General features: G+C 68.0%; 44 protein-coding genes and 1 pseudogene (1 of these 45 running past the window's edge). 28 read left to right on the top strand and 17 right to left on the bottom strand.

Going from position 1 to position 57671, the window contains the following annotated elements; genetic code table 11:
- Nucleotides 1-5744, bottom strand: the 5' portion of a protein-coding gene (locus ACFV15_RS21560) for a LamG-like jellyroll fold domain-containing protein (protein WP_378352284.1). Its footprint begins 3346 nt before the window's first position; only the first 5744 of its 9090 coding nucleotides appear in the window; its start codon is at nucleotides 5742-5744; the stop codon falls past the left edge of the window.
- Between the two features lie 82 nt (nucleotides 5745-5826).
- Nucleotides 5827-7737, bottom strand: coding sequence for a tachylectin-related carbohydrate-binding protein (locus tag ACFV15_RS21555; protein WP_378352283.1), 1911 nt, complete (start codon nucleotides 7735-7737; stop codon nucleotides 5827-5829).
- A gap of 410 nt (nucleotides 7738-8147) precedes the next feature.
- On the opposite strand from ACFV15_RS21555, the gene ACFV15_RS21550 reads away from it, so the two are divergent.
- The gene (locus ACFV15_RS21550; protein WP_378352282.1) at nucleotides 8148-10010 is read left to right on the top strand and encodes a Na+/H+ antiporter; all 1863 of its coding nucleotides are present in this window, start codon (nucleotides 8148-8150) and stop codon (nucleotides 10008-10010) included.
- Here the strand turns inward: ACFV15_RS21550 and ACFV15_RS21545 are convergent.
- Entirely contained in the window at nucleotides 10002-12152 is a 2151-nt protein-coding gene (locus tag ACFV15_RS21545) for an NACHT domain-containing protein (RefSeq protein ID WP_378352281.1), read from the bottom strand. The two genes, ACFV15_RS21550 and ACFV15_RS21545, sit on opposite strands and share 9 nt — an antisense overlap.
- Before the next feature lie 98 nt (nucleotides 12153-12250).
- Between ACFV15_RS21545 and ACFV15_RS21540 the strand changes: the two genes are divergently transcribed.
- The gene (locus tag ACFV15_RS21540) at nucleotides 12251-12925 is read left to right on the top strand and encodes a histidine phosphatase family protein (protein ID WP_378352280.1); all 675 of its coding nucleotides are present in this window, start codon (nucleotides 12251-12253) and stop codon (nucleotides 12923-12925) included.
- Nucleotides 12926-12928: 3 nt separating this feature from the next.
- On the opposite strand, the gene ACFV15_RS21535 is transcribed toward ACFV15_RS21540, so the two are convergent.
- Both ACFV15_RS21535 and ACFV15_RS21530 read right to left on the bottom strand, forming a co-directional pair.
- Nucleotides 12929-13411, bottom strand: coding sequence for an MmpS family transport accessory protein (locus tag ACFV15_RS21535; protein WP_378352279.1), 483 nt, complete (start codon nucleotides 13409-13411; stop codon nucleotides 12929-12931).
- A 196-nt stretch (nucleotides 13412-13607) separates the two neighbouring features.
- Complete coding sequence (locus ACFV15_RS21530) at nucleotides 13608-15101, bottom strand: FGGY-family carbohydrate kinase (RefSeq protein WP_378352277.1); 1494 nt, start codon at nucleotides 15099-15101, stop codon at nucleotides 13608-13610.
- A gap of 131 nt (nucleotides 15102-15232) precedes the next feature.
- Between ACFV15_RS21530 and ACFV15_RS21525 the strand changes: the two genes are divergently transcribed.
- From ACFV15_RS21525 to ACFV15_RS21515, 3 genes are all read left to right on the top strand, one after another.
- Nucleotides 15233-16222 carry a LacI family DNA-binding transcriptional regulator gene (locus tag ACFV15_RS21525; protein ID WP_378352275.1) on the top strand — a complete coding sequence of 330 codons (990 nt, stop codon included), beginning with the start codon at nucleotides 15233-15235 and terminating at the stop codon, nucleotides 16220-16222.
- A gap of 210 nt (nucleotides 16223-16432) precedes the next feature.
- Entirely contained in the window at nucleotides 16433-17014 is a 582-nt protein-coding gene (locus ACFV15_RS21520; protein ID WP_370948537.1) for a DNA-binding protein, read from the top strand.
- A 50-nt stretch (nucleotides 17015-17064) separates the two neighbouring features.
- The gene (locus ACFV15_RS21515) at nucleotides 17065-17721 is read left to right on the top strand and encodes an RES family NAD+ phosphorylase (protein WP_370948536.1); all 657 of its coding nucleotides are present in this window, start codon (nucleotides 17065-17067) and stop codon (nucleotides 17719-17721) included.
- A gap of 97 nt (nucleotides 17722-17818) precedes the next feature.
- On the opposite strand, the gene ACFV15_RS21510 is transcribed toward ACFV15_RS21515, so the two are convergent.
- Entirely contained in the window at nucleotides 17819-19732 is a 1914-nt protein-coding gene (locus ACFV15_RS21510; RefSeq protein ID WP_378352274.1) for a S9 family peptidase, read from the bottom strand.
- A 34-nt stretch (nucleotides 19733-19766) separates the two neighbouring features.
- Nucleotides 19767-20741, bottom strand: a complete 975-nt coding sequence (locus ACFV15_RS21505; protein WP_378352273.1) for a TerC family protein — start codon at nucleotides 20739-20741, stop codon at nucleotides 19767-19769.
- A 304-nt stretch (nucleotides 20742-21045) separates the two neighbouring features.
- Here ACFV15_RS21505 and ACFV15_RS21500 point away from each other — a divergent pair, with 304 nt between their 5' ends.
- Nucleotides 21046-23859: an alpha/beta fold hydrolase gene (locus ACFV15_RS21500; RefSeq protein ID WP_378352272.1), complete on the top strand. Its 2814-nt coding sequence runs from the start codon at nucleotides 21046-21048 to the stop codon at nucleotides 23857-23859.
- A complete protein-coding gene (locus tag ACFV15_RS21495) occupies nucleotides 23856-24785 on the top strand; it encodes an ABC transporter permease (protein ID WP_378352271.1) in 930 nt (309 codons plus the stop codon). Before ACFV15_RS21500 ends, ACFV15_RS21495 begins: the two co-directional genes overlap by 4 nt.
- 48 nt (nucleotides 24786-24833) lie before the next feature.
- On the opposite strand, the gene ACFV15_RS21490 is transcribed toward ACFV15_RS21495, so the two are convergent.
- Nucleotides 24834-25112, bottom strand: coding sequence for a DUF6355 family natural product biosynthesis protein (locus ACFV15_RS21490; protein WP_378352269.1), 279 nt, complete (start codon nucleotides 25110-25112; stop codon nucleotides 24834-24836).
- A 148-nt stretch (nucleotides 25113-25260) separates the two neighbouring features.
- On the opposite strand from ACFV15_RS21490, the gene ACFV15_RS21485 reads away from it, so the two are divergent.
- Complete coding sequence (locus ACFV15_RS21485; RefSeq protein WP_378352268.1) at nucleotides 25261-26013, top strand: enoyl-CoA hydratase/isomerase family protein; 753 nt, start codon at nucleotides 25261-25263, stop codon at nucleotides 26011-26013.
- Here the strand turns inward: ACFV15_RS21485 and ACFV15_RS21480 are convergent.
- Together ACFV15_RS21480 and ACFV15_RS21475 are read right to left on the bottom strand one after the other, a co-directional pair.
- A complete protein-coding gene (locus tag ACFV15_RS21480; RefSeq protein WP_378352267.1) occupies nucleotides 26002-27027 on the bottom strand; it encodes an LLM class F420-dependent oxidoreductase in 1026 nt (341 codons plus the stop codon). The two genes, ACFV15_RS21485 and ACFV15_RS21480, sit on opposite strands and share 12 nt — an antisense overlap.
- Nucleotides 27027-27515, bottom strand: a complete 489-nt coding sequence (locus ACFV15_RS21475) for an SRPBCC family protein (RefSeq protein ID WP_378352266.1) — start codon at nucleotides 27513-27515, stop codon at nucleotides 27027-27029. The genes ACFV15_RS21480 and ACFV15_RS21475 overlap by 1 nt, the downstream gene beginning before the upstream one ends.
- A 130-nt stretch (nucleotides 27516-27645) precedes the next feature.
- Here ACFV15_RS21475 and ACFV15_RS21470 point away from each other — a divergent pair, with 130 nt between their 5' ends.
- Together ACFV15_RS21470 and ACFV15_RS21465 are read left to right on the top strand one after the other, a co-directional pair.
- Nucleotides 27646-29052, top strand: coding sequence for a S28 family serine protease (locus tag ACFV15_RS21470; RefSeq protein WP_378352265.1), 1407 nt, complete (start codon nucleotides 27646-27648; stop codon nucleotides 29050-29052).
- Between the two features lie 52 nt (nucleotides 29053-29104).
- Complete coding sequence (locus ACFV15_RS21465) at nucleotides 29105-29488, top strand: VOC family protein (RefSeq protein ID WP_378352264.1); 384 nt, start codon at nucleotides 29105-29107, stop codon at nucleotides 29486-29488.
- A gap of 67 nt (nucleotides 29489-29555) precedes the next feature.
- On the opposite strand, the gene uvrB is transcribed toward ACFV15_RS21465, so the two are convergent.
- From uvrB to ACFV15_RS21450, 3 genes are read right to left on the bottom strand one after another with little or no spacing between them, the layout of a single operon-like run.
- Nucleotides 29556-31712, bottom strand: coding sequence for an excinuclease ABC subunit UvrB (gene uvrB, locus ACFV15_RS21460; protein ID WP_378352263.1), 2157 nt, complete (start codon nucleotides 31710-31712; stop codon nucleotides 29556-29558).
- Between the two features lie 31 nt (nucleotides 31713-31743).
- On the bottom strand, nucleotides 31744-32367 hold the full coding sequence (locus tag ACFV15_RS21455; RefSeq protein ID WP_378352262.1) for a carboxymuconolactone decarboxylase family protein: 624 nt from the start codon (nucleotides 32365-32367) through the stop codon (nucleotides 31744-31746).
- Nucleotides 32368-32376: 9 nt separating this feature from the next.
- On the bottom strand, nucleotides 32377-33516 hold the full coding sequence (locus tag ACFV15_RS21450; protein ID WP_378352261.1) for a DUF5685 family protein: 1140 nt from the start codon (nucleotides 33514-33516) through the stop codon (nucleotides 32377-32379).
- Between the two features lie 83 nt (nucleotides 33517-33599).
- Here ACFV15_RS21450 and ACFV15_RS21445 point away from each other — a divergent pair, with 83 nt between their 5' ends.
- Entirely contained in the window at nucleotides 33600-34100 is a 501-nt protein-coding gene (locus tag ACFV15_RS21445; RefSeq protein ID WP_378352260.1) for a DUF402 domain-containing protein, read from the top strand.
- On the opposite strand, the gene ACFV15_RS21440 is transcribed toward ACFV15_RS21445, so the two are convergent.
- On the bottom strand, nucleotides 34081-34653 hold the full coding sequence (locus ACFV15_RS21440) for a TetR/AcrR family transcriptional regulator C-terminal domain-containing protein (RefSeq protein WP_378352259.1): 573 nt from the start codon (nucleotides 34651-34653) through the stop codon (nucleotides 34081-34083). The two genes, ACFV15_RS21445 and ACFV15_RS21440, sit on opposite strands and share 20 nt — an antisense overlap.
- A gap of 59 nt (nucleotides 34654-34712) precedes the next feature.
- Between ACFV15_RS21440 and ACFV15_RS21435 the strand changes: the two genes are divergently transcribed.
- From ACFV15_RS21435 to ACFV15_RS21405, 7 genes are all read left to right on the top strand, one after another.
- Nucleotides 34713-36137 carry an FAD-dependent monooxygenase gene (locus tag ACFV15_RS21435; RefSeq protein ID WP_378352258.1) on the top strand — a complete coding sequence of 475 codons (1425 nt, stop codon included), beginning with the start codon at nucleotides 34713-34715 and terminating at the stop codon, nucleotides 36135-36137.
- Nucleotides 36138-36488: 351 nt separating this feature from the next.
- On the top strand, nucleotides 36489-37394 hold the full coding sequence (locus tag ACFV15_RS21430; RefSeq protein ID WP_378352257.1) for an ABC transporter ATP-binding protein: 906 nt from the start codon (nucleotides 36489-36491) through the stop codon (nucleotides 37392-37394).
- 10 nt (nucleotides 37395-37404) lie between these two features.
- Nucleotides 37405-38148 carry an ABC transporter permease gene (locus ACFV15_RS21425; protein ID WP_378352256.1) on the top strand — a complete coding sequence of 248 codons (744 nt, stop codon included), beginning with the start codon at nucleotides 37405-37407 and terminating at the stop codon, nucleotides 38146-38148.
- Nucleotides 38139-39596: an ArnT family glycosyltransferase gene (locus ACFV15_RS21420; RefSeq protein WP_378352254.1), complete on the top strand. Its 1458-nt coding sequence runs from the start codon at nucleotides 38139-38141 to the stop codon at nucleotides 39594-39596. Before ACFV15_RS21425 ends, ACFV15_RS21420 begins: the two co-directional genes overlap by 10 nt.
- A 102-nt stretch (nucleotides 39597-39698) precedes the next feature.
- Nucleotides 39699-41222, top strand: a complete 1524-nt coding sequence (locus tag ACFV15_RS21415; RefSeq protein ID WP_378352253.1) for an ArnT family glycosyltransferase — start codon at nucleotides 39699-39701, stop codon at nucleotides 41220-41222.
- A gap of 4 nt (nucleotides 41223-41226) precedes the next feature.
- Nucleotides 41227-42450, top strand: coding sequence for a sensor histidine kinase (locus ACFV15_RS21410; RefSeq protein WP_378352252.1), 1224 nt, complete (start codon nucleotides 41227-41229; stop codon nucleotides 42448-42450).
- The gene (locus ACFV15_RS21405) at nucleotides 42447-43076 is read left to right on the top strand and encodes a response regulator (RefSeq protein WP_378352251.1); all 630 of its coding nucleotides are present in this window, start codon (nucleotides 42447-42449) and stop codon (nucleotides 43074-43076) included. The genes ACFV15_RS21410 and ACFV15_RS21405 overlap by 4 nt, the downstream gene beginning before the upstream one ends.
- A gap of 41 nt (nucleotides 43077-43117) precedes the next feature.
- On the opposite strand, the pseudogene coaE reads toward ACFV15_RS21405, so the two are convergent.
- A pseudogene (coaE, locus tag ACFV15_RS21400) lies at nucleotides 43118-44029 on the bottom strand (dephospho-CoA kinase); the annotation flags it as partial.
- A 167-nt stretch (nucleotides 44030-44196) separates the two neighbouring features.
- On the opposite strand from coaE, the gene ACFV15_RS21395 reads away from it, so the two are divergent.
- Nucleotides 44197-44409 carry a hypothetical protein gene (locus ACFV15_RS21395; RefSeq protein ID WP_378352250.1) on the top strand — a complete coding sequence of 71 codons (213 nt, stop codon included), beginning with the start codon at nucleotides 44197-44199 and terminating at the stop codon, nucleotides 44407-44409.
- A 146-nt stretch (nucleotides 44410-44555) separates the two neighbouring features.
- Nucleotides 44556-45182: a TetR/AcrR family transcriptional regulator gene (locus tag ACFV15_RS21390; protein ID WP_378352249.1), complete on the top strand. Its 627-nt coding sequence runs from the start codon at nucleotides 44556-44558 to the stop codon at nucleotides 45180-45182.
- Nucleotides 45183-45738: 556 nt separating this feature from the next.
- Here ACFV15_RS21390 and rpsA read toward each other — a convergent pair.
- Nucleotides 45739-47235 carry a 30S ribosomal protein S1 gene (gene rpsA / locus ACFV15_RS21385; protein WP_378352248.1) on the bottom strand — a complete coding sequence of 499 codons (1497 nt, stop codon included), beginning with the start codon at nucleotides 47233-47235 and terminating at the stop codon, nucleotides 45739-45741.
- A 369-nt stretch (nucleotides 47236-47604) separates the two neighbouring features.
- Here rpsA and ACFV15_RS21380 point away from each other — a divergent pair, with 369 nt between their 5' ends.
- The 5 genes from ACFV15_RS21380 (at nucleotide 47605) to ACFV15_RS21360 (ending at nucleotide 52393) form a co-directional block, all read left to right on the top strand.
- Entirely contained in the window at nucleotides 47605-48393 is a 789-nt protein-coding gene (locus ACFV15_RS21380) for a class I SAM-dependent methyltransferase (protein ID WP_378352305.1), read from the top strand.
- On the top strand, nucleotides 48390-49196 hold the full coding sequence (locus ACFV15_RS21375; protein WP_378352247.1) for a GNAT family N-acetyltransferase: 807 nt from the start codon (nucleotides 48390-48392) through the stop codon (nucleotides 49194-49196). The genes ACFV15_RS21380 and ACFV15_RS21375 overlap by 4 nt, the downstream gene beginning before the upstream one ends.
- A gap of 94 nt (nucleotides 49197-49290) precedes the next feature.
- Complete coding sequence (locus ACFV15_RS21370) at nucleotides 49291-49941, top strand: ABC transporter ATP-binding protein (RefSeq protein WP_378352246.1); 651 nt, start codon at nucleotides 49291-49293, stop codon at nucleotides 49939-49941.
- Nucleotides 49938-51818, top strand: coding sequence for a YhgE/Pip family protein (locus ACFV15_RS21365; RefSeq protein ID WP_378352245.1), 1881 nt, complete (start codon nucleotides 49938-49940; stop codon nucleotides 51816-51818). Before ACFV15_RS21370 ends, ACFV15_RS21365 begins: the two co-directional genes overlap by 4 nt.
- Nucleotides 51815-52393 carry a TetR/AcrR family transcriptional regulator gene (locus ACFV15_RS21360; protein ID WP_378352244.1) on the top strand — a complete coding sequence of 193 codons (579 nt, stop codon included), beginning with the start codon at nucleotides 51815-51817 and terminating at the stop codon, nucleotides 52391-52393. Before ACFV15_RS21365 ends, ACFV15_RS21360 begins: the two co-directional genes overlap by 4 nt.
- Before the next feature lie 318 nt (nucleotides 52394-52711).
- Here the strand turns inward: ACFV15_RS21360 and ACFV15_RS21355 are convergent, their stop codons facing one another.
- Complete coding sequence (locus ACFV15_RS21355) at nucleotides 52712-53074, bottom strand: peptidase inhibitor family I36 protein (RefSeq protein ID WP_378352243.1); 363 nt, start codon at nucleotides 53072-53074, stop codon at nucleotides 52712-52714.
- Between the two features lie 146 nt (nucleotides 53075-53220).
- Here ACFV15_RS21355 and ACFV15_RS21350 point away from each other — a divergent pair, with 146 nt between their 5' ends.
- The 3 genes from ACFV15_RS21350 (at nucleotide 53221) to ACFV15_RS21340 (ending at nucleotide 57556) form a co-directional block, all read left to right on the top strand.
- Nucleotides 53221-54726: a PucR family transcriptional regulator gene (locus ACFV15_RS21350; RefSeq protein ID WP_378352242.1), complete on the top strand. Its 1506-nt coding sequence runs from the start codon at nucleotides 53221-53223 to the stop codon at nucleotides 54724-54726.
- 343 nt (nucleotides 54727-55069) lie between these two features.
- Nucleotides 55070-56353: a diaminopimelate decarboxylase gene (locus ACFV15_RS21345; protein ID WP_378352241.1), complete on the top strand. Its 1284-nt coding sequence runs from the start codon at nucleotides 55070-55072 to the stop codon at nucleotides 56351-56353.
- 18 nt (nucleotides 56354-56371) lie between these two features.
- The gene (locus ACFV15_RS21340; RefSeq protein ID WP_378352240.1) at nucleotides 56372-57556 is read left to right on the top strand and encodes an MFS transporter; all 1185 of its coding nucleotides are present in this window, start codon (nucleotides 56372-56374) and stop codon (nucleotides 57554-57556) included.
- Nucleotides 57557-57671: the final 115 nt, after the last annotated feature.

Here is a 57671-nt window from a genome sequence, read left to right as displayed (position 1 = left end):
GTCATGGTCTGCGGCCGCACCTGCGCGGCCTGGTTTCCGCCGGTCTCCGCCGCGGTCAACGGGCCGGTAACCGTGATCGGAAGCCCGAGTTCGTCGTACCGCGACTCGGTGGTGAACAGTGCCCGGTCCGCACCGGCGACGTTGCCCCTGGGCTCTGTCACCGAGGTGACAAGACCCCGCTGGTCGTAGCCGTATGTGGTGGTGAACTTCTCCGAAGCGTTGTTGACGACTGAGTTGCTCGTCTGACGGCCCGCGGTGTCGTACTCGTACTCGGTGGTTTCGATCCGGCCGACATCGAGCCGGGTGCTGTTCGAACTCTTTCCGGACCTGGTGACCTTCTTGATGTCACCGCCCTGCGCGTAGGTCCATTCCGTGCGGTTCGCCAAACCGGCGGGATCGTCGTTCTCGACGACAGCCCTGCCTGCCGCGTCGAATTCGTAACCGGTCACCTGACCATTCGGCCTGGTGTCCTGCACCCGGTTCCCTGCGGCGTCGTAGGCGAACTCGTGCAGTGTGATATCGCGCTTGGGCGCGTTCGGGTTGAACGGGTCGCTGACCTTCTCCGCGACGACCTTCCAGATCTTGCCGTCACCGAAGTGCTGGAAACGAGTCGTCCTGCCCATGGCATCGGTCTGCCGGATGCGCTTACCCGCGAGGTCGTAGCCATAGGACGCGAGCACGAGCGTCGGTGCGGACGAGGTGTCGCCTCCGCCGTCGGTGTCACCGCCGTCGGTGACCGGATCGACCGCGTTGCCATGGAAGGCACGCAACCGGACTTCGGCGAGCGCGTTCCTGCCCGTGTAGCCGAATTCGTACTTGTTGCCGCCCGCGTCCACGCGCCAGGTGACGTTGCCGAAGCCGTCGTAACCGAAGTGGGTGCTGGCACCTTCGGCGTCGGTGACCTGGTTCGCGTGCCCGAACTCGTCGTAGGCGATGGCGGTCACGCGGCTCGGGTCGCCGCCGGTGGTGTCCTTGGCTTCGATCCTGGTGAGGTTTCCGTCGGCGTCGTAACCCTGCAGTACCTGGCCTGTGTGCTTGACCTGAGTCAGGGGATTGACCACCGCGGGGCTGGTCATCGCGGTCTGACGCGACAGCGCGTCGAACCCGAAGGTCGTCGTGACGCCACCGGGGAAGCTGTCGCTGACCTGGGTCTGAGCGATCCGGCGACCGAAGACGTCGTAGGTGAAGTTGGTGATCAGCTTGGCCGCGTCGATGACTTGAGCAAGGTCGCCATTGCGGAAGTACGAATACTTCGTCACGCCGCCACGTGGATCCTCCACCTGCCGGATCAGCCCGGCGGGCGCGTTGCCACCGCCGATAGCGGCGTCGTTGCCATCCGTGTAGGCGTATTTGGTGACCGCGCCGTCCGGCGTTTTCACGGTTTCCACAAGCCCGCGCACGCCGACACCCGTGTAGGTGTAGGTCGTCGCGTACTTCGAATCCGAAGCGTTCGCCGAACGAGCGTCACGCGACGAGACCAGCTTGTCGTTGCGTGGATCTGTCACGTCGCCGGGGTTCAGGTAGTAGCTGTAGTAGCTCGTCTGACAGTTTCCTGGTGCGACACGACAGGTCTTACGCGCGATGACGTTGCCGCGCTCGTCGTTGGTGAGCACGACGAGATCGCCGATCTCGTCGGTGATCGTCGTCTGGAAACCTTGGTCGTCGTAGTCGAAGGCACGAACGCCCTGGCCGTACGCCGGCCCGCCGACCCACGGTGCACCACCGGTGGTCGGACCGCCGCAGAACGATGGATCGCCTGGCGGAGGCGGGTTCGACGGATCGCACGGTGAGGGCGGTGGCGGGACCGGGTTTCCGGCAGGGTCGCGCCGATCCTCCTGGCGCAGCCCTTGCCCGAGAGGCGCGATGTAGCGGAGGATGCGCCCGCGCATGGGGTCGTAGTCGTAGAAGTGAAGCCGGTTGCCGGGATCGGTGACCTGGGTGGTCCTGACCAGGTTGTTCGCGGCGCCGGTGACCACCGGGGTTGCCAGCTTCCAGCGCCCGCCGTCGCGATCGGTCAGCTCGACGAGCCGGTCGGCCGTCGTGTTGTAAGCGAGCTGCGCCGCGACCCGGTCACTGGGCAACGAGATCTTGGTGAGGTAGTCGGCGCCGGCCTTGGCCTGGAAGTGCGCGGCCACAGCCGTCGGGCCGACGGGGTACTCGTAGTAGGCCACCTCGTCGATCTGACCCGCGAAGAACCGTCGGGGTTCGTTGCCCCAGGCAGGCCACGCGGACGGCGGCACCGTGTACGCGGCACCGAGCTGGCTGTAGACGATGTCGTCGTGGGTGATCTCACCTTCGACGCTGCCGACCTTCTGGCCGTCGAGGTACAGCGTCTGGGTGGCGAGAGAGCCGGACAGCACGACGTGGTGCCACTCACCGTTGTTCACGGCAGCCGCGGAAGTGATCGGCGCAGCGGTGCCGTTCCAGAATTGGCCACGCAGCTTGCCATCGGTGCCGACATAGAGCACCGGCACGGCGCCTTCCGGCGTCTCCCCGATCGGCGACTTCTGATAGCCGAACAGCGGGCCGCCCAGCTTGGTGTTGAACCACATTTCGATGGCCAGGTCCCGGTTCTTCCTGACCATCCCGTCCGGAAGCGTGACCACGGAAGAAGTTCCGTTGAACGAGGCCGCGGTGTCGGCGCCGTTCGTCAACGGGCTCGGCTGGCCCAGCGTGACGTCCTTGAACGCGCCGTTGTCCTTACCGAGGTTGACCCCGACCTGACTGGCCGCGACCGTGCCGCCCGTTTCACCGAACCGCCAGTACGAAGACGGCCTGGAGTCCACCACCGCGCTCCGGTAGTGCGAACCGGCCGTGTGCTCGTATTTGGTGCAACCGCCGTAGGGGTCGCAGACCTTGGTCAGCCGGTCACCGTCATAGGTGTAGTTCCAAGTGAGCTGCTTCCCGTCGATGGGATCGGTACTCACCGAGGTGATGTGGTTCCCGGTCCATTTGAAGTACAGGATCCGATCACTGGTGCGGCTGATCGCACGCCGCAGGTGTTCCGGCGTGCCGTAGTCGAGCTCGATGTAGTGCCCGGACGCGTCGTGGATGGCGATGAGCCGTCCGTCGGGCCGGAACCGGTAGAGCGTGTCCGCGCGGTCGGTCAGCACCCAGCCGCCGCCCTGGCCCTCGACCTCGGTGCGGAAGTTGGCCTGACGGCCCGGCGGCGCCGAGAAAGTAGCGTCGCTGTTACGGCCGAACCGGACTTCCTGACCGTCGGGGTAGGTGACCACGACATTGCCGGAGCCGTCGTTGTCGGGCACGACCCGCATGTCGTAACGGGTCGACCAGCCGGCGCCGAAGAGCAGATCACGCCTCGGGTCGAGGCTGTTGTAGGTGCGCGCGATGGACAGCTCCGGACCGGTGACGACCAGCGAAGCGTCGATCGCGCTCGAGAAGTAGTTTCCGGTCTGCGGATCGAAGTCTCGCTGCGCGCCGTTGTACGGTGCGGTCGCCAGATGCGACGTGATCTCCGGCTGCGGAACAGCGGTCAGCAGGTGGCTCGGCGACAGCTTCTGGCTTTCGGCGTTGCCGTCGAAGGCGAACGCGCGCCACTGGTAGTCCTTGCTCCACCGAAGCGCGCCGGGCGGCACGGTCCAGGTTCGCTTGTCGACATACCCGGAGTCCACACAGGACACGCCGGTGAGAGTGCCGTCCGGCTGCTGGACATAGTTCAGGCAGACCTCGAACCGGTACTTCAAGCTCGAGTTCACCGGCGCGTCGACGTCGACGGCGTCGACCCAGAGCTGCGGAGTGAGTGTCGGCGCCGAGAACCCGTTCGGCGGGTACTGCGCCTTCACGATCGGTGGCACGTCGAATACGGTCATCACGAGACGCGTCGGAGGAATCTGCTCGTCCGTGAACCACGGACCACCGCGACGCAGCATGCTGAAGTCGAGCAGGTAGTCGCCGACGTCCAGCTGTTTGATCTCCGCTTCCAAGGTCACGGACTCACCACGCGGAACGTCATGCGGCAGTGACGCGGCCTCGACGGAGGCGACCGGGTGTCCTTCGGTCGTGTAAGCCCGGTAGCCGAGCGCGAAGTCCGCGGCGGTCCAGGTGTTGGCCCCGCGGTTGGTCACCGTGATGACGACCTTGCCACCCTGCAAGCGGGTGACCGGCGGCTCCGGCACACCGCGGTCAACGCGGTATTCGGCGTCATAAGCAGTGTAAGTGACGAAAAGCCGCGGCGGGTTGGCGGTGCGGTGCCCGGTGAACATCTTCCAGGCGGTCCGGTCGGTGTCCGAAGCGCGGACCGTGAGCCCATAGTTCGGCGATGCGCCGGTGACCCACCGCTGCACGAGATCGCGGCCGCCCTCACCGAGCTGGATCAGCTCCGTTGTGGACGGGCAGCTGGAGGCGTGCTGGTAGAGCCCGATGTAGCCATGCGCGAACGACTCACGGGTGAGCGCCGCACCGAAAGCCGGGCCAGGGTAGGCACTCGCGCTTGTCCATGGCGCGACGACACCGTGCACGGTCAGCGCACGCGGCTGGCACGACCACGACCAGTGGTTCTTGAGTGTGAGCTGCGCGCCGAGGATCTTGTGGTTGCGCAGGCGGTTTTCGACGCCGCCGAAAGAAAGGTAGCTCGCCGCCTTGATGGAGCCGTTTGTCCCCACCTTGAGGTCGGTGCCTCCGTCGACCTTGCCGCCGGACTGGAACACGGTGCCACCGTTGGACACGGTGGTTTCCACACTCGGGTCGACTTCGACCGGGTACTGCCGTGCCGGGTCGTTGAGCCACTTCGTGTCGAGCTCGACACGAAGCACGGTCTGCCCGGAGCGTTCGATGAGCTTGTAGGTAACGCCTTGGGAGGTGGTGAGTTCACCGGTCTCGGGATCGCGCTTCGCGTCGGCCATGAAACCGGCCGGGATCTGAGCCCGCTCCGCACCGGAGGCGTCGAGCAGCGCGACTCGTCCGTCCACAATCGACGGACGAAGACCGGTCAAACGCAGCGGGAACTCCCAAACCCCAGGTGCTTGGGGAGAGTTCAGTACCAGAGTTTCCTTGACCCCACCAGGAAGAACATCCAGGCGCAAGTCCGCGCCCGGTCGCACCGCCGGGTAGACGATGCGGCTGCCGTCGACCGCACCTGGCACGCCCGCGGTTTCGGCCAGCCCGAATCCAAACTGGTGCTGATCATCGATCTTGACGTCCACGATCGACGCCGCATTGGCGGTCTTCGCGAAGCCGAGGGTGACGTTGTCGCCGGCGTTGCGCCAGCCGGTGCCGTCCTCGCGTGGCACGATCGAGGTGTCGATCGGCTGGTACGCGCCCGACGGGGTCCGGTAGTTCTCCGCCTCACGGCTGAACTCGGTGGTGTACGTGCCGTCCGCGTTCGCGTAGGTGCGCTCGGTCGCCGTGCGGCGGTCCGGGAGTTCCTTGCTCGTCTTCTCGTCGAAACCCTGAACGTGGTTCGGCACGTTCTCGACCTTGACGTCGTTGGCGCGTGCCTTGACCTCGCCGCCTGCCAACGCCGGATATTTCGACTGCAGCGAAACGGGGTTCGCCAGATTCGGCGGGCCGGTCGGGTCAGCCCCATGATCGGCGGCGGACCCCTGGTGTTGTTGTGGTGCCTTGGCCCTCGCCTGCGCCATCAGCTGAGCATCGTCATAACCTGGCTGCTCGTAGCGAACCGAGGGACCAGCTACCTCAGCCACCAATACCAAGACCAGGCCCACCAGCACGGCTTTGCCGGGTCTGCCGATTTTGCGCGCGAAGAAACCCTGACGAGAGAACATGGAACCACCTGAATGAGTCAGCGGAACGAGGCAGGATCGGGCCGGTGCCCGGTGAGAACACCCGGGCACCGGCGCGAACTTGTCAGAACTTCGGCTTGGTAGCGGGCCCGCCGTGATACACGGTCCGCGCGTCTGCCGAGGACCGGGCCGCCGCGGTCTGAGCCTGCGCACCGGACGTGAACACATAGGTGACGCCGTCGGCGTCGCGGAAGGTGACGGCCGAGCCGCCTGCCGCGAACGCGGCGGTGGCGGGATCGGTCGCGGACTCGTACGCGATGCCCGTCCGCTGGTCGGCCAGTTTCTGCCACGGACGGAAGGTGTTACTGCCCAACGCCACCTGCTCGGTGACATAGATGAGGCTGTCCGTACCGCGCACGGCCACGTGCGTCAGCCCGTTCGCGTCGACGATCGCCGTTGGCGCGCCACTGGCGGTGACGGCCGGAAGTGCCTGCCAGGTACCGGTGAAGCCGGTGGTGGTCTCCCGCAGCGTGACCACGGCGCCGTCCGCCTGGGTCGCGAACACCTGAAGGGTCTTGTCCGGCCACGGGACTCCGGCGGCCTTCTTGTCCCAGCCGGTGCCGGGGACGGTGCTCCAAGCACTGATGCTGCCGTTACCGGTGTTGTAGGTGGCCTTGGTGTACAGACCGGCCTTGGTGCGGGCGAACACGTCGATGCCGTCAGCCTGCGTGACGACGGTGATGTCCGAGGACAAGTTGGTCGACGTCAGCGGTCGCCAGGCCAGGAAGTCCTTGGTGGCGGTGTCCTGGCGGCGCGCCCAGAGCTTGCCGGCACTGTCCACCGTGAACGCGAAGCCCACATTGTCTCGCTTGGCCATCACCACCGGGCCGGGGCTCCAGCCACCGAAGCTCGTGGTGTCCGGCCAGGTCACCGTTCCGGCAGGCCTGCTGCTGAATCGGCTCTCGCTGTCACGGCCGAGCGCAGCCGCGTAAACCCGCTTGTCAGCGTCCTGAACGGCGCTAGGCGTGCCGACGTAGTCCTGGTAGCCGTTAATCGGGGTGAAATCGACGACCGTGGGGTCGGCGGAACGCTGACGGCCCTGCACGAACCGCCCTGCGCCGTCCACGTGGAAGTGCTGCAACCTGCCGGTCTCGCCCTCGATCACGTAGCTCGCCGCGTTCGGCCTGGCAGGCACCGTGGGCCGTTGCGGGAGCACCGGGTTGACCGCCGAGCAGGCATCCGAGGTCGCGGAGATCTGAGTTTCGGGAGCGATGTCACTACCGACGCTGAAGGGGCCGTCCGCCCAGTTTCCGGCACCGATGTACCGGTACCACTGGAGTTCGGAACTGTTTCCGTCCAAAGCGTAGAGGATATCCGCGCCAGCTGAAGTAATACGCGCCTTGTTGTTCCACCCACCGGAACCGACCTTACGACCGTACTCGAGCCAGCGCTGGCTCGCCTCGTGGTACTGGAATCGAAAAAGGTCACCAGCGGCGGTACGCGCGAAAATAACGCCGTCACCGGCCGCGGTGATCAGATCGTACTTATCCTGCCAGCCGGTGTCGATCGCCCTTTCGGACCATTTCTTCGCAACTTCATCGAAATGCGCCCAGACCAGGAGATTGTCGTGGACACTGTAGAAGGAACCCTTGCTGTCGACGGTGATCAGATTCTGGAACGCGGGCGAGTTCCAGCCGTACCACCCGGTGGCGATCCGCTCGCTGACGCCACCATTCTCCCAGCCGGAGCCCAGCCAGCGGAAGCGGTCGACGTCGCCGTTCTCCCTGATCAGGTACACGCGACCGTCCGGACCGGCGAGCATGCGGCCCACCCAGCCCGAGCCGATCCCCTGCCTGCCCGCCCAGACGTTGTCGCCACCCTCGGGCTCCTCATGCGAATCCACTTCGAGCCCCGAGTTCTCGAACGCGAAGAACATCGAGGCGCTCGACCTACAGCTCACAGAATCCGCGGCAAGCGCGGTCGATGCCGTGGAAACCGCGACCGGAATCGCGAAAAGAACACTCAACAAGGCCATGAAGGCAGCGCGTCTCGAGACACACCGTCGTAGCATCAAACACTCCTCTGCGGCCGGCCCAGCACGGGCCGGAAAAGAACAACAAGGAACCCCGACGGCTCTTCATCGATCGATGACCACACAAAAGCGACCGGTCTTCAATCAAGAAACTGGAAATTAATCAACGGTGGATAACCGGTAGCCACAACCGCGCACTCAGCGCACATGTCTGGTAAGAAATCGGAACCGCACCCCTCACAAGCTCGAACGAGCACCCCTCAGTGCATCCTCGTGCACCCTATCGTCCCTCACAGACAGATGTTACAAACCGTGTGAAATTTTCCTCCGACGAAAGTCGGGTTGACAAGCGACCACCGCCCTGAGTAGGGACCCCTACGCAGGGACGGGCACTGACCAGCGACAATGACGCCGTGGACATCGCGGCGTTGATCGTTGGGCTGGTAGTGGCCGTTCTGCTGGTCACCACGGCGGCCAGGAGACTCGACTGGCCGGAGCCGCTGTGCCTGATCGCGGTCGGCGTGGCGGTCTCGTACATCCCCGGTGTGCCCGAGGTGCACCTGGTGCCCGAGGTCGTGCTGCTCGGGCTGCTGCCTCCTCTGCTCTACGCGACCGCGATCCAGACGTCGCTGGTCGACTTCCGGGCGAACCGGGGGCCGATCGCGCTGCTCAGCGTCGGGCTGGTCACCTTCACCACGCTGGCGGTGGGGTTCGTCGCGTGGCTGGTGATCCCGGGGCTGCCGTTGGCGGCCGGGTTCGCGATCGGGGCGGTCATCGCGCCGCCGGACGCGGTCGCGGCGACCGCCGTGGCGCGGCGGGTGGGGATGCCGCGCAAGATCGTGCGACTTCTTGAGGGCGAGAGCCTGGTGAACGACGCCGCCGCGCTGGTGGCGTTGCGGACCGCCATCGCGGCCATCGCGGGCTCCGTGACGTTCTGGCAGATCGGGGGCGACTTCCTGCGCGCCGCAGGTGTCGGGGTGCTGATCGGGTTCGCGGTCGGCGCGATCGCGGCGATGATCCGGACGCGGCTCGAAGATCCGGTGACCGATACGGCGCTCTCGCTCGCGGTGCCGTTCATCGCGTATCTGTCGGCCGAGGCGATCCATGGCTCCGGGGTGCTCGCGGTGGTGCTCGCCGGGCTGATCTTGGGGCACAAGGCTCCGGAGATGCTGTCCGGCTCGTCACGGCTGGCGAGCAGGCTGAACTGGCAGACCATCCAGTTCCTGCTGGAGAACATGGTCTTCCTGCTGATCGGATTGCAGGTCCGGCCGATACTCGCCGAGGTCGCGCGCGGTGACCTCAGCGGCTGGCAGCTGACGGTCATCTGCTCGGCCATCCTGCTGGTGACGATCTTGACGCGCGCCGTGTGGATGTTCACCATCGCGTCGGTGCGGCGGCTGTTCGGACTCAAGGCCTGGCGGTGGTCGTACTCGGCGGTCGTCGCCTGGGCCGGTATGCGCGGTGTCGTCACGCTCGCGGCCGCGTTCGTGTTGCCGGACGACACGCCCCAGCGGGCCGTGCTGGTGCTGGCCGCGTTCGTCGTGGTGGCCGGAACGCTGGTGCTGCAAGGCAGTTCGCTCCCCTGGCTCGTGCGCAAGCTCAAGCTGCCCGCGCCAGACCCGGCCGAGGACGCGTTGCAGGAAGCCGCACTCATCAACGACATGTCCCACGCCGCGCTCGCGAAGCTGGAGGAAGCCAAGAAGCCGGAGGACCCGCCCGAGGTACTCGACCGGCTCCGTGACCGGATGCGTCACCGCACCGACTCCGCGTGGGAACGCCTTGGCACACAAGGATCTCTTGAGGAGACGCCGAGCAGCGCGTACCGGCGGCTGCGGCTGGAGATGATGGAAGCCGAGCGCAAGTACTTCGTGGAGGCACGCAACGCGGGCAAGGCCGACGACGAGGTGCTCCGCCGCGTGCTGGAGCGGCTCGACATCGAAGAGTCCATGTTGGACCGTGCCAAGGAGGAGGCCCCGTTGTCGGAGGACCGCGAACTCAGCACGCCCGCGGCCACCGCGGGCTCCTGCAAGCACCTCAGCCACGCCTGGCGCGATGTCGACCCGACGTCGGAGGACCAGTGCGCGGCCTGCGTCGAGGAAGGCCTGAACTGGGTCCACCTGCGCATGTGCCTCAAGTGCGGCAACGTCGCCTGCTGCGACTCGTCCGTCGGCAAGCACGCGACCCGGCATTTCCAAGACACGCTGCACCCGGTCATGCGCAGCTTCGAGCCAGGCGAGACTTGGCGATGGTGTTTCGTCGACAAGCAACTAGGCTAGGTGGTCCTGGAATTCGGCGTGGCGGAACTGATACAGCGGCCCGACCGCGCGCAGTAGCCCGATCCGGTGTGCATCGTCCAAAAAGGACATGAGGTCGCGCGGCAGCAGTCCTTCGCCCGCCAGCCTGCGGGTGGCGATGAGATAGGCGGGCCACGCGCGATGGTGCCCGGTGAAGACGGCGAACAAACCGGCGGCGAGCCCGAAGATGGCCGCCGCGATCGAACAGACCATCGTCGCGACGGCGTCGAAACCGATCGAGGCCACCGCGCTCGCCTCGAACAGCAAACCCGCCGAGCCGCCACCCACCAGCACTCCGGCGCCGACCCGGACGGCGGTGAGGTTGCGGTCGCGGCGCCAGCTTTCCCAGGGTGTGCCAGACCTTTTGAGCCGGCTCGGTGTCTCGGCCCACTTGATCACGCCCGCGGTGAGGCCGAACGCCACCCCGCCGACGATGCCCACGAAGAACATGATCACGAGCCCGGTGAAAGCCAAGCTGGTCCCCAGCTCGAAGAGCTCCCGCAAGCCCAAGACGATCAGGCTGCCGACGAACATGGCGCCCGCCGCGCTCCACAACGTCTTCAGCACCACCATGCCCAGATGGCCGCTTCGCCCGCGCAACCGCAGATCCGCGAACCCGGGTTGATCGTGCGGCCACCTCCCGGCGGAAAGCCACGCCGTGAAGCCGACCACCGCCGCCACCAAGCCGCCCGCGCCGAACCCGACGGCGAGGCCGAGCCAACCGCCGAACAGCACACCCTGCGACCACCCGAACGCCAGCCCGATCACCGCGCCGACCGACACCCCGAACGCGAGCCCGATCCCCAGCCGCGTCCATCGGGTAACGGCGCCGGTGTGCCGAGCGAGTTCCCACCACGCGAAGTCACGCGTGCCGACGTCGTGCGTGAGGTAGGCGGCGAGGTAGCTCAGCCACTGCTGTACTTGCGCGGGATCGTGCCGGTGCCGCGGCCGGAACAGGTCGTCGGGACTGTCGCCGGGTGTGCGGGTCTCGACGAGCGCGCCGACGAGATGGTCGAACAGATGCCCGCGCAGTGCGTCCGCCGTGGGGAATCGAGCGGTATCCAGCAAAGCCGAGGGATCGGCGCCCGGGGTGATGTACACGGCACGTACCAGCCACAACCCCAGCGCGGTGCTCGTGGTGGATGCCAGCGCCGAGCCGGATGATCCGGTCCGCAATGTCCGCAACACCCTTTCCCAACCAGTGCCGGGCGCCGACGGCAGGCACCGGCGGAGATACCCCGCCGCGGCGGCGGGCATGAGCGGGCCGGGTTCGACCTCGAGCGCCGAGGTCACCACGTCGCCGACCGCGCGGACCGCGTCGGCGAACTCCTCGGTGCGGCTGGTGAGCACCAGCTGGTCGTCACCGCCGAGTGAGCGGTTGAGCGCCGCGATGACCTCGGCGCGGGTGTGCTCGGGGAGTTCGTCGAGCCCGTCCAGCACCGGCAGCACCTGCGCACGGACGGTGAGTTCGTCGGCCATGCCAGTGCCCAGTTCGGGAGCGCGCAAGCCGGGATAGTCCTGGGCGAGGCGCGTGCTGATCCACTGATGCAGCCTCGGATGGGCCACCGTGTCCCAGCCGGCGACGGAGACCAGCACGGGTACCGGGTCCTCGGGTTTCCTGGTCGCGATGAGCTGTCGCAACAGCTGCACCGCCAACGTGGTCTTGCCGGTGCCCGCGGCGCCGAGGATGACCAGCCGTGGCCGTCGCAACGCCCGGAACCGGTCGGCCAGTGCGGCGATCTCGTCGCTGGCCGCGGTGAACAGCATGAGCGGGCCGGTGCTGATGCCCGCCGGATTGTCCATGATCTCGCCGCGCGCGGTCACCTGCCACTGGACCGGCATCGGATCCGGATCGTCGAGCGAGCGGAGCAGGGCCTCATCGCGCCATTGGGCGGCGACGGCGTCCGCGAGCACCTCCTTCGCGGCGGCCAGCCGTAACGTCAGCGCCGTTGTGGGCGCGGGTGGGCGCCGTAGTTGCCAGAACAACGCGACCAGTGCCGGCACGGCGAACACCAGCGAAACCACCTGGGCGAGGTTCGCCGCGGTCTGCAGGCCGTTGTCACCCCGCCACGCCATGGCCACCACGGCCAGGCCGCCCGCCACGAGCAGCAGCCCCGCCGTCACGGCGACGCCACGCCGTCTCCCGCTGTCACGACTCGTCACAGGAACGGGGACGCTGGCGGACCGGCCGCCGTTACTGACGGCTGGGTTAGCGTGGAACCGTGACTAACGAGGTCGAATACCGCCAGCACCGCTTCGTACCGCCACCCGGCTCAACCGAGATCTTCTTGATCCGCCACGGCGAATCCGCGCCTGCCAGGCTCGACACGCCGTTCGACATGGTCGAGGGCCAGGGCGACCCCGATCTGGCGCCCGAGGGCCGCGACCACGCCGAGCGCGTCGGCAAGCGGATGGCCGACGAACGGCTCGACGCCCTCTACGTCACGTCGCTGCGGCGAACCGTGCAGACCGCCGCGCCGCTCGCCGCCGCACTGGGTATGACGCCGGGGCTGGAGGCCGGGCTCACCGAGGTACACCTCGGCGAATGGGAGGGCGGGCTGTTTCGCAAGTACACCAGCGAAAACCACCCGATCGCCCAGCGGCTCTGGGAAGAACAGCGCTGGGATGTCATCCCCGGCGCCGAGCAGATGGACGCCTTCGCCGCGCGATGCCGCGCCGGGATCGAGCGGATCCACGCCGCGCATCCGGATCAGCGCGTCGCCGCGTTCACACATGGCGGGGTGATCGGCGAGGTGTTCCGGCAGGCGGCCAAGTCCGAGCCGTTCGCCTTCCTCGGCGCGGACAACGGGTCGATCTCGCATCTGGTGGTACTCGGGGATGTGTGGGCCATCCGGCGGTTCAACGACACCGCGCATCTGCTGGCGCCGCTGGGCTGACGCTCAGCGGGTGCAGGTCACCGTCGGCTCTTCGCCGCTGCTCTCGTTCTCGCTGACGATCACTCCGTCGACGAGAATGCGGCACCGGAGTTTGCCGTTTTTCTTGCCCTGCGCGGAAACGCTGTAGAATTCGGAGCCGCCTTCGACCCCGGTGCGCTGGAATTTCTTCGACCACGGCGTCGCCACTTCGCGCTCCTGCGCGATGGCGGCGCCCTGCGCGACGTAGGTGACGTTGCGCGCGCCGTGGTCACCGAAGAGCTCGTAGCTCACCGCGTGCGTGACGCTGCGCGCGACCGCCACCATCGGCTCGACCGTGGGCGGCTGCGGGGGCTGGCCTGCGTTCCGTCTGCTCTCCGGCATGAACTGCGCGGCGACCACGACGGCCGCCGCGACGACACCCAGAACCACCACCGCGGTACCGAGCGGTTTCAGGGAACCACGCGGTTCCGGCGCCAGTGCCGGAGGTGACGCGGCAGGATCGACCATCCTGAGCTCTTCTCCCGCTAGAGCGTGCTTCCGCTGAGCACGTCGCTTACTTTCTCGCGAAGACGTCACCCGGCGTTAGCCGCAACCGATAGAAAATTCAACATTCACCCTTTCGGGCGGCCATTGAGAGTCACCCATAGTAGTGAACCGGTAACGTTCTCTCTCTACTGCCCCCGACACCGGCCAGTGAAACCCTTCACCCTGCCGAGTTTTGCCGGTCAGCGAGAAAATGCGCCACTTCCACAGTGGACGAGTACAGCGCGCGGTAATGCGGATAGAACTCGTCGTACGCCGCGCGGCGCTCCGCGTCGGGCTCGACCGTGGACCGCACCGGGTTCCACGCGGCGATGTCCGGCTCCAGCCCGACCGCGACCGCGGCGAGCAGCGCGTCGCCGAGCGCGGCGCCGATCGTCTCGACCGGCACCTGCTGCTCCATGCCCGTCACGTCGCTGACGATCTGCGTCCACAGTCCGCCCTGGGTGCCGCCGCCGACCGCGACGAGCCGGCCGGCCTGCCCGCCGGAAGCGCCCATGGCCTCGAGGTTGTGGCGCACGCCGTACGCGATCCCTTCCAGCGCCGCGCGATACAGCTCCGCGCGCCCGTGCCCGAGCGTCAGCCCGGCGATGACGCCACGCGCGTCTGGATCGAACAAGGGCGTCCGCTCCCCCGCGAAGTAAGGCAGCATCAGCAATCCGCGGCTGCCGGCGGGCACCGCGGACGCCTCCTCGACGAGCGCGGCGTAGTCGGAGCCGACGAGTTTGCGCAGCCAGTCGGTGATCGAACCGGACGTCGCCATCCCCGCCGCCAGCGAGTACGTGCCGGGGAACGCGCCTTGCGTGGTCCAGAGCCCGGTGTGCGGCCGTGGGTCGGCGAGCACCTGGATCAGGAACATCGTGGTCCCGTACATCACCATCGTGTCGCCGGGGTCGCGCACGCCGACCGAAGCCGCCTCGGCCCAGGCGTCGACGGTGCCCGCGGTGACCGGAAGTCCCTTGGGTAAACCGGTTTCCGAAGCGGCGGCCGCGCTGACCGTGCCGACGACCTCGGTCGGCCAGGCGAGCCTGGGCAGCTCGATGCCGGGCGCGACGCGTTCGGCCCAGTCATGGGCCCAGTCACCGGCACGCAGGTCGTACATCGGATCGCATTGGCTGGCGGAGTGATGATCGAGCACGTATTCCCCGGTGAGCCGGTGCACCAGATACGAACTCGCCATCAGAAACAGTGATGCGCGGGCGAAAACGTCGGGTTCGTGGCGCGCGAGCCACCGCCACTTCGGCCCGACCGCCTGCGAGGACAGCGCCGTGCCCGCGCGGTCCACAATGGACTCGGCGCCGAGTTCCGCGGTGAGCTCCGCGATTTCCACGCTGGCACGCGTGTCGACGCCATAAAGGATCGCGGGCCGTAGCGGCCTTCCCGACGCGTCCGCAGGCAGCAGCACCGGCCCGATCCCGCTCACCGCGACACCGGCGAGCGGCCTGCCGTCGGCAGCGGCGACGAGTTCCCTGCTCAGCGTCAGGAAATCCGCCCACCAGACGTGGTCAGCGTCGTGCTCGAAGTACCCGGGACGTGGTGCGGAAGTCTCATGCGGCACGCTCGCGCGCGCCAGGATTTTGCCGCAGGCGTCGGCAAGAACGCCCTTGGAGCTGGAAGTCCCGATGTCGATGCCCAGCACCAGGCCCGCTTCAGCCACTCGACTTCTCCCCCGCCGGTCGTCTTGATCACATCGTAGTCACAGGGACACGATTCGGTGAATAAGCCGCATGGGTGGCCGGGTTATCCTCTCGCCGACGGCCCCGCGCGGGGCGAAGATGGGAGGTCGCGGTGGCGACCATCAGTGACGTGGCGGCGAGGGCGGGTGTGTCCACGGCCACCGTGTCCAGAGCGCTGAACGGGAAGTCCACTGTGGATCCCGAGCTCGCGGCCAGGGTCCAGGCCGCCGCGACGGAACTCGGCTATCACCCGAACAGCCTGGCCCGCAATCTGCGCCGCCAGGAGACGGCGGTGCTCGCGCTCATCATCGCGGACGTGGAGAACCCGTTCTTCACCTCGATCGCGCGCGGCTTCGAGGACATCGCGCAGACCGCGGGCTACTCGGTGGTGCTGTGCAACACCGACGAGAACGAAGAGAAGGAACGCCGCTATATCAACGTCGCGTTGCAGGAACGCGTCGCCGGTGTGGTGCTTTCGCCGAGCAGCGCGTCGACCGACGTCAAGTCACTGCGCGAGCGCGGCACCCCGATCGTCGCGGTGGACCGCCCGCTGCCCGACGGCACCGGCGACCAGGTGCTCGTCGACAGCCGCCGCGCCGCGCACACCGCGGCCAAGCACCTGCTGGACAACGGCTACCGCCGCATCGCCTGCGTGACGGGCCCATCCGGGATCCGCACGGCCGACGAGCGGCTGGAGGGCTACCAGGACGCGTTGTGCGAAGCCGGGCTGAGCAACGACCTGTTCCGCCACGCGGAATACCGCGCGGGTGGCGCGCGCGTGCCAGCGCTGGAACTGCTCGACAGCCCGCATCCGCCGGACGCGCTCATCGCGGCCAACAGCATGATCGCGCTCGACGTGCTGCAGGCGCTCACCGAGCGGAACCTGCGGCCGGGGCGCGACATCGGCGTGGTGACGTTCGATGATCCGACGTGGGCCAAGCTCATCGACCCGCCGCTGACCGTGATGGCCCAGCCCGCCTACGACATCGGCGTGATCGCCGCGCGGATGCTGCTGGACCGCATCGCCGACAACAGCCTGCCGCCCGCGTCGAGGGTGCTGGAGGCCTCACTGGTGGAACGTGCGAGCTCGCGCCGGAGGTAGGGCGTGTTTCTCGCCCCCCACTCGTCCGGGTGACCGTGGGAAAGCAACGCACTCCGGCCTCTGGACAACCTTCCGCGATGAGGTCAAACTGACTCATCTTCCCTACCCCGCGTGTTTGATTATGTGCTCTCTGTGTCGATCTTTGGTGAATTCACCCACAGATGGGGCACGAAACCGCACGAACCCGCACAACGGGGTTAGAGTAGATAGATGTCAGTCGCGCTCGAGAACGTACTCGCCAAGGCCGGGCTCAAAGTGGACGCAACCGAGTTCCTCACGCTCGTCGAGGACGCCGCTCGGAAACTGTCCCCGCCGAACCCCGATCCCTCGCGCTACTTCTCGGCCGACCAACGCGCCTCGCTGACCGACGTCGGCCTCGACCTCTCCCCCGCGGGCGAGAACGAGCCGGACGCCCGCGCCAAGACCGTCGCCGCGCACGCCGTGCTCGCCGAATCCGCGCTCACCGTGCTCGAAGCCGCCCGCGCGCTGGGCGTCGACGACAGCCGCATCCGGCACCGCCTCAAGGAAGGCAGGCTCACCGGCTGGAAGGACCAGGGCTGGCGCCTGCCGTCATGGCAGTTCACCGGCTCCGGCGTCCTGCCGGGCCTCGAAGTCGTGCTCGCGGCGTTGCCGGAAGACCAGCCCGCCCTGGTCGTGGCCGCTTTCATGAGCACGCCCCAGTCCGACCTGGTGATCAACTCCCAGCCGGCTACTCCGCGTCAATGGCTCCTTTCCGGTGGTGACCCTGAAGCGGTCGCACGCCTGATCGCTACGCTCGGCACGCCCTTCTAGGCTGTAGCCCGAGCAAGATCACCGAGACAAGGACGGACGAACCCAAGCGAATGGCCCGGCTTCCCCTGCCGCCTGCGCGCGCTGTCCTGGTCAACGAGCTGCACCGCACCCAGGACGTGGTGCAGGTGCACCCACAGACCAGAATGGTCAGGATCTTCACCGCGAACGGGCGCCACCCTCAGCAGTGGAACACGTTCCGCTACACCGGCCCGCTCCCGCACGGCCGCTTCGACCAGCAGCGCCCCGGCCGCGACGGCGGTCCTGTGACCGACCCCGGCAACGGCGTGCTGTACTTCGGGCTGTCCGTGCGCACCGCGATCGCCGAGGTCTTCCAGACCACGTCCACGGTCGACCGCAAGAGCCGGGGCCCCCGCCTGGTCATCGTCCGCCCCACCCGCACGCTGAACCTGCTCGACCTGTCCGGCCTGTGGCCGACCCGGGTCGGCGCGTCGCAGGAGATCTCCAGCGGCCCGAAGAAGATCACCCAAGCCTGGGCCCGCGCGATCCGCACGGCCTTCGGCGACCTCGACGGCCTCTGGTACCGCTCGTCCATGGACTCCGGCGACCCGGCGATGTGCCTGTGGGACCCGCCGGGCGGAGCGGCTTTGCCGGTGGCGCCGGACATCCTGCTCCCGCTGGACCACCCTGGCCTCGACGTGCCACTGGGCCGCGTCTGCCAAGAGCTGAACTACACCCTGCTGAACTGAGGTCGCGGCGTGGTCAACGCCCCGTTCGCGACGGTGAGCGTTGTGAACGCCACTTTCACTACGTTCAAGTTCCCGGTTGGTCGGGCGCTCCTCGGCCCTACCCCAAATGCCTGCCCCACCACTCGAGCACCGCATGGAACCGCTCAACCCGGTGCCGAGGGTTCCCCGAGCGCGTCAGCTCATGCCCCTCACCCGGGAACAGCAGCATCTCCGTCTCCACGCCCCGTGACTTCAGCGCGACGAACATCCGCTGCGCCTGCTCGATCGGGCACCGCCAGTCGTGCTCCGAGTGCACCACGCAGAACGGGATGTCGATCTGGTCCGCGTAGGTCAGCGGGCTTCGCGCGCGCTGGACTTCGGGGTCGGGGCCAACGTAGGCCTCGGCGAAGAACCAGCCGATGTCCGAGCTGCCGACGAAGGAGTCCCAGGCGTTGACCGCCCGCTCGCTCCACGCGGCACGGAAGCGGGAGCCGTGGTGGGCCGCGAGCCAGCCGGTCATGTAGCCGCCGTAGGAACCGCCCATCACGCCGACGCGGGAAGCGTCGAGTTCCGGCAATGCCAAGGCCGCGTCCAGGAATGCCAGCAGGTCGTCGGCGTCGACGGTGCCCATGGCGCCGACGATGGCCTGGCCGTGGTTCTGGCCGTAGCTGGCCGAGCCGCGCGGGTTCGCCAGCACGACCGCGTAGCCGGCCGCGGCGCAGACCTGGGCTTCGTCGAACAGGGACCATTCGTAGGGGGCGAACGGTCCACCGTGGACCATCAGGATCACCGGGTGCGGGCCTTCGCCTTCGGGTTTGACGACCCAGCCGTGTACCGGGTAGCCGTCCGGGGCGGTGCCGGTCAGCTCCTCCATCGGGAAGATGCCCTTGTCGCGCACCGGCTTCGCGTAGTCGGTGAGCACACGGGGTGTGCCACCGTCGAGGAGCACGACCTCGCCGTAGGTGGAGGGTGTCGAGATGACGGCGGCCACTGTGGACCCGTCGACGGCGAAGCCGCGGACCGCCGCGCGCTCGCCCGCGATCACACGGAGTTTCGCGAGCGGGACCTCGGACGCGTCGCGCGGGACCGCGACGAGCTGGGCCTCTCCCCTGGTGCGCACGACGAAGTAGACCTCGTCGCCGACGATGACGGGCGGGCCGACGGCCGGGTCGCAGTCGACCGTCTCGATCTCGGTCACCAGGCGCGGTTCGCCGCCCGAGGCGGGCCGCACCCAGAGTGCGTCGTTGCGGGCGACGTCGAGGTTGCCGGGGAATTCGGCGCCGTAGAACCAGATCGCGCCGTCCGGGGCGACGGCCGGTTTCATCGCCGTGCCCGCGCTTCGCGCCACCACGCGCGGCTCCCCGCCCGCGGCGGGGATGGCGTAGAGGTCGAGTCGGGCCGTGTCGGCCACCCAGCCTTGGGGCGCGGACACGATCAGCGAGGTGCCGTCGGGGTGCCAGGCCGGGTCGTCGACGTCGACGGCCCCGTCCGTCAGCACCGACAGGTCACCGGTGACCGTGTCCACAACGAACAGTCTTTGTGGACGGTCGTTCAGGAAGCCGGTGTCGTCGAGCCGGTAGTGCAGGCCGGTGATCCGGCGGGGCGACTCGGCCTCGGCCTTCTCGCCGTCGGCACGAGGAACCCCGTACCGGCCAGGCTCGGGGACCCTTGCGGTGAAAGCGATCCGCCGCGAATCCGGGGCCCACACCGGCGCGCCCGCGCCGAGCGCGAGCGAGGTGAGGCGCCGGGATTCGCCACCTGCCGAAGGCATGACGTGGAGCTGGGGCCGAGCGTCCGATCCGGACTCGGTACGCAGGAACGCGACCCAGTGGCCATCCGGTGAAATGGCCGGGGCGGAATCGCGATCGCCCTGTGTCCACGCGCTTTCCGACCCGTCCAGGCCGATTCTGCGGATACCCCCACGGTAACCGTCATTGTTCAGATCCGGCCTGGAAACCGCGGTCAGCAGGAGGTCACCGCGCAGTGCGGGGGCACCGGGGACCGTCAGGTGTTGGATGTCTTCAGGACGCACAATACCGACGGTACCCGATAGTTAGCACCTCTAACTACCGAACGCCCACGCCATTGGATTCGGACTCCTCGTCGCGCTTGGCCTTCGCCAGGCTCGCCACCGTGGTCACGGTCAACACCACGACGATCACGCCGAGGGAGACCCAGTTGTTGATGTCCAGCCAGTCCGGCACCACGTGGTACTCGTGCAGCGCGTGCAGGAACAGCTTCGCGCCGATGAAAGCGAGGATGACCGCCAGCCCGTAGGACAGGTAAACGAGCTTGGTGACCAGGCCGCCGAGCAGGAAGTACAGCTGGCGCAGGCCCATCAGCGCGAAAGCGTTGGCGGTGAACACCAGGAACGCTTCCTGGGTGATGCCGAAGATCGCCGGGATCGAGTCGACCGCGAAGAGCAGGTCCGCGCTGCCGATGGCGACGATGACCACGAACATCGGGGTGATGTAGCGCTTGCCTTCCTTCTTCACGAAGGACTTGTGGCCGTGGTAGTCGTCGGTCACCGGGAAGAGCTTGCGCACCCACCTGGTGAGCGCGTTCTCGTGGTACTCCTCTTCCTCGTCCTTGCTGCGGACCATGCTGACGGCCGTCCACACGAGCACCGCGCCGAAGAGGAAGAACACCCACACGAACTGCGCGATCAGCGCGGCGCCGATGGCGATGAACGCGCTGCGCATGACGAGCGCGAGCAGTATCCCGATCAGCAGCACCCGGTGCTGGTGGATGGCAGGCACCTTGAACGACGCCATGATGATCATGAAGATGAAGAGGTTGTCGACGCTCAGCGAGTACTCGGTGATGTACCCGGTGATGAACTCGATCGCGGGCTGATGCCCGGCGAAGAACCAGAGCCCGGCGAAGAAGAGGAGCGCGCAGGAGATGTAGAAGACGACCCACTTGGCCGCTTCCTTGGTCGTCACCTCATGCGGCTTGCGATCGACGATCACCAGGTCGACCGCGATCAGAGCCAGCAGGCCGACGACCGTGACGATCCATAGCCACATGGGAACGAACATGAAACCAACCTCCGGATAGCGCGCAGCAGCAACTAACCGGAGGTCTCTTCCGCCGGTGGAACACCGGCCGACGGTGCCGGGGGCCCCGAGGGGCGCACCGTGCTGACGACACCGCCGCGAAGGAATACTCCCCTCACAGCAGATCTATCTTGACTGATCGGTCGTATTAACGCCAGTCAAGGTAGTCCGCGTCACCGTTACGGGGGCGTAATGCCCGTCACCGTGCACAGCGCGCCATCGAGTATGTCGGATTCGTGTGAGTTCGGGGAGACACTCTCAGGAAACTTCACCTACCGTCACTGTCGTGCCCCGCATCCCGATCCCACGCACGCGAGCAGGCCGCTGGACCTCGCTCGCGCTGGCCGTCGCCGTGCTCGCCGCGGCCGGTCTTCTCTGGGCCAACAGTGGTCCTCCGCCGTCCAAGGTCGTCACGACCGACGCCATGATCCCTGTGCCGGCCGCCCCCAACTCGACGGACCGCATCTCGATCGACACCACTCTTTACAAGCCGGAGACCACTCCGGCGCCCGCGGTGCTCCTCGCGCACGGGTTCGGCGGCGACAAGAACAGCGTCGCCGCGGACGCGCGCGAGCTGGCCGACCGCGGGTTCGTCGTGCTGACCTGGTCGGCGCGCGGGTTCGGCCGCTCCGGCGGCAAGATCACCCTCAACGACCCCGACTACGAGGTCGCCGACGCGAGCAGGCTGATCGACTTCCTCGCGACGCGACCCGAGGTGCAGAGCGTCAACGGGGACCCGAAGGTCGCCGCGACCGGTGCCTCCTACGGCGGCGCGCTTTCGCTGCTGCTCGCGGGCACCGACAAGCGAGTGGACGCGATCGCCCCGGTGATCACCTACAACGACCTCGCGCAGGGCCTCGTCCCGAACGCGGCGACCACCTCGGCGGCCGCAGGCACCCCGGCCGCCGGCGCGTTCGCCGCGAACGGCGTCTTCAAGAAGACGTGGGCGGGCATCTTCTTCTCGGCCGGTTCCGGGGCAGCGGCGGCGGGCAACCCGGGCAGCGAAGCGCCCGAGTCCGGCCAGCGGACCATGGAGTCGGGGCAGGCCATCGGCGCCGCTCCCCCGGCGGCGCCGTCCCCAGGCGGCGAAGGCCGCACCCGGCCAGCCGCCGACCCTTGTGGACTGTTCACCCCGCAGGTCTGCCAGGCGTACACCGAACTCGCGACCACCGGCAAGGCCAGTCAGCAGAGCCTCGACCTGCTTCGCCGCATCTCGCCGGCTTCGGTGACGGACAAGATCACCGTGCCGACGCTGCTCGTCCAGGGTGAGAGTGACACGCTGTTCGGTCTCGACCAGTCCGACGCCACCGCGCGGCAGATCACCGCGGCGGGCGGCAAGGTCAAGACGATCTGGTACACCGGCGGGCACGACGGCGGCAAGCCAGGCCCGCAGCTGCGCGGCAAGATCGCCGACTTCCTCAAGTTCCATTTGACCGGCGAAGGCGCCGACCCCGGCACGAACTTCAGCTACGACGTCCAAGGAACCTTGCGCGCCAACGGAACCCCGTCGGTCCGCACGGTGGTCGCGCCGGCATACCCGGCGACGGCCGAGCGCAGGCAGATCGCGCTCACCGGCCCGGAGCAGCCGATCGTGCACCCGGCGGGCGGCAATCCCGCGTCGGTCAGCGGCCTGCCGGGATTGAACAGCCTGTCGAGCAGTTCTTCGCGGGTGGCCGGGATGTTCGGCATCGACCCGCCGGGGCAGGCGGCGCAGTTCACCTCGGCGCCGATGGAGTCCCAGCTGCTCATCACGGGCGGTTCGACGGTCAAGCTCCGCGTCAACGGGCCGCCCGGCGAGGCCGTGCTGTTCGCCAAGCTCTACGACGTCACCGCGGATGGACAGCGCACCTTGCCCGCCAACGCGATTTCCGCGTTCCGCGTGCCTTCGCTGCCCGGCGAAGTGACCGTGACACTGCCGGGCATCGTCCGGCCGATCGAGCCGGGACATACGCTCAGGCTGGTCGTCAGCACCACCGATCAGGCGTACCTGTCCCCCGACGCCCCGTCCGTGTACCAGGTTTCGCTGGCGCCGGGCTCGACGCTCGGTGTGCCGGTCGTGCCGGGTACGCAGCTCGGCACCGGCTGGCCGACCGGGCAGCTGATCGGCATCGGCTCGACGGTGCTCGCGGCCATCGTCATCGCGGTCATCGCGGCGATCCGGCGCAAGCGCTCGCACGACATCGACCCGGAGCTGGCGCAGACGCCGCTGGTGATCGAGGGGCTGACGAAGTCGTACCCCGGCGGCCTGACCGCGGTGAAGGACCTCTCGTTCCGCGTCGAACCCGGCATGGTGCTCGGCCTGCTCGGGCCGAACGGCGCAGGCAAGACCACCACGCTGCGGATGCTGATGGGCCTGATCACCCCGACCGAGGGCTCGATCAGGGTGTTCGGCCACAAGATCGCGCCCGGCGCGCCGGTGCTGTCCCGCATCGGGTCCTTTGTGGAGGGTTCCGGGTTCCTGCCGCACCTGTCCGGCCACTCGAACCTCGAGCTGTACTGGGCGGCCACCGGCCGTCCCGCCGAGAAGGCGCACTTCACCGAGGCGCTGGAGATCGCCGGGCTGGGCAGCGCCGTGCACCGCAAGGTCCGCACGTACAGCCAGGGCATGCGGCAGCGGCTCGCCATCGCGCAGGCGATGCTCGGCCTGCCGGAGCTCATGGTGCTCGACGAACCGACCAACGGGCTCGACCCGCCACAGATCCACCAGATGCGCGAGGTGCTGCAGCGCTACGCCGCGACCGGGCGCACCGTGGTGGTGTCGAGCCACCTGCTGGCCGAGGTCGAGCAGACCTGTTCGCACGTGGTCGTCATGCATCGCGGCAAGCTGGTCGCCTCCGGTGAGGTCGGCGACATCACCGCGGCGGGTGGCGAGGCCAGTTTCCGCGTCGACAAGCCGGAAACCGCGATGGAGGTGCTGCGCGCCGCCGAAGGGGTCACCGAGGTCGACTCCGAAGGTCAGGTCGTGCACGCCAACCTCGACGGCATGCCGCGCGCCGACGCGGTCGCCGCGCTGGTGCGCGCCGGGGTCGCGGTCGAGCAGGCCGGGCCGAGGCGCCGTCTCGAAGACGCGTTCCTTCAGCTGGTGGGAGACAGCCAGTGAGCAACAACAATGGTGTCCACACCGACCCGGCCGCGCTGACCGAGCTGAGCGACGTCGCTTCGCACGAGCACGCGGAGGTCGGCCCGGACGGCGCCGTCGCGGGCTACCGCGCTGACCGGACGCTGGGGCTCGGTGTCGAGCTCAAGCGGCAGCTGAAACGGCGGCGCACCCAGCTGCTGCTGGGTTTCGTCGCGCTGCTGCCGTTCATACTGGTGATCGCGTTCGAGATCGGTTCGGCGAACCCGAACCGGCGCAGCGGCGGGTTCGTCGACCTGGCCACGGCCAGCGCGCCGAACTTCGTGGTGCTCGCGTTGTTCGTGGCAGGCGGGTTCCTCCTGCCGATGATCGTGGCGTTGTTCTTCGGCGACACGATCGCTTCGGAGTCCTCGTGGTCTTCGCTGAAGTACCTGCTGGCGATGCCGGTGCCCCGGCATCGGCTGTTGCGGCAGAAGGCGATCGTCTCGGGGCTGCTGTCGATCGCCGCACTGGTCCTGCTGCCGCTGGTCTCGCTGGCGGTCGGCGTGATCTGGTACGGCGCCGGCGACGCGATCAGCCCGACCGGTGACTCGGTGACGTTCTCCCAAAGCCTGCTGGCGATGGTGCTCGCGACGCTGTACATCATCATCCAGCTGGCCTGGGTGGCCGGGCTCGCGCTGTTCCTGAGCGTGTCCACCGACGCGCCGCTGGGCGCGGTCGGCGGCGCGGTGATCGTCGCGATCGTTTCGCAGATCCTCGATCAGATCACCGCGCTGGAAGGATTGCGCGATTATCTGCCGACGCATTTCGGGTACGCGTGGATCGATTTGATCTCGACCGATGTCGACTGGACGCAAATGGTCAACGGGATATTGTCAGCGGTCATCTACGGGACCGTGTTCTTCCTGCTGGCCGCGCGCCGCTTCGCCACCAAGGACGTGACGAGCTGAGCTCCGGTGTGGCCGCGGTTCGCCAGCGGCCACACCGGAATCCTTGTACTAGCAGAGCTTTCCGTTCCACCAGGCGTTGGTCGCGATGTCGGGCAGCTTGGTCGGGCCAGGCGCGACGCACCAGGTCTGGTTCGGTGAGAACAGCAGCTTGATGGTGATCTGCACGTTGGTGGGCGGCGGCTCGTCGCAGTGGCCGTACCACGGGTAATTGGCCCCGTCACGGTAGAAACCGCAGGGATAGGGCTGCTTCGCTTCGGCCACCGAACCGGCGGCGAAAAGGGACGTGGCCGCGATCGCGCCCACCATCAATCCACGGAACAATTTCATGGCTACTACCCCCAGTAGTAAGCACGCCGTTCCTGGCGTGACACAACCAGGTTAGGACCGTTCGCGATCTGATCGCCATGGTCCGTTCGGGTCACACTTGTCAAATCGGCGTCAAGCCGATCCCGGCCGCACGGCGTAATCTGAGCCGGTGATCCATACCGAAATCACCGGCGAGGTGGCGGTGCTGCGCCTGCGGCACGGCAAGGCGAACACCATCGACACCGAGCTCTGCCGCGAGCTGGCCGACAAACTGGCCGAGGTCGAGCGGGACGGTCGGCGCGCGGTCGTGCTGACCGGTGCGGGCGAGATGTTTTCGGCCGGGGTGGACCTGCTGCGCCTGCACGACGGCGGACCGCGCTACATCGCCGAGTTCCTGCCCGCGTTGTCGGACGCGTTCCTCGCGTTGTTCGGGTTCCCCCGCCCGGTGATCGCGGCCGTCAACGGGCACGCCATCGCGGGTGGCGCGGTGCTGGCGGCGGCGTGCGACCGGCGCGTGCTCAACGCCGCGCACGGCCGGATCGGGGTCACCGAGCTGCTCGTCGGCGTGCCGTTCCCGTTGTCGGCCATGGAGATCCTGCGCAGCGCGTTCGGCACCAGCGCACTAGCCGAGCTGACGCTGCTCTGCGAGACCTACGGCGGTGAGCACGCGCTGGCGCGCGGGCTGGCCGATGAGCTCGCTGAGCCGGACGACGTGCTCCCGCGCGCGCTGGAACTCGCGCATCAGCTAGCCGCCATCCCGCCGAAGACGTTCGCGCACACCAAGGCGCAGATCCACCGGCCGTTCCACGAGCGCATCGCCGAGCACCGCACCGGCGACGACGCACACGTCGAGCAGCTGTGGTCGTCGCCGGAGTCGCTGACGGCGATCAAGTCCTATGTGGACAAAGTGCTACGGCATTAGGTCGAGCGCGCGGCCGAGTGTGGTGATGCGTTCGTCGGGTGTTTCGCCTGCCGGGTAAAGCCGGACGGTGTTCACTCCGGCGTCCTGCCAGGCGCGCAACCGCGTCCTGACCATGTCCTCGGTGCCGATCAGCGTCGTCGCGAGCACCATCTCGTCCGGCACCTCGGCCGCGGCCTCGTCACGACGGCCGTCGACCCAGAGCCGCTGGACGCGTTCGGCGACCTCCGCGAACCCGAGCCTGGCGTAGGCGTCGTTGTAGAAGTTCTTGCCGGCGGAACCCATGCCGCCGAGGCTGAAGGCGAGTCCCGGCTTGCGCCGCGCGACCATCTCCTCGACGTTGTCCCCGAAGGCGACTTCGGCGCCCTGGCAGATGTCGATGCCGCTCACGTCACGGCCCGTGCTCGCGGCACCCGCCGCCAGATGATCGAAATACGCGCTCGCCGCCTCGGGCACGAAGCTGGTGCCGAGCCAGCCGTCGGCGACGGCGCCGGTCAGCTTGAGCATCGCGGGCGACAACGTCGCGAGGTAGATCGGGATGTCCGGGTTCGGCGGCTGGCTCAGCCGGATCGCCTTGCCGTCACCGCCGGGCAGCGGGAGCTCGAAATGCTTGCCCTCGTACTTGACGCGGCCGTCGGCGAAGACCTGCCTGATGATCTCGACGGTCTCGCGCATGCGGCCGAGCGGATGCGCGAACGGCGTGCCGTGCAGGCCTTCCATCACCTGCGGGCCGGACGCGCCGAGGCCGAGCAGGAACCGGCCGTCGGTCATCCTGGCGAGGGTGAGCGCGGTCATCGCGACGAGCACCGGCGAGCGGCTGCCGACCTGCAGCACACCGGAGCCGAGCAGCATGCGCTCGGTCTTCGCGGCAAGGTAGCCGAGCGGGGACGCCGCGTCGCAGCCCCAAGCCTCGGCCACCCAGCAGAGGTCGACGCCCATGCGCTCGGCCTCGACCACGTAGTCGACCAATTCGCGCCAGGGCGCGGCCTCGGCGCTGAGCTGGATGGCGACGCGCATCAGCCTTCCGCCAGCTTCTTGATGCCCTCGACGGTCGCGAGCATGTTGGCACGGAACTCTTCGAGCCGCTTAGCCACAATCCGTTCCTCCTTCTCGGGCATCGCGTCGATGGCATAGCTGAGCCCCGACCTGGCCGGGCCCATCCGCGCCCATTGCCTGAGCAGCGCGCCTTCGCCGTCGGGCGCGAGTTCGAAGCGCCAGGACGACGACGGCTGCCCATCGCCGAGCCGGACATCCCACGCGAACAACCGCTCCGGCTCGTAGGCGACGACCTCGCACGGCGTCTCCCACTGGCCGATCGCCGGATGTTCGTTGCGGCCGACGAACTTCGCGCCCAGCGCCGGGCCGCCGTCGACCCAGCTCGCACCCTGGAATTCCCGGGAGAACCGGGCGGGCAGGTCGATGTCGGTCACCCAGCGCCACACCTCGGCAGGCGATGCGGCGATGTGAATGTCCACCTCGACGGTGGGGCAGTCCGCGTACTTCATGAGTCGGACCGTACCGCGTGCCGGTCACCGGGAATGGCCTTTTGTTCGCGTCTTTAGACGCTTGTCGGGCCGATCCGGGTCTGTGAACATCCGGCAGATGCCCACGATCGGGTGATCTCGCAAAGGAGTGATGGTGGTCAAGAAACTCACGACGCTGCTCGCCATACTGGCGACAGCGTTCACCCTCGCGCCGGTGGCGACCGCCGCGCAGGCGCCTGGCGACATCGTCGAAGCGCTCAAGCACATCCCCGGCTTGACCGTCGTGTCGGAGAAACCCGCACCCGCGGGCTTCCGGTTCTTCCATCTGACCTTCACGCAGCCGGCGGACCACCGCGACCCGCGCGCGGGCACCTTCGAGCAGCGGTACACCCTGCTGCACCGCGACTTCGCCGCGCCGACCGTCGCGTACACCTCCGGCTACAATATGAACGAGGCGGCGTCGCGGTCAGAGGTGACGCAGATCGTCAACGGCAACCAGCTTTCCATGGAGTACCGCTACTTCACGCCGTCACGCCCTGCCAAGCCGGACTGGACGAAGCAGCTCACGATCTGGCAGGCCGCCGCCGACGAGCACCGCGCCGTCCAGGCGATGAAGTCCATCTACCCCGGCAAGTGGCTGGCGACCGGCGGCAGCAAGGGCGGCATGACCGCCACGTACTTCCGCCGCTTCTTCCCGCACGACGTCGACGGCACGATCCCTTACGTCGCACCGAACGACGTGATCAACGAGCACGACTCGTACAACAGGTTCCTGGCCCGCGTGGGCAACGACCCGCAGTGCCGCGCCGCGTTGAAGGCCGTCCAGCGCGACGTCCTCACGCGTCGCGACGAGTTCGGCGTGCTCGCCGCCAAGGAAGCGGCCGAGAAGAAGTACACCTTCACCACGGTCGGTTCGATCGACATCGCGATCGAGTTGACGGTCATCGACTCGTACTGGGCGTTCTGGCAGTACCAGAAGCAGGCCGACTGCGCGACGGTCCCGGCGGCAGGCTCCCCCGCCGACGTGATCTACAAGTGGTACGACCGCGTGGAAAGCCTTGTCACGTACTCCGACCAGGCACTCGAAGGCTACGTGCCGTACTACTACCAGGCCTCCGTGCAGCTCGGCAGCCCCGAGTCCTACGACAGCTACCTGCAGGACCTGATCCGCTACCCTGGCAAGAACGTCGCGTCGACCTTCGTGCCGAAGTCGATCAAGATGCCGCCGTTCGACCACTTCGCCATGCCGGACATCGACTTCTGGGTCCGCACCCAGGGCGACCGGCTGCTCTACATCTACGGCGAGAACGACCCTTGGGGCGTCGAGCGTTTCAGGCCCTCGCGCCACCACGACACGGCCGTGTACACGGTCCCCGGCGGCAACCACGGTGCCAAGATCGCGCAACTGCCCGCGGCACAGGCGGCGGAAGCGACCGCGATGGTCCGCCGCTGGGCCGGTCTCCCGCCGGTCGCCGGCGCGCTGACCCAGTCGATCACACCCGCCGGTTTCCCCGATTTCGACATGGACCCGATGACGGTTCAGAAACCCCGGCTCTGACCTTCGCGGCGTAGGCTGCTCGGCTCCTGGTGACTTCGGAAAGGAGCCGAGCATGCCTCGCCCCGTTCACTTCGAAATCCACGCGACCGACCCCGAACGCATAGCCGAGTTCTACACCGCGGTCTTCGGCTGGAAGTGCGAACGCTGGAGCGACGTCCCTTACTGGGTGATCGACACCGGCGAAGGCACCGGCATCAACGGAGGCCTCCTCCCCCGCCAGGGCCCGCCTCCGGCAGCGGACGCTCCCGTCCACGGCTTCGTGAACACCATCTCGGTCGACGACCTCGACTCGGTCATCGCCGCCGCCGAATCCGCGGGAGGCACGATCGCCCTCCCCAAGCAGTACGTGCCCACGGTCGGCCACCTCGTCTACTGCAAGGACCCGGACGGCAACATCTTCGGCATCCTCCAGCCCGACCCACCCGCCGACGCCTAGGTCGTCCTGGGCGCAGTGAACGCCACTCCACTACTTCAGCGTTGCGAAAGTGGCGTTCACGCAGAGGTCACTTGAGGCCCGCCGCGTCCATTCCGCGCAGCTCCTTCTTCAGGTCCGAGACCTCGTCACGCAGCCGGGCCGCGAGCTCGAACTGCAGGTCGCGCGCGGCCTGCATCATCTGGTCGGTCATCTGCTGGATGAGGTCGGCGAGTTCGGCGCGCGGCATGCCCTTCACGTCCTTGTCGACGAGCATGCCCGAGCTGCGGACGCGATCGCCCTGCTCCGGCTTCTTGCCGCGCGACGTGTTGCGTCCCGAACCGCCGACCGCGACCGTCTCGGTGTCCTCGGCTTCGAGGTACACGCGGTCGAGGATGTCGGCGATCTTCTTGCGCAGCGGCTGTGGGTCGACACCGCGCTCGGTGTTGTACGCGACCTGCTTGGCGCGGCGCCGATCCGTCTCTTCGATGGCGTGCGCCATCGAGTCGGTGATCTTGTCGGCGTACATGTGCACCTCGCCGGACACGTTACGGGCGGCGCGGCCGATCGTCTGGATCAGCGAGGTGCCACTGCGCAGGAAGCCCTCCTTGTCCGCGTCGAGGATCGCGACCAGCGACACCTCGGGCAGGTCGAGACCTTCGCGCAGCAGGTTGATGCCGATGAGCACGTCGAAGTCGCCCGCACGCAGCTGCCGCAGCAGCTCGATGCGGCGCAGGGTGTCCACCTCCGAGTGCAGGTACCGCACCCGGATACCCAGCTCCAGCAGGTAGTCGGTGAGGTCCTCTGACATCTTCTTGGTCAGCGTGGTGACCAGCACCCGCTCGTCACGGTCCGCGCGCTCACGGATCTCGTGGACCAGGTCGTCGATCTGCCCCTCGGTCGGCTTCACGACCACCTTGGGGTCGACCAGGCCGGTCGGCCGGATGACCTGCTCGACGAACTCGCCGCCAGCCTGGCCCATCTCGTACGGGCCGGGGGTGGCCGACAGGTACACCGTCTGCCCGATACGGTCGGAGAACTCCTCCCAGGTCAGCGGCCGGTTGTCCATCGCGCTCGGCAACCGGAACCCGAAGTCGACCAGGTTCCGCTTGCGGGACATGTCACCCTCGAACATGGCGCCGATCTGCGGCACCGTCTGGTGCGACTCGTCGATGACCAGCAGGAAGTCTTCGGGGAAGTAGTCGATCAGGGTGGCGGGCGCGGTGCCGCCCTCCCGGCCGTCGATGTGGCGCGAGTAGTTCTCGATGCCCGAGCAGAAACCGACCTGGCGCATCATCTCGATGTCGTACGCGGTGCGCATGCGCAACCGCTGTGCCTCCAGCAGCTTGCCCTGCTTCTCCAGCGTGGCCAGCCTTTCCTCCAGCTCGGCCTCGATGCCGCGGATGGCCTTCTCCATCCGCTCCGGGCCCGCGACGTAGTGCGTGGCCGGGAAGATCCGGACCTCGTCGACCTCCTTGACGATGTCGCCGGTCAGCGGGTGCAGGTAGTACAGCTTCTCGATCTCGTCGCCGAAGAACTCGACCCGGATCGCCAGCTCCTCGTACGCCGGGATGATGTCGACCGTGTCGCCGCGGGCACGGAAAGTACCGCGCGCGAACGCGATGTCGTTACGCGTGTATTGGATGTCCACCAGCGCGCGCAGGAACATGTCCCTGTCCACCTGCGCGCCGACCGAAAGCCTGCTCGACCTGTCCAGATAGGACTGCGGCGTGCCGAGGCCGTAGATGCACGACACGCTCGCGACCACGATGACGTCTCGCCGGGACAGCAGGTTCATCGTCGCGGAGTGCCGCAGCCGCTCGACGTCGTCGTTGATCGACGAGTCCTTCTCGATGTACGTGTCCGTCTGCGCGATGTACGCCTCGGGCTGGTAGTAGTCGTAGTAACTGACGAAGTATTCGACCGCGTTGTTCGGGAACAGCTCGCGCAGCTCGTTCGCCAGCTGGGCGGCCAGCGTCTTGTTCGGCGCCATCACCAGCGTCGGCCGCTGCAGGCGCTCGACCAGCCAGGCCGTGGTGGCCGACTTACCCGTGCCGGTCGCGCCGAGCAGGACGACGTCCTTCTCCCCTGCCCTGATCCGCTTTTCGAGCTCGTCGATGGCCGCCGGCTGGTCGCCGGCGGGCTGGTAGTCGCTCACGACCTTGAACCGGCCATCCTCGCGCGGGATGTCGGAGACGGGCCGGTGATCGGACTGGGCCAGTACTGGGTGTTCGGTTGCGAAAGCCACGAATCCAGACTACGACGCCCCACCGACAGTTTCAGTCCGCCTGCCGGTAGACGGCCACTTCCACGACGTTTTCACCCTCGACGCGGAAGACGAGAACGCCGTCGAGCGCGTCGTCACCGAAGCATTCGACCAGCACCCGGTCCGGCCCGGTCGCGGTCGCCGCAACCCTGCTGACCTCCGTGAGCAGTGCCAGCACATCCGGCTCGGCGTCCTCGGGCGGCGCGACGCAGAACTCCAGCACGACCTCGCGCGGCGTGCGTGCGGGCGGCGACGCAAGCCCGGCGTCCGCGAAAAGACGATTCAGCTGGTCAGCGGCAGAAACCGCACGCGGGAACCCGGCGAAGGCCGCGGACTGCAGCACCACTTCGGTGACCTCGCCCGGCGCCAGCCCGGACGCGAGCCCGGTCTTGAGGTGCACGCTCAGCGGCGGCCCGACCATGCCCGCCGCGACGATCGCGGCCAGCGTCGCGGCCTCGCGGATCCGCGGATCGAGCCCCGGCCGCTCGTGGAGGTGACCGTATACCGTGCCGACGGCGAGTTCACCCAGTGCGGGGATCGTCTGGAACAACGCGTCGAGCCGCTGCTCGCCGCCCTCGACCAGCTCCGCGAAGTTGGCCCGGCCGCGCCGGTTCAGCTTGTCGACCTCGTCAGTCATCGCTCCCCTTTAACAAGAACAGTCACAGCCGTCACAGCAGCAACAGTCGCAACCGGAACAGCAGTCACAGTTACAGCAGTCACAGCCGTCACAACCGTCACAGTTGCTGCACGGCCCCTCACGACGTTTGCCGCTCCAAGGGCCAGGCCACTCGTCAGCACAGCAGACGTGACAGGTGCAGAACAACGCCGACGCCAGCGCGCACCCATGCACCAGACCGCGCCGACTGCCGTAGTACTGGTCCTTCCACCCCGGCTTCTCCGGCGTCTCCGGATCCGTCGGCGCCTGAGGCCCGTGCACATCGCCGAAGGCCTGCTTCACAGCATGATCCAGCTCATGCACCAGTAACGCGTGGACCAGCGCCTGGTCCTCGAACTCCGCTTCCTTCAACGCCAGCCGCACGCCCAGCACCGCGTCGTCGCACAGCCGTCGCGCCTCGGCCAGATCCGTGCCTGTGACCAGCAGCGGGTTCCACGCTCCCGCTTCCTTGTCCACCTTGAGGTCCTGGACCGCGTCGATCAGGTGCGCGGCGCGGCCGAAGAGCCTGCCCACCTCGGTCAACGGCGCGACGTTACCTGGTCGTCCCGCGAGCACCGCGGTCTGGCCGAACGCCGCGGCCGTCGCCAGTTCGGTCGGCTCGGTGGCCAGCAACGCCGAGTCACCCAGATGAACAGCGCGTTCGACCTCGAACTGACGGTCGACGGCCTCGGTGAGCACCGCCGTGTCGAACCCGATGCGGGAGCCGGTCCGGGTGCCCTGCGCGGCCCACCGCTTCGCGACCCGCTTGCCGGCCTTGGCGATCGTGGCGCGACGGAACATCCCGTCGCGGTCTTCGACGTGGTCGCCGACCTTCGCCGACGCCAGCACCAGCGAGACCGCCGCGGCCAGCTGCGCGCCGGACCCCTTCGCGACGGACGTGGACCGCATGGCCCGCAACGGGCACGGACCGGCCTGGCGACGGCGGTCGAGCCGCACGGTCTGCGCCTCGACCAGCGCCGAGATCACCAGCCCGTCGTAGTTGGTGACGACCCTGGCCAGCTGGCCGTGCTCATCGCGCAGCGCGAGGCAGAGCCCGCAGAGATGCGCGAGCCAGTCCGAGTGCAGGCTGGCGGACAGCCGATGACGGCAGGGTCTGATGATCCCGAACATGCGCGTGGTCCCCTCGTGAAGATCTCCGCGCACTTTATCCGTGTCAGCGCCGGAAAAGGTCACGTTCGTAGCAAAATGAGCGCATGCATCCCCCGAAGCTCGAGACCTTCGACATCGCTGCCGAGACCAACGTCGATCCGAAGGGGATAGTCCGCGAGGTCGAGCAGTACCGGCTGACCGAGTCCGGTTTGTACATGGCCAGGCCGGTGCCAGGCCGCCCGCAGTTCCACTACCTGGAATCGTGGATCCTGCCCGGACTGTCGTTGCGGGTCAACGACTTCTGGTTCAACCCCGGCCACGAGCGCGACCAGGACTTCTACCTCGACGTGGTGACCGTGACGGTCGACGGCGGCGTGTGGCTGGTCAAAGACCTCTACATCGACCTGGTGCTGAAGGAGAAGCAGCGGCTCGACGTGATCGACACCGACGAGCTGATCGCCGCCGCGAAGCTCGGCCTGATCACCGAAGACGAGGCCGAGCACGCGCTCAAGACGACCTACGCCGCCGTCGATGGCCTGGCGGCCAACGGTTACGAGCTGGGCCGTTGGCTGTCCACTATGGAACTCAGCTGGCGCCGTCACTGAGAAAGGCCTTGATCCCGGCGAGCAGGATGCCCAGGCCGTCCTCGAACCGCGCGTCCGTGTCCATCGGCGGGTAGCGCTCGTCCCGCTCGCCGGGCATCGGGTACATCGCCTGCTCCTCGATCGTGAACCCGATGACGTAGCTGTACAGCGTGAACAGCGCGCGTTCCGCCTTGCCCGGGTCGAAACCGGCTTCGGCGAACTGCTGGACCGGCGTCGCGTTCGGCAGCTGCTCCTCGGTGAAGAAGGTGCCTGAGAAGACCTTCGCGCCGTCGCGGTAGTCGAGCATCATCTGGCGCAGCACATAGGACCGGGTGCGCAGGAATTCCTCCCAGTCCCCGTTCTCCATGCGCACCGGCCGGTCCGCGGTGTAGTCGCGGTACATCTGGGTGGCCATCTCGTCGAGCAGTTCCTGCTTGTTCTTCATATGCCAGTAGAGCGCGGGCGCCTTGACGCCCAGCTCCTGGCCGATCAGGCGCAGGGTGAGGCCGTTCAATCCCACCTCGTTCAGCAGTTTCAGCCCTGCCCTGGCCAGATCCTGCCTCGTCAAACCCATGCTTGACACCTTAACACCATTAAGTGCATCATCGAATTTAACAACGTTAAGGAGCAGTCATGGGCACGGATGTGATCGTGGCGGGGGCCGGCCCCGCGGGCCTGATGCTGGCGGCCGAACTGGCGCTGGCTGGCGTCGACGTAGTGGTAGTGGATCGCGCGCCCGAGCGGAGCGGGCAGTCACGCGCCTTGAACCTGCAACCCCGCACGGTGGAGGTCTTCGCGTTGCGCGGCCTGCTCGATCCGGTGCTCGACCGGGCGCAGGCGAAGGTGCGGGACGGCCATTTCGCGGGGCAGACACTGAGTTACACCGATCTGGACACCGACCACCCGTATCAGCTCGTCATCCCGCAGGCGGAGACCGAGCTGATCCTCGAAGCGCGGCTCGCCGAACTGGGCGTGAAGGTGCGGTTCGGCCAGGAGCTCACCGCGCTCAACCAGGATGAGGACGGCGTGTCGGCCACGGTGGACGGCGAGGTCATCCGCGCCAGGTACCTGGTCGGCTGCGATGGCGGCCGCAGCACGGTCCGCAAGCTGGCAGGCATCGGTTTCCCCGGCACCGACGGGCACGGCTGGGGCGTCGTGGCCGATGTAGTGGTGGCCACCGGCGAGCCGGGCGTGCGCGCGGACTGGAGTTCGATGCGCGACGTACTCCCCCGGCGCGCCGCGGGCGAAAGGGGCTTCGGCGGCCTGATCCCGCTGGGCGAACCAGGGCTGTACCGGCTCGTCTTCGGTGACCTCACCACCCCGCTCCCCGATCGCACCGCGCCGATCACCGACGAGGAGTTCAAGGCGGGCCTGCGCCGTTTCTACGGATCACTCGAAGTCTCGGAGGTCCGGTGGAGATCCCGCTTCACCGACGCCGCCCGGCAGGCCGAGCGCTACCGGGCGGGCCGGGTACTGCTGGCCGGGGATGCCGCGCACATCCATTTCCCGGTCGGCGGCCAAGGCTTGAACCTCGGCATCCAGGACGCGATGAACCTCGGCTGGAAACTCGCGGCCGACCTCAAGGGCCACGGCCCGATCGGCCTGCTCGACACCTACGAATCCGAACGCCACCCGGTCGCCGCCCGAGTGCTCGACGGCACCCGGACGCACAGCCTCCTCGTCCAACCCGAAAACACGGGCGCGCGAAAGCTCTTCGCCGACCTGGCCGTTCTGCCTGACGCCAACCGCCACCTGGCGAACATGGTGTCCGGTTTGGACATCCGCTACCCGATGACCGGCCCGCCCCATCGCCTGCTGGGCACCCGATACCGCGGCCTGTGTTTGCCTGAGGGCCAAGGCATTCTGCTGAGCGACGACCCGCGCAACCGGGACTTGGCCCGCCACTGGGGCCCGCGCCTCACGGTGGCCCCGGACATCTCGACGCTCCCCTCCGCCTACGGCGCCGGCGTACTCGTCCGCCCCGACGGCTACATCTGCTGGGTCGAAGGAGACGAACCACTGAAGCCCGCCCTGCACGCCTGGTTCGGCACCCCGTGACACCCCGGCATCGCGTATCCCACAGTCCGGTGGGTCGTATTGAACGTTGGGATGGCTGTGGTCTCCGGTTCGGCTAGGGCGTGACGACTCCCTGGGTACGCATGCCGACCCGCCAGGTACGTGTGCCGTCCGGCTGGGTACGCGTGTCGTCCATCGGGGTACGCGCGTCGTCCGCCCAGGTACGCGTGCCGTCCGGCCAGGTACGGGTGGGATGCGGTGGAGGGGTGGATCCACCGATCGGTTGATCCGGGGCGGCGGGGTGGTGGAGGTGGAGTCTGGCCGGGGAGGCGATACGGGAGGCCGGTGATTCGCGCGAAAGTTGGGGCGTGCGAAACGAAAGGGGGTCCCGGGATGCCGGTCATCGAGGTGCGGGGGCTGCACAAGCGTTACGGGGACAAAGTCGCTGTCGAGGATGTTTCGTTCAGCGTTGAGCGAGGGGAGATTTTTGGGATTCTCGGACCGAATGGGGCCGGGAAGACGACCACGGTCGAGTGTGTCGAGGGGTTGCGGAAGCCGGACGGGGGCGAGATCTCCGTGCTGGGGCTGGATCCTCAGCGCGACAAGACCGAGTTGCGGCAACGGGTCGGGGTTCAGCTTCAGGAAGGGCAACTGCCCGATCGGCTGAGGGTCTTCGAGGCGCTCGAACTGTATGCGTCGTTCTATCGGGAGCCTGCCGATCTGGAGAAGTTGCTCTCCACGCTGGGGCTGGCCGAGAAACGGGACACTGCCTACAAAAAGCTGTCCGGCGGGCAGAAGCAACGACTCTCCATCGCGCTGGCGTTGGTGGGGAGTCCCGAGATCGCCGTGCTGGACGAGCTCACCACTGGGCTCGATCCGCAGGCGAGGCGGGATACCTGGGATCTCATCGAGGCTGTGAGGGCCGGCGGGGTGACGATTCTCCTTGTCACGCACTTCATGGAAGAAGCGGAACGGCTTTGTGATCGGCTCGCCGTGATCGATGGTGGGCGGGTTGTCGCCGTTGATACGCCCGGTGGGCTGGTCGCCGGGGTCAACGATGAGCAGCGGATCCGGTTCAGGCCGTCGCGGGAGGTCTCGGAAGAGTTGTTCGCCGCGCTGCCCGAGGTTCGGAAGGTCGAGCGGCAGGGCGGGGTGCTGGTCGTCACCGGGAGCGGGAATGTTCTGCACGCCGTGACGTCGGTGCTTGCCAGGCACCAGGTCATCGCCGGGGAGTTGCGGGTCGAGCACGCGAATCTCGACGACGCGTTCGTCGCGCTCACCGGCCGGAAACTGGATTAGGGGGAGACACATGTCCGCACTTGCGAAATTGACCGCCACCGAGGCGAAACTGCTGCTGCGGGACCCCGGCGGGCCGATCAGCCTGCTCGGGATCCCGGTCGGGTTGCTCGTGGTTTTCGGGATCATGCCGGGGAACAACACGCCCAGCGCGGAATATGGGGGCAGCACGGCGCTTTCGGCGGTGATCGCGCCGATGGCCGTCGCGCTCCTGCTGGGGATGCTGGGGTTGATGTTCCTGCCGATGGCGATGGCGACACACCGCGAAAAAGGGGTGCTCAAAAGGCTTTCCGCGAGCCCGGTCGCGCCGAGCCGTCTGCTGGCCGCTCAACTGGTGGTCACGGTGGGGGCCGCGGCCGCGGTGATCGTGCTCGTGCTGGGGGTCGGGCGGTTCGCGTTGGGGATGGGAATGCCGCTGAATCCGGTCAGCGCGTTGATCAGCGTCGTGCTCGGGAGCGCCGCGCTGTTCTCGATCGGGCTCGTGGTGGCCGCGGTCGTGCCGACCGGGCGTGCCGGTGCCGGGATCGGGTATGCCACGTTCTTCCCGATGCTCGCGCTCGGCGGGGTTTGGGTTCCGAAGGACCAGTTGCCCGGCGCGCTGCAGACCGTGGCCGACATCCTGCCACTCGGCGCCGTGCTGACGTCGCTGCGCGATGCCTGGACCGGGCATGCGCTGCACGTGCTTCCCCTCGTGTCGATGGTCGCGGTCACCGTGGTGTGCGCCGCGCTCGCTGCCCGGTTCTTCCGATGGGAATGACACTGGAGCGCGTGGACACCAAGCTCGCCAAGGCGCCGGTGTTCGCGATCGCCGGCGCCATGGGCGTCCTGCTGCTCGCCGTGTCCGGGCACTATGGGTTCTTCGGCGACGAGCTCTACTTCCTCGCCGCCGGACGGCACCTGGCCTGGGGGTACGCCGATCAGCCGCCACTGCTTCCGCTGCTCGCGCGGCTGCTGGACACCGGATCGCCGGTCGTGCTGCGGCTGCCCGCGACGCTGGCGATGGCGACCGGGGTGGTGTTCGCCGCACTTATCGCCCGTGAGCTGGGCGGTGAGCGGAAAGCGCAGGTGCTGACCGCGGGGGCGTTCGCTGTCTGCGCGCAGCTGCTCGGCACCGGGCACTACCTGGCCACCTCGACGATCGACCCGTTCCTGTGGACGGTCATCCTCTGGCTGATCGTCCGCTGGATCAGGACGCGGGACGACAACCTGTTGCTGTGGCTGGGTGCCGTCACCGGGCTCGCGCTGAACACGAAGTTCCTCATCGGCGCGTTCTGGGTGATCGCCGTGGTCGCGCTGCTCGTGGCAGGGCCTCGGGACCTGCTGCGGCGGCCGAAGCTGTGGGCAGGCGCGGGGATCGCCGCGGTGATGATCGCGCCGACGTTGATCTGGCAGGCGGCCAACGGCTGGCCGCAGCTCGAGATGGGCGAGGCGATCTCGGCCGAGGTCTCCAGCCTATGGGGCGGCAAGCTGCTGTTCGCGCCGTCGGCGCTCCTGCTCGCCGGGCTTCCGGTCGGCGCCGTGCTCATGGTTTACGGCCTGTGGCGGCTGCTGCGGTCGGACCAGTGGCGCGACCACCGGTTCCTCGGCTGGACAACCGTGGGACTCATCCTGCTGTTCTTCGCGGTCGACGGGCGTGCCTACTACATCGCCGGGATGCTGCCGCTCTGCTGGGCGGTGGCGGCGGTGGAACTCGAAAGCGGCCGCGCCGCCCGGTGGTGGCGCTGGATCGCGACCTGGCCGGTCTACGCGCTGAGTCTCCTGCTCATGCTGCCCGGCGCGTTGCCGATCTGGCCACAGAGCTGGCTCGCCAACGCGGACCTGCCGAGGCCGATCTTCGCGTCGTCGGAAATCGGCTGGCCGGAGTTCACGGACTCGGTCGCGGCGACGTACCGGACGCTGCCAACGGGCACCGCGATCGTCACCCGGTTCTACTGGTACTCCGCCGCGATCGACCATTACGGCCGCGACCGGCTGCCCGAGCCGTCGAGCGGCAGCCGGGGGTACTGGACGCTCACCAGCCCGCCGGAAACGGCCGACTCGGTGCTCTACATCGGGGAGCCCCAAGAGGCGCTCAGACGGAACTTCGCCCAGGTCAGACCGCTCGGCCGGACGGGAGGGGCGCAGGACCAACCGATGTGGCTCGCCACCGGCAGGACGAGGCCGTGGTCCGAGGTCTGGCCCGCGTTCCGTAACCTAGGGCTCTGACCGTGTCGGGCGCCACAGCGGGTAAACGCACCCGGTCGTGGTAAAGGCCACGCCCGTAGGGTGGCCAGGGACGTCCTCGACCACGTACAGCTGGGAGTTTGCATGACCGCCGCCACCGCGGCCGCCGAATCCGAGGAGACCGAGACCGCCGAGTTCGCCAAGCGGCCGGTGTTCATCATGGCAGCCGCGACAGGACTGGTCCTGCTCCTCGTCTCCGGGCGCTACGGCTACTTCGGGGACGAGCTGTACTTCTGGGCAGCCGGGAAACACCTCGACTGGGGTTACGCCGACCAGCCCCCGGTGCTGCCGCTCCTCGCGGCGCTGATGGACGCGATCGCACCGGGGTCGCTGGTGGTGTTCCGGCTGCCCGCCGTGCTGGCGGTCGCGGCCACCGTGGTGTTCACCGCGCTGATCGCCCGCGAGATGGGCGGCAGGCGCAAGGCGCAGCTGCTCGCGGGCGGCGCGGCCGCGATCTGCGGGCAGTTCGTCGGCAGCGGCCACTACCTGGCCACCTCGACGATCGACCCGTTCCTGTGGACGGTCATCCTCTGGCTGATCGTCCGCTGGATCCGGACCCGCGATGACAACCTGCTGATCTGGCTCGGTGTCGCCACCGCGGTGACGCTGAACGTCAAATTCCTGATCGCCGGGTTCTGGGTGGTGGCAGGCGTCGCGGTGCTCGTCTTCGGCCCGCGCGAGATCTTCGCCAGGCCGAAGCTGTGGATCGGCGGCGCGATCGCGGCGGTGTCCATCCTGCCGACGCTGCTCTGGCAGTCGGCGAACGACTGGCCGCAGCTGGGCATGAGCGAGGCGATCTCCAAGGAGGTCAACGGCGGCTGGGGCGGCCGCGCCGGGTTCGTCCCCGGCGCGCTGACCGGCGCGGGCCTCGTGATCGGCGCGTTCCTGGTGCTGTTCGGGCTCGCGACGCTGCTGGTCACCCGTGAGCAACGGCCGTACCGGTTCCTCGGCTGGACGGTGGTCGGCCTGACGGTCGTGTTCATCGTGGCGAACGGCAGGTACTACTACATCTCCGGCATGTACCCGATCTGCTGGGCGGCCGCCGCGGTGCACATCGGCAAGCACCGCCCGGCGCTGTGGTGGCGCTGGATCCCGACCTGGCCGGTGTTCGCGTTGTCGGCGTTGTACACGCTGCCGTACGTCGTGCCGCTGCAGCCGATCCACTGGATCGCGGAGCACAAGAGCAACCTGCGTCCCGCGTACTCGCACGAGGAGATCGGCTGGCCGCAGATGGCCGATTCGGTTTCCCAGGCGTACCAAAGCCTGCCGCCGGACGTCCGCGCGCACACCTCGATCGTCACCACCGGCTACTGGCAGGCGGGCGCGCTCAACCGCTACGGCCCCGAGCGCGGGCTTCCGCAGGCCTACAGCGCGAGCCGCGGGTTCTGGTACTTCGGCGAACCATCAGAGAGCGCCACCAACGTGCTCTTCGTCGGCTATGAGCCGCAGCGGCTGGCCGCGCACTTCAAGGGCGCGAACATCGTGCTGCGGATCGACAACCACCTCGGTGTCAAGAACTCCAGCCAGAACATGCCGGTGTGGCTGCTCAACGACCGCACCCAGCCGTGGCCGGTGATCTGGCCGCTGGTCAAGGACCTGAAGGCCTGACGACATGGACCTGTGGCCGCCAGAGCGAGTGACCCATCTGTGGTGGCCATGGCGTACCAACATCGACCAGTTGCTGCCGTACATCCTGCTGGTCATCGCGACGGCCGTCAGCCTCAGCCGTCCGCACACCTGGCCGGGGCTGCCGGTCACCCTCGCCCTCATCGCGGCCACGGTCCTCTGGTTGATGCTGACCGTGACCTGGCCGCCGAAACGCCTGCGCGACAACGTTTTCGCCATCACGGTGTCCTATGTGGGCACGCTCGTGCTGGCGACGGCGCTGATCACCAGGGAACCACTGTTCCTGATCTTCATGATCAGCGGGTTCTTCCAGGCGCTCCAGCTGCGCCCGCTGCCGGTGGCCGTGGCGGGCATCTTCGCCACCTCGTTCCTCATCAACACGATGCCCGCGGGTGGCCCGGCCGTGGCTCTCACGACGGAGCCCGCGCTGTGGATCCCGGTCATCCTGATCCAGACGGCCGCCGTCAGCGTCGGCACGCTCATCTCGGCCAAGATCTCCAAGCAGAACAGCCAGCTGCGCCAGACGAACGACGAACTCGAAGCCGCGCAGGAGGAGAACGCGGGCCTGCACCGGCAGCTGCTGAGCCAGGCACGCGAAGCCGGAGTGCTCGACGAACGCCAGCGGCTCAGCGAGGAAATCCACGACACGCTCGCCCAGGGGTTCACCGGCATCATCACCCAGCTCGAAGCCGCCAGGCAGGCGCGTGAGAACTCGGCGGAATGGCAGCGGCATCTCGACAACGCGACCGCGCTCGCCAGGGAGAACCTCGCCGAAGCCCGGCGCACCGTGCACGCGTTGCGGCCGCAGCAGCTCAACGAGGCCACGCTCCCCGAAGCACTCGACCAGGTGTCGGCCCAGTGGTCCGAGCGGGCTTCGGTACCAGTGCGATTCACGACCACGGGCACCGCACGGCCGTTGCATCCGGAGATCGAAGCGACCCTGCTGCGGATCACGCAGGAGGCGCTGACGAACGTCGCGAAGCACGCGAACGCCGGGCGGGTCGGCGTCACTCTGTCCTATATGGAGGATCAGGTGACGCTCGATGTGCGTGACGACGGCGTCGGCTTCGCCGAGGTGGCCTGGGGCTATGGCTTGACCGGGATGCGGCAACGCGCGCAACGGCTTTCGGGGACACTGGACGTCGAGTCCGAACCAGGGGGCGGCACCGCCGTTTCCGCGACCGTGCCCGCGATCTCAGGAGCGTCGTGACCATCACCATCCTGATCACCGATGATCACCCGATCGTCCGCGACGGCCTGCGCGGCATCTTCACCGGAGAGCCCGGCTTCGAGGTGCTGGGCGAGGCCGCGAACGGCGACGAGGCCGTGACGCTGGCCGAAAGCCTGCGGCCCGACGTGGTGCTGATGGACCTGCGCATGCCGGGCCACGATGGCGTCTCGGCCATCCGCGAGCTGACGAAACGCAAGAACCCGGCTCGGATACTGGTACTGACCACCTACGACACCGATTCCGACGTCGTGCCCGCCATCGAGGCCGGCGCGACCGGCTACCTGCTCAAGGACTCGCCGCGTGAGGAGCTCTTCCGCGGCGTCCGCGCGGCGGCACGTGGCGAGGCCGTGCTCTCCCCCGCCGTCGCCAGCCGGATCATGGGCCAGATGCGCGCGCCCGCGCAGGAACCGTTGAGCCAGCGCGAAATCGAGGTGCTGGCGTTGATCTCGCGCGGGTCGACGAACAAGGAGGCGGCCAAGAAGCTGTTCATCAGCGAGGCCACCGTGAAGACCCACCTGCTGCACGCCTACGCCAAACTCGGCGTCAAAGACCGCGCGGCCGCCGTCGCGGTCGCTTTCGAGCGCGGACTGCTGAAGGGCTCGTGAGTGATGCCGACGTTTAGAACCGTCGGCATCACTCACGAGCCCTTGACCCTCACAACGACCGGGCGCCCAGGGTCGGCGCTCAGGTGCAGGCCGTCCTCGGCTCGCGGAAATCCCGCGTCCGCAAACGCTTTCGTCACCTGCTCGTCCACAGTGGACAGCTTCAGCTCGAGCTCGATCACGTCGGCCGCCGCCTGACCCGGGATCGAGGTCGGGCCGACGTGTTCGGCCTTCAGGAGCTTCTCCCCCGCCACCAGCTTGAGGCGGGCGATCGCGCGGGCCGCCTGCGCCGGCCAGGTTTCGTCGTACGGCACGGTCTTCGGCGAGTCCGCCTCGCGCGCGCGATGCAGGCGCAGGTTCGCTTCGAACGGCACCAGCCGGTCGGCCCACAGCGCGTCGACGTCGGCGAGCACGATGTCCGGCGCGCCGCCGTTGTCCAGCCAGACGTCGGCGGCCGCACGGCGCTGCTCCGGGGTCGCCTGCGCGGCGATGCGGGCGCGCGCGTCGGACTCCGGCATGCCCCGCGACTCGATCAGCCTGCGTACCCGGGTCTCGACCGGTGCGTCGACCACGATGACCAGGTGATAGTTGGGTGCGAACCCGTTCTCGACCAGCAGCGGGATGTCGTGCACGACGATCGCGTCCGGCGCGGCGCCCGCCATCAGCTCCGCGGTACGCGTGCCGACACGCGGGTGCACGATCGCGTTCAGCCGTTTGCGTGACTCGTCGTCGGCGAACGCCTTAGCCGCCAGCGCCGGCCGGTTGAGGCTGCCGTCCTCCGAAAGCACCTCGGCGCCGAACGCCGTGACGATCTCCGCGAGCCCCTCGGTGCCGGGTTCGACCACCTCGCGGGCCAGTTTGTCGGAGTCGATGAGCACCGCCCCGTGCTCGGCCAGCCGACCGGCAACCGTCGATTTACCTGCACCGATCCCGCCGGTGAGTCCCACGCGCAGCATGCGTCAGACCCTAATGCACACCGCACGCTGCACAGCGATCGCCGTTAAGCAAGATCATCGGTGGGCGTGACAGAACTGATATGGGTGACACGCCGGTCGCGTTCCACGCTTGGATACTCGCTTTGCGTACCGTGCGAAGCGGAGTGGTCGCCCACACGGAGGAATGGATGGCAACCAGTAAGCACGTCGGGAAGCACCGGCTGGGCACGCCGGGGCTGGTGCACTGTGTCGCACACCGTGCGGTGTCACTGGCGCTGGAGGAATACCGGCGCACCTGGTTCAGCGCCATGATGGTTCCCGCCAAGCACAGCCTCGCCGGACTGCGCCGCAAGGCCCGCGAAGCGGCGCTCGAGCGCATCTGGATCCCCGCCACCACCTGAGCACGGCGTCGCCTGTGGACGGTCGGGGCGAACCTGGCCGGTCAAACGCGTTCCCTTAACGGCCGCAATATCGTATCTTCTGTCGCAACACGCCGGAGCCAGCGAGCCTGACCGCTCGGCATGGACGCCTAAGGGGGATGCGGCAGATGGCGACCCGACACGGCACCGCCCGGCCATCTCAGCAGGCCCACCGCGAAAAATTCCTCGACGCGGCGCTGAAACTCCTCGTCGAGAACGGCGTCGCCGGGCTGACCGTCCGCGCGGTCGCGGAGCTCGCCGGGTCCACCACCATCGCCGTCTACACCCGGTTCGGCGGGCGGGCCGGCGTGCTCGACGCCCTGTACGAGCGCGTTTTCGAGCTGCTGTCCGAAGCACTCGACACGATTCCGCCGCCATCGGGCGATCCTCGCGAGGACCTGATGGTGTGCGCGCTGGCTTATCGGGACTTCGGGCTGGAGAGTCCGGCGCGCTACGCGTTCATGTTCGAACGCCCGGTGCCGGATTTCGACCCCGACCCGGCACTGCGCGTGACCGTGCTGCGTGATTCGTTCAGCGTCCTGCTCCGCCGGGTCGAGCGCTGCGCTCCGCCCGGGGCCGACGCGGTGCGTCTCGCGTATCTGCTGTGGACGACCATGCACGGCCTGGTCAGCGTCGAACTCGTGCAGCAGATGCGCGGCCCGCTGCCCGGCTGGTTCCTGGAGCCCACCCCCGAGGCGAACGAGCCCGTGTACCGCGAGGGCATCCTCGCGATGATCAACGGGCTTGACCTGTAGCCAGCCGAGGCTTCGAGGTTTGCTTTTGAAGTTGTGAAGGGAGCCTTCACCCAGCCCTGCGGGCCAAACTAGGCCTTCACTCGGCCAGCAATTCGGACAAAAGCGATATTAAGTGACAAAAGGCCGCGTCTTGAGTCCTTTGTGGACCGTGCGTGGTCTGGCGCGACAATGCGGCTGACCAAGATCGGCGAGCGCGATACTGCCGGGACCGTGAACTTCGGTTTGATGAGGACCACCCTCTCGCCACATCTAGCTTCAGAGTCCCAGCAAGGTCGGTTTGCGAAGATCAACTCGCCCCGAGGTGCCCACTGAATGTCCACAAAGTACTCACGCTGGTGATTTTTGTCCTGCATTGTCGCTTTTGTGCGCATTCTGGAGCGGGGTTGGACGGGATGAACGGGGCGTTTGCGTCGCTCAGCGTTGTGAACGTGGCGTTCATTCCTTCAAACGGCCCGGGAGGACGCCTTGCCGGGACAACAGCCGCGGCAAACAGAAAACGGCCCCGAGTCCGAAGTGGACTCGGGGCCGCTCTCAGCTAGTCAGCTAGCGGGGTAGCTCACGCACCGCCGGAGAGCTTCTCGCGGAGAGCCGCGAGCTGCTCGTCGGAGGCGAGGGTGCCGCCGCTCTTCGCCTCGGCCGGGGCCGAGGTGTAGGACTGCTCGCCACTGTCGCCGGAGGTGACACCGGTCGCCGCGTCGGCAGCGGCCTCCGCGTCGGCCTCGGCGGCCTTGACGACCTGCTTCATGTGGGCCTCGTAGCGGGTGTGAGCCTCGGCGTACTGACGCTCCCACTCCTCACGCTGCTTGTCGAAGCCTTCCTGCCACTCCTGGGTGTCCGGGTCGAAGCCTTCGGGGTAGATGTAGTTGCCCTCGGCGTCGTACTCGGCCGCCATGCCGTACTGGGTCGGGTCGAACTCGGCGTCCGGCGTGACACCCTCGTTGGCCTGCTTCAGCGACAGCGAGATGCGGCGACGCTCGAGGTCGATGTCGATGACCTTGACCATGACATCGCCGTTGACCTGGACGACCTGCTCCGGGATCTCGACGTGGCGCTCGGCCAGCTCGGAGATGTGGACCAGGCCCTCGATGCCCTCTTCGACGCGGACGAACGCACCGAACGGAACCAGCTTGGTGACCTTGCCCGGCACGATCTGGCCGATCGCGTGGGTGCGGGCGAACTGACGCCACGGGTCTTCCTGGGTCGCCTTCAGCGACAGGGAGACGCGCTCGCGGTCCATGTCGACGTCGAGGACCTCGACGGTGACCTCCTGGCCGACCTCGACAACCTCCGACGGGTGGTCGATGTGCTTCCAGGACAGCTCGGAGACGTGCACCAGGCCGTCGACGCCACCCAGGTCCACGAAGGCACCGAAGTTGACGATCGAGGAGACGACACCCTTGCGGACCTGGCCCTTGGCGAGCGCGTTGAGGAACTCGCTGCGGACCTCGGACTGGGTCTGCTCCAGGTAGGCGCGGCGGGACAGGACCACGTTGTTGCGGTTCTTGTCCAGCTCGATGATCTTCGCTTCGAGCTCGCGGCCGACGTACGGCTGCAGGTCGCGGACACGGCGCATCTCGACCAGCGAGGCCGGGAGGAAGCCGCGGAGGCCGATGTCCAGGATGAGACCACCCTTGACGACCTCGATGACGGTGCCCTTGACGGGCTCGTCCTTCTCCTTGAGCTCTTCGATCGTGCCCCAGGCGCGCTCGTACTGCGCGCGCTTCTTGGACAGGATCAGGCGCCCTTCCTTGTCCTCCTTCTGGAGAACGAGGGCTTCCACCTCGTCACCGACCTTGACCACTTCGGCCGGGTCGACATCGTGCTTGATGGACAGTTCGCGCGAGGGGATGACGCCCTCGGTCTTGTAGCCGATGTCGAGCAGCACCTCGTCGCGATCGACCTTGACGATGGTGCCCTCAACGATGTCGCCATCGTTGAAGTACTTGATCGTCTTGTCGATGGCTGCGAGGAAGTCTTCCTCCGACCCGATGTCGTTCACGGCGACCTGAGGGGTACCGGACGAAGTCGGGGCAGTGGCGGTGTCGATGGTCATTAGGCGGGTTGCTCCGGTGATGGATGGATTAGTGGGTGTGCAGTTGTTGGGCACGGTGGGAACCGGCATAGGCGACTGCGAACGACCTCGAAACGACCGCGAGCATCACCGCAAACGGCGCGCGGCCCGGACCCCGACGAACTCTCCAACGAAACACGTCTGAGGGATAGGCAGCGCGAACCCACTGCGCTAACAGATATCCTACGCGGCCCCCTGTACGGGACACAATCAGGGTCCGCTCGCGGGATCTTGGCCGCCGCTAGGCTCCGCGTATAGGCCCCGACCTGCGAGAAGGATATCCCGTTGAGCGTCTCACCCGCCCCAGCACCCGACGACCGGCACGCGCGCGCGGAGGAGCGGCTCGGCACCATGGGCACCTCGTACCGCGCGGTCGGCACGCGTGAGGCGACCGCGGCGAACCTCGCCTGGTGGGACGCGGACGCCGACGACTACCAGGCCACCCACGGTGAGTTCCTCGGTGACGCGGACTTCGTGTGGTGCCCTGAGGGTGTCCGCGAAGCCGACGCGGGGCTGCTCGGACCGGTCACGGGAAAGCGCGTCCTCGAGATCGGCTGCGGACAGGCCGCGTGCGCGCGGTGGCTCGCCCAGCAGGGCGCGCGGGTCGTCGCCATGGACCTGTCCGGCGGCATGCTGCGCCACGCTCGCGAGGGCAACACGCGCACCGGCCTCGACGTGCCGTTGCTGCAGGCGACCGCCGAGCAGTTGCCGATCGCGACCGCGAGCGTGGACCTGGCCTGCTCGGCGTTCGGCGCGGTGCCGTTCGTGACGTCGATCGACGCCGTGTTCGCCGAAGTTTCCCGAGTACTGCGCCCAGGCGGGGCCTGGGTGTTCTCGGTGACGCACCCGATGCGCTGGATCTTCCCCGACGACCCCGGCCCGACCGGGCTGACCGCGACGCAGCCGTACTTCGACCGCACGCCCTATGTGGAAGTCGACGAGGACGGCGAGGCGACCTACGTCGAGTACCACCGGACGCTCGGCGACTACGTCCGCGCGCTGGCGGGCGCCGGACTGGCGCTGGAAGACCTGATCGAGCCGGAGTGGCCGGAGGGTCACACGCGGACATGGGGACAGTGGAGTCCGTTGCGGGGCAAGCTTTTTCCCGGCACCGCGATCTTCCGGACGCGCAAGCCGTGACCTATGAAGAGCGGCTGGGCGAAGCAGTGCTCCGCCGGCACGACTACGGCCCCGGCGCGGTCGAGCGGCTGTGGTCGGCCACCGAGGTCTGGCAGTTGTTCCCGCCGGACAAGACCACCGACATGGACGCGCACCTGCGCGCGTGGTGCGAGCGGATGGCGAAGCTGGCGCCGGGCGCCGACTCGGCGTGCATGGTCAACTGGCCGAGCCACGACGCGCACGCCATCCGCGCCTTCCTCGACCACGGTTTCGTGCCGATCTCGATCCTCGCGACGCGCACCTCGCCGCCAGGCGAGATCGTCGCGGCGGAAGGCGTCACGATCCGCCGGGCACGGGAGTCGGATTTCGAGGACGTGCTCGCCTTGGCCGTCTCCACGTTCGACTACACCGGGCTGGTGTCGTCGCCGAAGCGCCCGGAGACAGAGGAGCTGGTCCGCCCGCAGCTCAAGCGCCAATTCGAGGGTGATCAGCTGGTCTGGGTCGCCGAGCGCGACGGCGCGGTGATCGCCGCCGCGGAATGCGGTTGGGTCGAGTCCGAACCGGATTCGTGGGCGGCGGAACTGCTGCCGCATGGCCGCTGGGGTTACGTGAACAACGTCGTGACCGCGCCGGACGCGCGCGGCGGCGGGCTCGGGCAGGCGCTCATGTCCTTGGTGCACAATGAGTTCCACCGCGAGGGCGCGACCGGGACCTATCTGTACTACAACCCGCCGAACCCGCTCGCGTCCGTTTTCTGGCCGCGGCAGGGTTACCGTCCCTTGTGGACGATTTGGGAGGTCCGTCCCGCGTCGGCGATTCGGTGACCCGGAAGTGTGACGCGCACCCCCTCGGCTTGATCATCGCCCAGCACAGGGCTACCTTTTGAACTGACCAGTCAGTTTAAAATCAGGAGTCACCGTGCAGGTTCGAGCCGACCGGGTGTCCGTCGAAGGACCCCACGGCACGCTGTTACCGCCCACCTCGCTGACCGTCTCGGACGGCGAACTCGCCATCGTGCACGGCGAACCCGGGGTCGGCGTGACCGCGTTCGGGCTCGCGCTCGCGGGCCGGATCAAGCCCGCCACCGGGACCGTCACCGTCGACGAGCCCGCGAAGCTGCAGGACATGGTCGCCATCGTCGACGCGCCTGGTGTCACCGAACCCGACGACGCGCTGCTGTTGCGCGTCGTGGTCGGCGAGGAACTGGCGCTCGCGCACAAGCCGGCAGGCAAGGCCGACGTGCTGAACTGGCTGACCGAACACGACGTCGCCCCGCTGGCGAACGTGCGCTTCGAGAACATCGAGCCCGCGACGCGGACCCGGCTGCTGACCACGCTGGCCGCGAGCCGCCGCGGGATCCGCATGCTGGTGCTCGACCAGCCCGAGCGGCACACCTCCGACCTCGGCGCGTGGATGGCGCTGGCGCGCGAGAACGCCGCCGCCGGCCTCGCCGTGGTCGTGCTGACCACCACTCCCGTGATCGCGCTGGGCGTCGAGCCCGCGCGCGTCGGGCAACTGGACCAACCCTCGCCGCAGCTGTGCCGCGAGGTCGAAGGAGAGCAGGAATGACCGCCATCCGGATCGCGCTGAACGAGCTTCGCAGGCTCTCCGCCGGGAAGCTGCCGAAGCTCGCGATGCTCGCGCTCGTACTGGTCCCGCTGCTGTACGCGTCCTTCTACCTGTACGCGAACTTCGACCCGTACTCGCGGCTGGACAAGCTGCCCGCCGCGGTCGTGGTCAACGACCAGGGCTCCGACGGCCGCAATATCGGCCGCGAGGTCGCCGATGAGCTGCTCAAGTCGGGGACGTTCCAGTGGCACGAGGTGTCCGCCGACGAGGCCAAGGCCGGTGTGCGCGACGACAAGTACTCGTTCGCGATCGGCATCCCGGCCGGGTTCTCGCAAGCGCTGCTGGGTGTCGGGACGCTCCAGCCGCAGCAGGCGACGGTCACGCTGACAACCAACGACGCCAACAACTATCTGTCCGGCACGATCGCCAAGCAGGTCGCCGAGCAGGTGCGCAAGACGATCGCGGAGAAGGTCGGCAGCGAGGCGGCCGACCGGTTCCTCGTCGGGTTCTCGACCATTTACGGCAAGATCGCCGAAGCGGCTTCGGGGGCGAACAAGCTCGCTGACGGGCTCGGCCAGCTGAAGTCAGGTCAGGCACAGCTTTCCGATGGCGCCACGCAGCTCGCGTCCGGTCTCGGTCAGCTCTCGCCGGGCCTGAACACGTTGCGGGACAAGACAAAGGACCTGCCCGCGCAGGCGAGCAAGCTCGCCGACGGCGCGTCTCAGGTGGCCGCGGGCAATGCCAAGCTCGCGTCGACCGCCTCCGCGGTCGCGAGCGCTTCGGCCGATCTGCAGAGCAATCTGAACAGCGTCAACGGTTCGCTCGCGCAGAAGCTGCGCGCCGACGGGCTGCCCGAGGCGCAGGTGCAGCAGGTGCTGTCCGCGCTCGGCACGCTGCGCGCGCCGCTCGACTCCGCGAACACCAAGATCCAGGACGCCAACTCCCAGGTTTCCCAGCTCGCGAGCGGGTCCAAGCAGGTCGCCGACGGCGCGGCGCAGCTTTCCGCGGCCTCGCCGCAGCTGGCCTCCGGTATCGCGCAGGCCGCCGACGCGGGCAACCAGCTGAGCGCGGGCGCGACCAAGCTGGCGGACAGCGAGAAGACGGCCGTCTCCGCGACGAACCAGCTCGCGGACGGGTCGGCTCAGCTGCGCGACGGTCTCAACGACGGTCTCAAGCAGATCCCCAACCCGGACGACCCGACCCGCAGCGCGACCGCCAACACGATCGCCGACCCGGTCGCCATCAACTCGGCGTCGGCGGCTTCGGCCGGGACCTACGGCGCGGGCCTGGCCCCGTTCTTCATCTCGCTGGCGACCTGGATCGGCGCGTTCGTGCTGTTCCTGCTGCTCCGCCCGCTCGCCACCCGTGCGCTGACCGGGGGCGCGTCCCCGTTCCGGGTCGCGCTGGGCGGCTGGCTCGCGTCGGCGGTGCTCGGCATGGCGCAGGTGATCGTGTTGTTCGGCGCGGTGACCTGGCTGGTCGGCATCCACATCGCGCACCCGCTCGGCGCGATCGGGTTCGCGATCCTGGTGTCGCTGACGTTCACCGCCGTGGTGCACGCGCTGAACGCGTTGCTCGGCGCGGTCGGCAAGTTCCTCGGCCTGGTGCTGCTGGTGCTGCAGCTGGTCAGCGCGGGCGGCACGTTCCCGTGGCAGACGATCCCGGACGCGCTGTACCCGCTGCACATCGTGCTGCCGATGGGCTACGCGATCGACGGCTTCCGGCACCTGATGTACACCGGCGCGTCGACCAAGATCATCGGCGACATCGCGGTGCTGCTGACCTACCTGGTCGGTGCGCTGCTCGTCTCGACGCTCGCGGCCCGCAAGCGTCGCGTGTGGACGGTGTCGGCGCTCAAACCGGAACTCTCGCTGTGAGTCCGCGCCGGGAGGCCACGAAGCAGAAGCTCTTCGAAGCCACGCTCCGCCTGGCCTCCACCCGCGGCCTGGTCGGCCTGACCGTCGACGACATCGCCGCCGAAGCGGGCGTCGCCAAGGGCACGGTGTACTACAACTTCGGCAGCAAGGACGGCCTGGTCGACGCACTGCTCAGGTACGGCGTCGGCCTGCTCTCCGACCGCCTGCGCGCGGCCGTCTCCGACACCGACCCACTCGAAGTCCTCGAGTCCCAGGTCGACGCGGCGCTGGAGTTCATCGCGGAGTACCCGGGTTTCTCGCAGATCCTGGTCTCGGAGATGTGGCGGACGCCCGGCCAATGGCACGAGACCCTGACGCTGCTGCGCGAGGAGATCATCTCTATTGTGAAGGAGCAGCTGCAGCGCCTCGACGACGCGGGCCGGTTGCCTGACGGCGTACGGATCCAGACGGCGGCGGCCGGGCTCTTCGGCACGATGCTCGTGGTGGCTTTGGACTGGCAGGTGTTCCAGCCGCGGCGAACGCGTGACGACGTGCGCGACTCCGTGATGCTGCTCGTCCGCGGCATCGGGTCGTGAGTGGTACGGCCGGTTATTGGGCGGAAGGGCAAAGGTGTCATGCCGTGCTGGGCGACCTTGGCCCGCGTCAGGCCTGGCCACGAATGAGTGACCGTGGAGGATTTGCGGCGTTAGGCGACGCAAATCCTCCACAGTCACCCCGCCGGGACTCCGGCGTGTGGGTTTTGGGTCGTCTAACGCCCCGAAACCCACACACCCTCCGACGATCGGGGCCCACCCGAGGCTCCAGAGCGCCTCGCCGGACCTGGTGAAGGAGTCCCCCACCAGCCAGCCACATTCGGCTTTCCGCCCAATAGAACCGGCCAAACCACTCACGACCTAGGATTTGCAGGTCACGCAACTGTCGCGGAACGAGTACGCGTAAACGCCCGTGTCCGTGGCGTCCTTGTTCGGCAACATGACGCCGCCTGGAGAACCAGAACAATCCTTCGAGGCGTAGAAATAGCCTTGGATCCCGGTGTGGTTGATGTACGACCTCGTGTATTCGCCTGCCCCGATGCCATAACACTGCCCGGGATTGGTCGACCGGTAGGAGTTGACGGCCCCGCCGTAGTCCTTGAACTGGAACCAGCAGAATCGCCCGGCCTCACAGGAGGCTTCCGCACTCGCGGTGGCGGCGGGCGTCAGGACGGCACCGGCGACCGCCACCGCGGCGGCCACCATGGAAATACGACGCATCATGCGAGCGGGTCCTTTCCGGATCACTGGGGCGGAATTCAACCTGGCAGCCCGCCGCAGACCCGGTCAAGACGTTTCACAGTCGCCTGAAATGGGCCCCTGCGCCAAAGTTTCCCCCCTCGTCCCGACCGGCCACTAAGCTGGCGATCGTGGCTGAAGCGGCGGTTTCCCTGGACGAACTGCTCGCTGTGCTCGGCGCCGGAGTGGTCGAGGCATACAGCCTTCCGAAAGGCTTGTCCGTGCCGGTCACCGGCGTACAGGTCTACGACCCCGCCGACCAGCGGGCTTGGCGGGACCAGCTGGTGCTCGGGGTCGGGGTCGAGCCTGAAGCCGCGCGTGAGCTGATTCGCCGGGCGGGCGCGGCAGCGGCGGCCGGGGTCGTGCTGCGCGGTGCGGACGCGGCGCTGCGCGACGTGGCGGCGGAGGCCGGGGTCGCCGTGCTGGTCAGGACCGCGTGGCTGACCTGGGCGCAGCTGGTCGGGTTGATCAGGGCCGGGCTCGCGAGCGCGGGCGTCCAGGTCGACGATGAGCTGGAGAGCGTTCCGCTCGGGGATCTCACCGCGTTCGCCAATGCCGTGGGGAACGCGGCAGGCGGGGCGGTGACGATCGAGGACATGCGTTCGCGGGTGCTCGCGTTCTCACGGACCGACGAGTCGGTCGACGAGATCCGGCGGCAGACGATTCTCGGGCAGCGGATGTCGCCGGAACGCGTGGAAGCGTTGCGGGAGAACGGGTTCTTTCAGGCATTGTGGACTTCCGGCGATGTCGTGCATCGGCAGGCCGAAGGTGATTCACCCGAACGGTTCGCGATCGCGATCAAGGCGGGTGGTGAGATCTTCGGGTCGATCTGGGTGGCCGCCGCAGGCAAGCCGCTGCCCGTGACCGTGCCCGACACACTGCGCGCGGCGGGGCGAGCCGCGGTCCCGCATCTGATCCACCTTCGGGCGAGAGAAGGCGGGGAGCCTTTTCTGATCGAGGAGTCGGCTCGGGCGTTGCTCGGCGGGCACGGGTCGGCCGAGGTTTTCGCGCTGCGGGCTTCGCTGCGGCTGGAGTCGGCGTGCGCTGTGCTCGTCTTCGATCAGCCGGAGATGCCGGTGCGGGGGCTGCTGAACCTGGTCAACCTCGAGTGCACCGCGTTCCGGCGGCCGTCGGTCTCGTTCGCCGAGGGGCAGCGGATCTTCGTGCTGCTCGCCGAGCTGCCCGGCGCCGACGAGGCGGTACGGATCGCGCGGCGGCTGGCGGAGCAGCTCAAGGTGAAGATCGGGGTCGGTGACGTCGTGCCGTCGCTCGCGGAGGCGCCGAAATCGCGGGATGCCGCGGCGCTGGCGCACCGGGTGCTGCGCACGCGCGAGGAGCCGGTCGCCCGTCTCGAAGACGTCGCCAGCGCCGCGACGCTGGCGCTCATGCTCGACGAGCTCGCCGGCGTCGACCAGCCTGTGCGCACGCCGGTCGCCACGCTCACCAGCGATCTGCTCGCCACGTTGCGTGTGTACCTCGACCACTTCGGCGACGTGCCCGCGGCGGCGAAGGCGCTGGGCCTGCACGCGAACAGCCTGCGGTACCGGCTGCGCCGGATCGAGGAGGTCTCCGGGCTCGATGTGCGGGACCCCGAGCAGCGGCTGGTAGCGGAGCTGCAGCTCCGGTTGCTGGGATAAAGCCACCAAGTCCGGCGCTGGTTGGCCAAATGCAACACCCACGACCCCGTTTGCTGTCGCTTTGACACAGAGACGAGGCCACCGGCAACCGCGATCCTTTTGTGGACGGATCTGACGGAAAAGGGAGACAGCGGGTGTCGCAGGGGAAGTTGCCGTCCATTCGTGCGCGAAGACCACAAGAGTCCGCCGACGTTGTACCGGCGCACTAATGCCTCGATCGCCGCGGCGGCGAGTTGGCCATCTCTACCTCGCCACACCTGATTCGTTTGCGCGCACGACGAAGACCGCACTGGCCCGCGACCGCGATGCTTCTCAGGTCGGAACCGCTGAGAGGAGCACGAGGGTGCAGCGAGTCGAGCGCCGGAACCTGGCCGTTCAAGCAGCGGTGAAGCAGGGACTCATGGATCCCGACGACGCGCCGCTGGCCGCGTTCGTCGACCTCGACGGGATCGCGGAGAGCGTCGCGGCGCTGCGCTCCGCGTGGCCTGACGAGCTCCAGGTCCGGCACGCGTTCGCGGCCAAGGCCAATCCGATCGTGCCGGTGCTGCGTGAGCTTCGCGCACTCGGGATGAGCTGTGAGGTCGCGAGCGCCGGCGAGCTGGCGCAGGCGCGCGCCGCCGGGTTCCGTGGCGGGGAACTGGTCTTCGACTCCCCCGCCAAGTCGCGTCGTGAGCTGGAGCAAGCGCTTGCGGACGGTGTCGCGATCAACATCGACAACTTCCAGGAGCTGGCCAGGGTCGACGACATCCTGAGCCTGCGATCGTCCACTTCGGACATCGGCATCCGGATCAACCCGCAGACCGGCAGCGGCGCCATCGAGGCGCTGAGCACGGCTTCGCGCACGTCGAAGTTCGGGATCGCGCTGGACGACGAGGGCAACCGCACGACGTTGCTCGAGGCCTACCTCGCGCGGCCGTGGCTGCGCTGGATGCACGTCCACGTCGGCTCGCAAGGCGTGCCGCTACGGCTGACCGCACAAGGTGTCGCGCGAGTCGTCGAGTTCGCCGAGGAGATCAACGCGCGTGCCGGCGTGCAGCAGGTGATCGGGATCGACGTCGGCGGCGGGCTCTCGGTGAACTTCGGCGGTGACGACGACTCACCGCGCTTCCACGATCACGTGGCCGAGCTGATGGCCGCCGCGCCCGCACTGTTCCGCGGCGGGTACCGGGTGGTCACGGAGTTCGGCAGGTCACTGCTGGCGAAGAACGGGTTCATCGCCGCACGCGTCGAGTACACCAAGTCGGCGGGCGGGCGGCGGATCGCGATCACGCACGCCGGTTCGCAGGTCGCCATGCGGACGACGATGGTGCCCGAGCAGTGGCCGCTGCGGGTGGCCGGGTACGACCCGCTCGGCAGGCCACGGCTCGGCCCGCCGGTGCCGCAGGACATCGCCGGTCCGTGCTGTTTCGCGGGCGACCTCGTCGCGAGCGGGCGGCCGTTGCCGCTGCTGGAGCAGGACGACATTGTGACGTTGCTCGATACCGGCGCGTATTACTTCTCCGCGCCCTACCGTTACAACAGCCTGCCCGAGCCCGCTGTCCACGGTTTCGAGCTGACCGAGGACGGCGATGTGGCGTTCAAGCTGCTCCGGCGGGCGGAGACGGTCGAGGAGCTGATCGGCCGCTGACCTGGGAGGGGCCGGCCGATGCGGGGATGGAACATCGGGCTGATCGTGCTCGGGCAGAGCAGCCAGTCGCTGGTGTTCGGCGGGATCTCGCTGTTCCTGCCGTTGATACGGGCGGATCTCGGGCTGACGTTCAGCCAGGCTGGCAACCTCGCCGCCGTGTCGATGCTGGTCTACGCGCTGATGCAGGTGCCATCGGGCTGGCTGACCGACCGGTTCGACCCGAAACGGCTGTTCTGCGCCGGGCTGCTCGGCACGAACGCGATGTCGCTGCTGTTCTCGGTGGTCGGGTCCTACGGCTGGCTGCTGGTGGTCCAGGTGCTGTCGGGGTTCTTCCGCGCGCTGATCTTCGCGCCGGGCATGGTGCTCATCCGCGATCAGTTCCCGCCGAACCGGCGCGCGACCGCGATGGGCCTGTACGTCGCGGGCGGGTTCTCGTCGAGTGTGCTGCTCAACGCGCTGGGGCCGGTGCTGGTCGGGCCGCTCGGCTGGCAGGGCTTGTTCGTGCTGTTCGGCGGCATCGGGCTGGCGTGCGTGGCGCTGTACTTCCGCGTGGGTGTCTCGCCGCATCGGGAGCCGGGCACGCATCCGCGGGCGGCGGAGATCCGGCGGCTGTTCCGGCATCCGGCGTTGTGGCTGGTCGGGGTGATCCAGTTCGTCCGGCTTTCGCTGGTACAGGGTTTCACGTTCTGGCTGCCGAGTTACCTGGTCTCGGAAAAGGGCCAGACGCTGGCGTTCGCGGGCGCGGTCGCGGCGGCGGGCGCGTTGCTGACGGCACCGTCGAACCTGCTCGGCGGGTGGCTTTCGGATCGGCTGCACCGGCCGCTGGCGGTGATCGCGGTGTCGTTGACGATGCTCGGGCTATCGCTGGCGGTGCTGCCGCTGGTGGACGGGCTCGTGCCACTGGTGCTACTGGTGGGCGTGAACGCGCTGTTCATCCAGTTGTATTTCGGGCCGCTGTTCAGTGTCGGGCTGACGTATCTGGGTCAGCGGACGGCAGGGTTCAGCTCGGGCTTCGGGAACTCGTGCGCGAACCTGGGCGGGTTCGCGTTCACCGCGGTGCTCGGCGGGCTGAAGGACTCGACGGGCTCGTTCACCACAGGCTTTTCGATACTGGCCGGGCTCGCGGGCGTCGCGCTGGTGGCGGTTTTCTTGCTCAGCCGTACAAAACCGCTGGATGAGGTCGTGAGCGTTGCGGGCGGTTAGAACCCAATGCCGGGTAGTTAGTGAACCGCCCCGGGTTCGGTAGAGACTCGTTGTTGGGGTCAGGCGACCAGGCTGATCAGGTCGCCTGACTTGTACAGGGTCTCGAACTCGACGG

This window comes from Amycolatopsis sp. NPDC059657 (genome assembly GCF_042734395.1).
In the GTDB taxonomy this organism is placed as follows: Bacteria; Actinomycetota; Actinomycetes; order Mycobacteriales; family Pseudonocardiaceae; genus Amycolatopsis.
The sequence above is the reverse complement of the archived record's forward strand: the minus strand, read 5'-3'. Positions and strand labels throughout refer to the sequence as shown.

Bases quoted from the DNA above. Each gene is read 5' to 3' on its own strand.
- ACFV15_RS21555 (WP_378352283.1), bottom strand. From the start codon at position 7,737: ATGGCCTTGTTGAGTGTTCTTTTCGCGATTCCGGTCGCGGTTTCCACG.
- ACFV15_RS21535 (WP_378352279.1), bottom strand. From the start codon at position 13,411: ATGGTCGATCCTGCCGCGTCACCTCCGGCACTGGCGCCGGAACCGCGT.
- ACFV15_RS21520 (WP_370948537.1), top strand. From the start codon at position 16,433: ATGTCAGTCGCGCTCGAGAACGTACTCGCCAAGGCCGGGCTCAAAGTG.
- ACFV15_RS21515 (WP_370948536.1), top strand. From the start codon at position 17,065: ATGGCCCGGCTTCCCCTGCCGCCTGCGCGCGCTGTCCTGGTCAACGAG.
- ACFV15_RS21505 (WP_378352273.1), bottom strand. From the start codon at position 20,741: ATGTTCGTTCCCATGTGGCTATGGATCGTCACGGTCGTCGGCCTGCTG.
- ACFV15_RS21490 (WP_378352269.1), bottom strand. From the start codon at position 25,112: ATGAAATTGTTCCGTGGATTGATGGTGGGCGCGATCGCGGCCACGTCC.
- ACFV15_RS21480 (WP_378352267.1), bottom strand. From the start codon at position 27,027: ATGCGCGTCGCCATCCAGCTCAGCGCCGAGGCCGCGCCCTGGCGCGAA.
- ACFV15_RS21475 (WP_378352266.1), bottom strand. From the start codon at position 27,515: ATGAAGTACGCGGACTGCCCCACCGTCGAGGTGGACATTCACATCGCC.
- ACFV15_RS21470 (WP_378352265.1), top strand. From the start codon at position 27,646: ATGGTGGTCAAGAAACTCACGACGCTGCTCGCCATACTGGCGACAGCG.
- ACFV15_RS21465 (WP_378352264.1), top strand. From the start codon at position 29,105: ATGCCTCGCCCCGTTCACTTCGAAATCCACGCGACCGACCCCGAACGC.
- ACFV15_RS21455 (WP_378352262.1), bottom strand. From the start codon at position 32,367: ATGACTGACGAGGTCGACAAGCTGAACCGGCGCGGCCGGGCCAACTTC.
- ACFV15_RS21450 (WP_378352261.1), bottom strand. From the start codon at position 33,516: ATGTTCGGGATCATCAGACCCTGCCGTCATCGGCTGTCCGCCAGCCTG.
- ACFV15_RS21445 (WP_378352260.1), top strand. From the start codon at position 33,600: ATGCATCCCCCGAAGCTCGAGACCTTCGACATCGCTGCCGAGACCAAC.
- ACFV15_RS21440 (WP_378352259.1), bottom strand. From the start codon at position 34,653: ATGGGTTTGACGAGGCAGGATCTGGCCAGGGCAGGGCTGAAACTGCTG.
- ACFV15_RS21435 (WP_378352258.1), top strand. From the start codon at position 34,713: ATGGGCACGGATGTGATCGTGGCGGGGGCCGGCCCCGCGGGCCTGATG.
- ACFV15_RS21430 (WP_378352257.1), top strand. From the start codon at position 36,489: ATGCCGGTCATCGAGGTGCGGGGGCTGCACAAGCGTTACGGGGACAAA.
- ACFV15_RS21425 (WP_378352256.1), top strand. From the start codon at position 37,405: ATGTCCGCACTTGCGAAATTGACCGCCACCGAGGCGAAACTGCTGCTG.
- ACFV15_RS21420 (WP_378352254.1), top strand. From the start codon at position 38,139: ATGGGAATGACACTGGAGCGCGTGGACACCAAGCTCGCCAAGGCGCCG.
- ACFV15_RS21415 (WP_378352253.1), top strand. From the start codon at position 39,699: ATGACCGCCGCCACCGCGGCCGCCGAATCCGAGGAGACCGAGACCGCC.
- ACFV15_RS21410 (WP_378352252.1), top strand. From the start codon at position 41,227: ATGGACCTGTGGCCGCCAGAGCGAGTGACCCATCTGTGGTGGCCATGG.
- ACFV15_RS21395 (WP_378352250.1), top strand. From the start codon at position 44,197: ATGGCAACCAGTAAGCACGTCGGGAAGCACCGGCTGGGCACGCCGGGG.
- ACFV15_RS21390 (WP_378352249.1), top strand. From the start codon at position 44,556: ATGGCGACCCGACACGGCACCGCCCGGCCATCTCAGCAGGCCCACCGC.
- rpsA (WP_378352248.1), bottom strand. From the start codon at position 47,235: ATGACCATCGACACCGCCACTGCCCCGACTTCGTCCGGTACCCCTCAG.
- ACFV15_RS21380 (WP_378352305.1), top strand. From the start codon at position 47,605: ATGGGCACCTCGTACCGCGCGGTCGGCACGCGTGAGGCGACCGCGGCG.
- ACFV15_RS21365 (WP_378352245.1), top strand. From the start codon at position 49,938: ATGACCGCCATCCGGATCGCGCTGAACGAGCTTCGCAGGCTCTCCGCC.
- ACFV15_RS21355 (WP_378352243.1), bottom strand. From the start codon at position 53,074: ATGATGCGTCGTATTTCCATGGTGGCCGCCGCGGTGGCGGTCGCCGGT.
- ACFV15_RS21340 (WP_378352240.1), top strand. From the start codon at position 56,372: ATGCGGGGATGGAACATCGGGCTGATCGTGCTCGGGCAGAGCAGCCAG.